The organism is Noviherbaspirillum massiliense JC206 (genome assembly GCF_000312045.1).
Lineage (GTDB): Bacteria > Pseudomonadota > Gammaproteobacteria > Burkholderiales > Burkholderiaceae_D > Noviherbaspirillum > Noviherbaspirillum massiliense.
On the sequence record NZ_HE978634.1, the window covers coordinates 928,337 to 985,205 of the forward strand.

The 56,869-nt window shown below is 58.1% G+C and carries 53 protein-coding genes and 2 tRNA genes (1 of these 55 only partly in view); 33 read left to right on the forward strand and 22 right to left on the reverse strand.

Annotated features, from left to right (window positions below; translation table 11 throughout):
* Positions 1-22: 22 nt before the first annotated feature.
* The 3 genes from rpmG to radC all read right to left on the reverse strand — a co-directional run bounded on the left by rpmG (position 23) and on the right by radC (position 1,267).
* Positions 23-190, reverse strand: coding sequence for a 50S ribosomal protein L33 (rpmG, locus tag HGHM_RS04705; protein WP_019140358.1), 168 nt, complete (start codon positions 188-190; stop codon positions 23-25).
* Between the two features lie 23 nt (positions 191-213).
* Positions 214-450, reverse strand: coding sequence for a 50S ribosomal protein L28 (rpmB, locus tag HGHM_RS04710; RefSeq protein ID WP_026075705.1), 237 nt, complete (start codon positions 448-450; stop codon positions 214-216).
* 142 nt (positions 451-592) lie between these two features.
* Complete coding sequence (gene radC, locus HGHM_RS04715; protein WP_019140360.1) at positions 593-1,267, reverse strand: RadC family protein; 675 nt, start codon at positions 1,265-1,267, stop codon at positions 593-595.
* 196 nt (positions 1,268-1,463) lie between these two features.
* On the opposite strand from radC, the gene HGHM_RS04720 reads away from it, so the two are divergent.
* The 9 genes from HGHM_RS04720 to HGHM_RS04760 all read left to right on the forward strand — a co-directional run bounded on the left by HGHM_RS04720 (position 1,464) and on the right by HGHM_RS04760 (position 9,824).
* Entirely contained in the window at positions 1,464-1,913 is a 450-nt protein-coding gene (locus tag HGHM_RS04720; RefSeq protein WP_019140361.1) for an FKBP-type peptidyl-prolyl cis-trans isomerase, read from the forward strand.
* 161 nt (positions 1,914-2,074) lie between these two features.
* A complete protein-coding gene (gene ispH / locus HGHM_RS04725) occupies positions 2,075-3,016 on the forward strand; it encodes a 4-hydroxy-3-methylbut-2-enyl diphosphate reductase (RefSeq protein ID WP_019140362.1) in 942 nt (313 codons plus the stop codon).
* Positions 3,017-3,578: 562 nt separating this feature from the next.
* On the forward strand, positions 3,579-4,508 hold the full coding sequence (locus HGHM_RS04730) for a branched-chain amino acid ABC transporter permease (protein ID WP_019140363.1): 930 nt from the start codon (positions 3,579-3,581) through the stop codon (positions 4,506-4,508).
* Positions 4,509-4,530: 22 nt separating this feature from the next.
* Positions 4,531-5,742, forward strand: coding sequence for an ABC transporter permease subunit (locus tag HGHM_RS04735; RefSeq protein ID WP_019140364.1), 1,212 nt, complete (start codon positions 4,531-4,533; stop codon positions 5,740-5,742).
* Between the two features lie 9 nt (positions 5,743-5,751).
* Entirely contained in the window at positions 5,752-6,522 is a 771-nt protein-coding gene (locus HGHM_RS04740) for an ABC transporter ATP-binding protein (protein WP_026075706.1), read from the forward strand.
* A complete protein-coding gene (locus HGHM_RS04745; RefSeq protein ID WP_019140366.1) occupies positions 6,523-7,248 on the forward strand; it encodes an ABC transporter ATP-binding protein in 726 nt (241 codons plus the stop codon). It abuts the gene before it with no gap.
* A 115-nt stretch (positions 7,249-7,363) separates the two neighbouring features.
* Entirely contained in the window at positions 7,364-8,059 is a 696-nt protein-coding gene (locus tag HGHM_RS04750) for a fumarylacetoacetate hydrolase family protein (protein ID WP_019140367.1), read from the forward strand.
* Positions 8,060-8,098: 39 nt separating this feature from the next.
* Positions 8,099-8,755 carry a maleylacetoacetate isomerase gene (gene maiA, locus HGHM_RS04755; RefSeq protein WP_019140368.1) on the forward strand — a complete coding sequence of 219 codons (657 nt, stop codon included), beginning with the start codon at positions 8,099-8,101 and terminating at the stop codon, positions 8,753-8,755.
* Positions 8,756-9,179: 424 nt separating this feature from the next.
* On the forward strand, positions 9,180-9,824 hold the full coding sequence (locus tag HGHM_RS04760) for a hypothetical protein (protein ID WP_154652075.1): 645 nt from the start codon (positions 9,180-9,182) through the stop codon (positions 9,822-9,824).
* Positions 9,825-9,849: 25 nt separating this feature from the next.
* On the opposite strand, the gene HGHM_RS04765 is transcribed toward HGHM_RS04760, so the two are convergent.
* A tRNA-Arg gene (locus HGHM_RS04765) sits at positions 9,850-9,924 on the reverse strand.
* A 205-nt stretch (positions 9,925-10,129) separates the two neighbouring features.
* Between HGHM_RS04765 and HGHM_RS04770 the strand changes: the two genes are divergently transcribed.
* A complete protein-coding gene (locus tag HGHM_RS04770; protein ID WP_019140370.1) occupies positions 10,130-12,043 on the forward strand; it encodes an ATP-binding cassette domain-containing protein in 1,914 nt (637 codons plus the stop codon).
* A gap of 6 nt (positions 12,044-12,049) precedes the next feature.
* Here HGHM_RS04770 and HGHM_RS04775 read toward each other — a convergent pair whose 3' ends face one another.
* Entirely contained in the window at positions 12,050-12,892 is an 843-nt protein-coding gene (locus HGHM_RS04775; RefSeq protein WP_019140371.1) for a SirB1 family protein, read from the reverse strand.
* Positions 12,893-12,959: 67 nt separating this feature from the next.
* Positions 12,960-14,510 (reverse strand): murein biosynthesis integral membrane protein MurJ, encoded by a 1,551-nt coding sequence (gene murJ / locus HGHM_RS04780; protein ID WP_019140372.1) that lies wholly within the window; start codon positions 14,508-14,510, stop codon positions 12,960-12,962.
* A 212-nt stretch (positions 14,511-14,722) separates the two neighbouring features.
* On the opposite strand from murJ, the gene rpsT reads away from it, so the two are divergent.
* Positions 14,723-14,986: a 30S ribosomal protein S20 gene (rpsT, locus tag HGHM_RS04785; protein ID WP_019140373.1), complete on the forward strand. Its 264-nt coding sequence runs from the start codon at positions 14,723-14,725 to the stop codon at positions 14,984-14,986.
* Between the two features lie 151 nt (positions 14,987-15,137).
* On the opposite strand, the gene HGHM_RS04790 is transcribed toward rpsT, so the two are convergent.
* From HGHM_RS04790 to HGHM_RS04800, 3 genes are all read right to left on the reverse strand, one after another.
* Positions 15,138-15,542, reverse strand: coding sequence for a DUF192 domain-containing protein (locus tag HGHM_RS04790; protein WP_245549238.1), 405 nt, complete (start codon positions 15,540-15,542; stop codon positions 15,138-15,140).
* Between the two features lie 215 nt (positions 15,543-15,757).
* Positions 15,758-15,943 carry a hypothetical protein gene (locus HGHM_RS04795; RefSeq protein ID WP_019140375.1) on the reverse strand — a complete coding sequence of 62 codons (186 nt, stop codon included), beginning with the start codon at positions 15,941-15,943 and terminating at the stop codon, positions 15,758-15,760.
* Between the two features lie 246 nt (positions 15,944-16,189).
* Entirely contained in the window at positions 16,190-16,744 is a 555-nt protein-coding gene (locus HGHM_RS04800) for a pseudouridine synthase (protein WP_026075707.1), read from the reverse strand.
* Between the two features lie 225 nt (positions 16,745-16,969).
* Between HGHM_RS04800 and icd the strand changes: the two genes are divergently transcribed.
* A complete protein-coding gene (gene icd / locus HGHM_RS04805) occupies positions 16,970-18,223 on the forward strand; it encodes an NADP-dependent isocitrate dehydrogenase (RefSeq protein WP_019140377.1) in 1,254 nt (417 codons plus the stop codon).
* A 253-nt stretch (positions 18,224-18,476) separates the two neighbouring features.
* On the opposite strand, the gene HGHM_RS04810 is transcribed toward icd, so the two are convergent.
* On the reverse strand, positions 18,477-18,680 hold the full coding sequence (locus tag HGHM_RS04810) for a cold-shock protein (protein ID WP_019140378.1): 204 nt from the start codon (positions 18,678-18,680) through the stop codon (positions 18,477-18,479).
* A 340-nt stretch (positions 18,681-19,020) separates the two neighbouring features.
* On the opposite strand from HGHM_RS04810, the gene clpS reads away from it, so the two are divergent.
* Both clpS and clpA read left to right on the forward strand, forming a co-directional pair.
* The gene (gene clpS / locus HGHM_RS04815) at positions 19,021-19,329 is read left to right on the forward strand and encodes an ATP-dependent Clp protease adapter ClpS (protein WP_019140379.1); all 309 of its coding nucleotides are present in this window, start codon (positions 19,021-19,023) and stop codon (positions 19,327-19,329) included.
* Positions 19,326-21,626 carry an ATP-dependent Clp protease ATP-binding subunit ClpA gene (gene clpA / locus HGHM_RS04820; RefSeq protein WP_019140380.1) on the forward strand — a complete coding sequence of 767 codons (2,301 nt, stop codon included), beginning with the start codon at positions 19,326-19,328 and terminating at the stop codon, positions 21,624-21,626. The genes clpS and clpA overlap by 4 nt, the downstream gene beginning before the upstream one ends.
* A 73-nt stretch (positions 21,627-21,699) precedes the next feature.
* Here clpA and HGHM_RS04825 read toward each other — a convergent pair whose 3' ends face one another.
* The 3 genes from HGHM_RS04825 to aat form a co-directional block, all read right to left on the reverse strand.
* Positions 21,700-22,749 carry a quinone-dependent dihydroorotate dehydrogenase gene (locus HGHM_RS04825; protein WP_019140381.1) on the reverse strand — a complete coding sequence of 350 codons (1,050 nt, stop codon included), beginning with the start codon at positions 22,747-22,749 and terminating at the stop codon, positions 21,700-21,702.
* A 105-nt stretch (positions 22,750-22,854) separates the two neighbouring features.
* Complete coding sequence (locus tag HGHM_RS04830; protein ID WP_019140382.1) at positions 22,855-23,580, reverse strand: arginyltransferase; 726 nt, start codon at positions 23,578-23,580, stop codon at positions 22,855-22,857.
* A gap of 81 nt (positions 23,581-23,661) precedes the next feature.
* On the reverse strand, positions 23,662-24,384 hold the full coding sequence (gene aat / locus HGHM_RS04835; protein ID WP_019140383.1) for a leucyl/phenylalanyl-tRNA--protein transferase: 723 nt from the start codon (positions 24,382-24,384) through the stop codon (positions 23,662-23,664).
* A gap of 182 nt (positions 24,385-24,566) precedes the next feature.
* On the opposite strand from aat, the gene HGHM_RS04840 reads away from it, so the two are divergent.
* Positions 24,567-25,769 (forward strand): ammonium transporter, encoded by a 1,203-nt coding sequence (locus tag HGHM_RS04840; RefSeq protein WP_019140384.1) that lies wholly within the window; start codon positions 24,567-24,569, stop codon positions 25,767-25,769.
* A gap of 141 nt (positions 25,770-25,910) precedes the next feature.
* Here the strand turns inward: HGHM_RS04840 and HGHM_RS04845 are convergent, their stop codons facing one another.
* Positions 25,911-26,483 carry an NUDIX hydrolase gene (locus HGHM_RS04845; protein WP_026075708.1) on the reverse strand — a complete coding sequence of 191 codons (573 nt, stop codon included), beginning with the start codon at positions 26,481-26,483 and terminating at the stop codon, positions 25,911-25,913.
* 174 nt (positions 26,484-26,657) lie between these two features.
* Between HGHM_RS04845 and HGHM_RS04850 the strand changes: the two genes are divergently transcribed.
* The 9 genes from HGHM_RS04850 to typA all read left to right on the forward strand — a co-directional run bounded on the left by HGHM_RS04850 (position 26,658) and on the right by typA (position 38,014).
* A tRNA-Met gene (locus HGHM_RS04850) sits at positions 26,658-26,734 on the forward strand.
* A 166-nt stretch (positions 26,735-26,900) separates the two neighbouring features.
* Positions 26,901-27,749 (forward strand): SMC-Scp complex subunit ScpB, encoded by an 849-nt coding sequence (gene scpB, locus HGHM_RS04855; protein ID WP_019140386.1) that lies wholly within the window; start codon positions 26,901-26,903, stop codon positions 27,747-27,749.
* Entirely contained in the window at positions 27,727-29,283 is a 1,557-nt protein-coding gene (gene rluB, locus HGHM_RS04860; protein ID WP_019140387.1) for a 23S rRNA pseudouridine(2605) synthase RluB, read from the forward strand. Before scpB ends, rluB begins: the two co-directional genes overlap by 23 nt.
* 268 nt (positions 29,284-29,551) lie before the next feature.
* Complete coding sequence (gene rimP, locus HGHM_RS04865) at positions 29,552-30,037, forward strand: ribosome maturation factor RimP (RefSeq protein ID WP_026075709.1); 486 nt, start codon at positions 29,552-29,554, stop codon at positions 30,035-30,037.
* The gene (gene nusA / locus HGHM_RS04870) at positions 30,034-31,593 is read left to right on the forward strand and encodes a transcription termination factor NusA (protein WP_019140389.1); all 1,560 of its coding nucleotides are present in this window, start codon (positions 30,034-30,036) and stop codon (positions 31,591-31,593) included. The genes rimP and nusA overlap by 4 nt, the downstream gene beginning before the upstream one ends.
* 51 nt (positions 31,594-31,644) lie before the next feature.
* Positions 31,645-34,464 carry a translation initiation factor IF-2 gene (infB, locus tag HGHM_RS04875; protein WP_019140390.1) on the forward strand — a complete coding sequence of 940 codons (2,820 nt, stop codon included), beginning with the start codon at positions 31,645-31,647 and terminating at the stop codon, positions 34,462-34,464.
* Between the two features lie 94 nt (positions 34,465-34,558).
* Positions 34,559-34,948 carry a 30S ribosome-binding factor RbfA gene (gene rbfA, locus HGHM_RS04880; RefSeq protein ID WP_019140391.1) on the forward strand — a complete coding sequence of 130 codons (390 nt, stop codon included), beginning with the start codon at positions 34,559-34,561 and terminating at the stop codon, positions 34,946-34,948.
* A gap of 152 nt (positions 34,949-35,100) precedes the next feature.
* Complete coding sequence (gene truB, locus HGHM_RS04885; protein WP_019140392.1) at positions 35,101-36,033, forward strand: tRNA pseudouridine(55) synthase TruB; 933 nt, start codon at positions 35,101-35,103, stop codon at positions 36,031-36,033.
* Between the two features lie 142 nt (positions 36,034-36,175).
* Positions 36,176-38,014, forward strand: coding sequence for a translational GTPase TypA (gene typA, locus HGHM_RS04890; RefSeq protein WP_019140393.1), 1,839 nt, complete (start codon positions 36,176-36,178; stop codon positions 38,012-38,014).
* A 116-nt stretch (positions 38,015-38,130) separates the two neighbouring features.
* On the opposite strand, the gene HGHM_RS04895 is transcribed toward typA, so the two are convergent.
* Complete coding sequence (locus HGHM_RS04895) at positions 38,131-39,450, reverse strand: aspartate aminotransferase family protein (protein ID WP_034348742.1); 1,320 nt, start codon at positions 39,448-39,450, stop codon at positions 38,131-38,133.
* Positions 39,451-39,728: 278 nt separating this feature from the next.
* Here HGHM_RS04895 and dusA point away from each other — a divergent pair, with 278 nt between their 5' ends.
* Positions 39,729-40,685: a tRNA dihydrouridine(20/20a) synthase DusA gene (gene dusA, locus HGHM_RS04900; protein WP_034348406.1), complete on the forward strand. Its 957-nt coding sequence runs from the start codon at positions 39,729-39,731 to the stop codon at positions 40,683-40,685.
* Positions 40,686-40,901: 216 nt separating this feature from the next.
* The gene (locus HGHM_RS04905; protein WP_019140396.1) at positions 40,902-41,765 is read left to right on the forward strand and encodes an SDR family oxidoreductase; all 864 of its coding nucleotides are present in this window, start codon (positions 40,902-40,904) and stop codon (positions 41,763-41,765) included.
* A 155-nt stretch (positions 41,766-41,920) separates the two neighbouring features.
* On the opposite strand, the gene HGHM_RS20665 is transcribed toward HGHM_RS04905, so the two are convergent.
* Entirely contained in the window at positions 41,921-42,871 is a 951-nt protein-coding gene (locus tag HGHM_RS20665; protein ID WP_081583530.1) for a sigma-54 interaction domain-containing protein, read from the reverse strand.
* 514 nt (positions 42,872-43,385) lie between these two features.
* Here HGHM_RS20665 and HGHM_RS23060 point away from each other — a divergent pair.
* From HGHM_RS23060 to HGHM_RS04930, 4 genes are all read left to right on the forward strand, one after another.
* The gene (locus HGHM_RS23060; protein WP_148415373.1) at positions 43,386-43,622 is read left to right on the forward strand and encodes a hypothetical protein; all 237 of its coding nucleotides are present in this window, start codon (positions 43,386-43,388) and stop codon (positions 43,620-43,622) included.
* A 244-nt stretch (positions 43,623-43,866) separates the two neighbouring features.
* The gene (locus HGHM_RS23465) at positions 43,867-44,112 is read left to right on the forward strand and encodes a hypothetical protein (RefSeq protein ID WP_081583531.1); all 246 of its coding nucleotides are present in this window, start codon (positions 43,867-43,869) and stop codon (positions 44,110-44,112) included.
* Between the two features lie 19 nt (positions 44,113-44,131).
* Positions 44,132-44,524 (forward strand): BON domain-containing protein, encoded by a 393-nt coding sequence (locus tag HGHM_RS20670; RefSeq protein WP_019140399.1) that lies wholly within the window; start codon positions 44,132-44,134, stop codon positions 44,522-44,524.
* Positions 44,525-44,913: 389 nt separating this feature from the next.
* Entirely contained in the window at positions 44,914-46,311 is a 1,398-nt protein-coding gene (locus tag HGHM_RS04930; protein ID WP_019140400.1) for a sigma-54-dependent transcriptional regulator, read from the forward strand.
* Positions 46,312-46,469: 158 nt separating this feature from the next.
* Here the strand turns inward: HGHM_RS04930 and HGHM_RS20675 are convergent, their stop codons facing one another.
* Both HGHM_RS20675 and galU read right to left on the reverse strand, forming a co-directional pair.
* On the reverse strand, positions 46,470-48,134 hold the full coding sequence (locus HGHM_RS20675) for an ATP-binding protein (protein ID WP_019140401.1): 1,665 nt from the start codon (positions 48,132-48,134) through the stop codon (positions 46,470-46,472).
* A gap of 132 nt (positions 48,135-48,266) precedes the next feature.
* Positions 48,267-49,172 carry a UTP--glucose-1-phosphate uridylyltransferase GalU gene (galU, locus tag HGHM_RS04940; RefSeq protein ID WP_051155314.1) on the reverse strand — a complete coding sequence of 302 codons (906 nt, stop codon included), beginning with the start codon at positions 49,170-49,172 and terminating at the stop codon, positions 48,267-48,269.
* Between the two features lie 980 nt (positions 49,173-50,152).
* Here galU and HGHM_RS04950 point away from each other — a divergent pair.
* From HGHM_RS04950 to HGHM_RS04960, 3 genes are all read left to right on the forward strand, one after another.
* The gene (locus HGHM_RS04950; protein WP_019140404.1) at positions 50,153-52,780 is read left to right on the forward strand and encodes an FAD-dependent oxidoreductase; all 2,628 of its coding nucleotides are present in this window, start codon (positions 50,153-50,155) and stop codon (positions 52,778-52,780) included.
* 119 nt (positions 52,781-52,899) lie between these two features.
* Positions 52,900-53,319, forward strand: a complete 420-nt coding sequence (locus HGHM_RS04955) for a PRC-barrel domain-containing protein (RefSeq protein WP_019140405.1) — start codon at positions 52,900-52,902, stop codon at positions 53,317-53,319.
* A gap of 96 nt (positions 53,320-53,415) precedes the next feature.
* A complete protein-coding gene (locus tag HGHM_RS04960; protein ID WP_019140406.1) occupies positions 53,416-53,901 on the forward strand; it encodes a DUF421 domain-containing protein in 486 nt (161 codons plus the stop codon).
* 95 nt (positions 53,902-53,996) lie between these two features.
* On the opposite strand, the gene HGHM_RS22180 is transcribed toward HGHM_RS04960, so the two are convergent.
* The 4 genes from HGHM_RS22180 to HGHM_RS04980 form a co-directional block, all read right to left on the reverse strand.
* The gene (locus tag HGHM_RS22180) at positions 53,997-54,656 is read right to left on the reverse strand and encodes a Ku protein (protein ID WP_161603770.1); all 660 of its coding nucleotides are present in this window, start codon (positions 54,654-54,656) and stop codon (positions 53,997-53,999) included.
* A gap of 137 nt (positions 54,657-54,793) precedes the next feature.
* Positions 54,794-55,393, reverse strand: a complete 600-nt coding sequence (locus HGHM_RS04970; protein ID WP_148415377.1) for a hemerythrin domain-containing protein — start codon at positions 55,391-55,393, stop codon at positions 54,794-54,796.
* 241 nt (positions 55,394-55,634) lie between these two features.
* Positions 55,635-56,738, reverse strand: coding sequence for a glycosyltransferase family 9 protein (locus HGHM_RS04975; RefSeq protein ID WP_019140409.1), 1,104 nt, complete (start codon positions 56,736-56,738; stop codon positions 55,635-55,637).
* Positions 56,735-56,869, reverse strand: the final stretch of a protein-coding gene (locus HGHM_RS04980; RefSeq protein ID WP_019140410.1) for a D-glycero-alpha-D-manno-heptose-1,7-bisphosphate 7-phosphatase. Its footprint extends 459 nt past the window's final position; 135 of the gene's 594 nt are visible here — the last part of the coding sequence; the start codon falls outside the window, past its right edge — the gene reads right to left on this strand; it ends in the stop codon at positions 56,735-56,737. Before HGHM_RS04980 ends, HGHM_RS04975 begins: the two co-directional genes overlap by 4 nt.

Consider the following 56,869-nt stretch of genomic DNA (forward strand, 5'->3'; position numbering starts at 1 on the left):
GGGCTTTTTAGGGAACCGTCAATTACTTGATCTTGGTTTCCTTGTAGATCACATGCTTGCGAGCCTTGGGATCAAACTTCATGATCTCCATTTTTTCCGGCGTGGTGCGCTTGTTTTTCGTAGTGGTATAGAAATGACCAGTGCCTGCGGTCGATTCCAGCTTGATTTTGTCGCGGTTAGATTTCGCCATGATAGTTTCCTAGTAGTTTCCGCTTAGATTTTCTCGCCGCGGGCGCGCATATCAGCCAATACGGCATCGATGCCGATTTTGTCGATCACGCGCAAGCCGGCGTTGGAGACGCGCAGGGAAACCCAGCGGTTTTCCGACTCGACAAAGATGCGGCGGTTCTGCAAGTTCGGCAAAAAGCGGCGTTTAGTTTTGTTGTTCGCATGGGAAACATTGTTGCCGACCATCGGCCCTTTCCCGGTCACTTGGCAAACACGTGCCATATTCCACTCCTCAAAAGTTTTCCGAAATTGGAAAAACCGCGAGTATATATAAAAAAACGAAGTATTTCAACGACTTGCGGAAAATAAATGTGTCTTGAATTATCGGAAGAATTTAACATTCTAGCCGGAGCAGTTGGTCCGATCAGATCTGGCCATGCTCGGCAAAGGAATAGACATGCCGTCCCGCGATGATGAAGTGGTCGAGCACGCGGACATCCACTAACGCCATGGCTTGCTTGAGTGCCTGAGTCAAGGCGTGATCAGCCGCGCTTGGATCAGGGGACCCGGATGGATGGTTATGTGCAAGAATAATGCTCGCCGCATTGTTTCCGAGGGCGGCTTTCACCACTTCGCGTGGATGCACACTCGTGTGGGTCAGCGTGCCCCGGAACATTTCATCCGCCGTGATCAGCCGATTTCGTACATCCAGAAAGAGTACGGCAAAGCATTCGTATGGTTTGTTTGCCAAAAGAAGCTGGAGATACTGCTTGACGGCGTGGGGCGAGCTCAATGCCGCCCCCGTCCGCAGCTCTTCCGACAATGCCCGCCGCGCCAGTTCCAGTACCGCTTGCAGCTGTGCGTACTTCGCCGGTCCCAGGCCGTTCATTACTGAAAATTCGGCAAGCGTCGCCGAAAACAATCCATTCAGCGAACCGAAATGTCCGACCATGTCGCGCCCGAGATCAACTGCGCTCTTGCCGCTGACGCCGACACGCAGGAACACGGCGAGCAGTTCTGCATCCGAGAGGGCTGCGGCGCCATGCCTGATCAGCCTTTCTCGGGGACGCTGGTCTTCCGGCCAGTCGGTGATTGCCATAATGGTTCGGTGGGTTATGTGGACTGAAGGCGGCAATTTGATCACGTTTTTCGCGGCGATTATAAGCGGAAATATTATTCATTTTGCAATTCCGCGCCAACTCTCTCTGCAGCTTCTCGGGCAATGCATCGCTGTTTCGATTCCCGCCTTGCGCCTGCCGTACAATAGCGGCTGAGCAAATCAAGAGTAAATTCCCATGTCGCAAGCCACAGTCGTCACCGAAGGCGCCTACCTCACTCTCCACTATCGCATCGCATCCGTGGATGGCACGGATATCGTCAGCACATTTCAGGATAGTCCGGCCACACTCCAGTTGGGGCACGGCCAGCTGGCACCGTTTCTCGAGGAATGCCTGATGGGGTTGCCGGAAGGTGCGCATCAAACTTTCGAACTTGCGCCGGAAAAGGCCTTTGGCCCGCGCAATCCTGAACTGATTCAGCGCGTGTCCAAGGCAACGCTGGACGAAAATTCCGGGCCGGGCGAGCAGTATGTCGTTGGGGACCTAGTGGAATTTGCGGCGCCGGGCGGCGGGCGCTTTGCGGGTGTACTGCGTGAAATCAATCCTGACAGCGCCTTATTCGACTTCAATCACCCGCTTGCAGGGCAGGCGATCAGGTTTGAAGTGAAAATCATCGGCATTCTGTAAGAGAGGGGCGGTCGACTCCGCCAAATGATTGGGACGCCAACGCGGTTCAGCACTGGTCCGATGGCCGGTGCCGCCTTGCTGTCCCGATGCAAGCCCAATAGGCGGTCGAGCCATACGCCATGCTGATATCTTTTTTGATGAAAGCCCTTGAGAGGTTAGAGATGGATAAGGAAGTGTTGCTTGCCCAGCCACGCGGATTCTGTGCAGGCGTCGATCGGGCGATCGAGATTGTCGAGCGTGCTCTTGGCGAGTTTGGTGCGCCGATCTACGTGCGTCACGAGATCGTCCACAACGCCTACGTCGTTGAAGACCTGCGCAACAAAGGCGCAATTTTCGTCGAGGAACTCGATGAAGTGCCCGCTGGGAATACGGTGATTTTCTCCGCGCATGGTGTCTCCAAGGCAGTTCAGACCGAGGCCGCTGCCAGAGGCTTGCGCGTATTCGACGCCACCTGTCCTTTGGTCACCAAGGTCCATGTCGAAGTCGCAAAGATGCGGCGCGATGGTCGCGAAATCATCATGATCGGCCATGACGGCCATCCCGAGGTGGAAGGGACAATGGGTCAGGTGGAAGAGGGGATGCACCTGGTCGAAAACATCGACGACGTCGAAAAGCTGGAAGTGAAGAATCCGGACATGCTTGCCTATGTTTCGCAGACCACGCTTTCAGTGGATGACACGGCGGAGATCATCGCTGCCCTGCGGCGCCGCTTTCCCAATATCGTCGAACCCAAAAAAGGTGACATCTGCTATGCCACCACCAACCGCCAGGAAGCGGTGAAATTCATGGCGCCGCAGGTCGATGTTGTCATTGTGGTCGGCAGCCCGAACAGTTCCAATTCCAACCGCCTGCGCGAAGTTGCCCAGAAAAAGGGCACGACCGCCTACATGGTCGACAATGCATCGCAAATCGATCCTGCCTGGCTCGAGGGTAAAAGGCGCATTGGCGTCACGGCCGGCGCATCCGCACCGGAGGTGCTGGTGCAGCAAGTCATCGAGCGCCTGAAGGCCTGCGGCGTCAAGAGCGTGCGCAAGCTCGAGGGTGTCGAGGAAAACGTGACGTTCCCAATGCCGAAAGGCTTGTCGGCGGCGAAGGCGGCCTGACCAGGTGGTCAGGCCGAGCGGAGCAAGGCCTCGGCTCTCAGTCACGGTTGTTGGCCCAAGGCGAAAACGCTGCTGCAATCCCGAATGTACATGGGTGAAGTTCGACAGCCCAGCATCTTTGAGCGCGGGCAAAGGCCAAGCACAAGCAAATTGCCCGCACCACGGGAGGGCATCGCTAATCATGATGCGCCTCAACTTGTTGCACGACTCTGTTGCCGAAAAAGAGCGTCCGAGCGAATATAAAGACTTGATTTGAATAAGTTCATTACCGTTAGGTATAATCGCGCCCGGTTTGAAAAGCGTCCGCAAGCCGACGCAACACATAAAAAAGTGTTCCCACAAAAGAGATAGGAGACATGAACCATGCGCACTTCGCGCATTTCTGCGACTCGCAACGTCAAAGCCTGTCGAGATTAATGACGAACAATTAAAGTCTCTCGGCAGCCGTGGAGCATCGACCTGCATGCCGCTTGTGCAGCCGGGATTGATTCTTGCTGCGCCGTATTGAACGGGCAGCCGGCTGCAGTACCCGGACGACCTTTTATAGGGAGTAGGCAAACCTATGGATACCTTTATCCAACAAATCATCAATGGACTGGTGCTGGGCAGTATGTACGCACTGGTCGCCCTCGGATACACGATGGTGTACGGCGTGCTGAACCTGATCAACTTCGCCCATGGCGACGTACTGATGATCGGTGCCATGACTGCCGTGACGGTAATGAATCTGCTGCAGAAGGTCGCACCGGATCTGCCCGGCGTCGTCCAGTTGCTGATTGCGATTGTCTGTGCAATTCCGGTCTGCGTTATTGTTAATGTGGTGATCGAACGAGTCGCCTACCGTAAGCTGCGCAACGCCCCGCGTCTTGCCCCGCTGATTACCGCAATCGGTGTTTCGATCCTGCTGCAAACCTTTGCAATGATGATCTGGGGCCGCAGCCCGCTGCCATTCCCCCAGGTGATGCCACCCGAATCCTTCAACGTCTTTGGCGCACTGATATCGACGACCCAGGTCATGTTGCTGATCCTGGCAGCGATCGCCATGGTCAGCCTGGTGCTGCTGGTTGAAAGAACCCGAATTGGCCGTGCGATGCGGGCAACTGCCGAGAACCCGCGGGTTGCCGGCTTGATGGGGGTCGATTCCAACCGCGTCATCGTCCTGACATTTGCGATTGGCGCGGCCCTGGCGGCAGTCGCCGGCGTAATGTGGGGGGCCAACTATTCGTCGGCGCAATTTGCGATGGGCTTCGTCCCCGGCCTCAAGGCATTTTCAGCGGCGGTATTGGGCGGCATTGGCAACATCTATGGCGCCATGGTCGGCGGCATTCTCCTGGGTCTGATTGAAAGCCTGGGAGCTGGTTACATCGGCGACCTGACGAACGGGTTCCTGGGCAGTAACTATCAGGATATCTTTGCATTCATCGTGCTGATCATCGTGCTCACCCTGCGGCCGTCGGGCATCATGGGCGAGCGTGTTGCGGATCGCGCCTGAGCGCAGGGAAGAGGAGAGCCTCATGTCCACACTATTCGATATCAAACACAATCCGCGCAAGGCTTATGTCAGTTATGCGATGCTCGGCATCGTGATTCTGGCGTTTCCATTCATTGCCCAGCACTACGGCAATTCGTGGGTACGGATCATGGACCTCGCCCTGCTGTACATCATGCTGGCGCTGGGACTCAATATCGTGGTCGGCTTTGCCGGCCTTCTCGATCTCGGCTACATCGCGTTCTACGCGCTTGGGGCCTACATGACCGGCTTGCTGGCGTCGCCGCAGTTCGCGACAGTGATCGAATCCTTTGTGAACGAATACCCGGCTGTCGGCAATTTCCTGTTGTGGGCCTGCGGCCCTGAAATCGCGCAGAATGGCATTCACCTGTCGGTATGGTTCATCGTTCCGCTGGGCGCCGCGCTGGCGGCCTTCTTCGGCGCCCTGCTGGGCGCGCCCACGCTGAAACTGCGCGGCGACTATCTGGCGATCGTCACGCTCGGATTCGGCGAAATCATCCGCATCTTCATGAACAACCTGAATGCCCCGGTCAACATCACCAATGGGCCGCAGGGCATCAACCTGATCGATCCGATCCGCATCTTCGGCGTGTCCCTCTCCGGTTCGCGCGGCATGGTGAATATCGGGCCGTTCTCGATGCCGTCGGTGAACGCCTATTACTTCCTGTTCCTGGCGCTCTGCATTGCGATCATCTTCATCTCGGTGCGCCTGCAGCATTCGCGCCTCGGCCGTGCCTGGGTGGCGATCCGCGAAGATGAGATCGCAGCCAAAGCGATGGGCATCAATACCCGCAACATCAAGCTGCTGGCTTTCGGCATGGGCGCTTCCTTCGGGGGCATTGCCGGCGCCATGTTCGCCTCGTTCCAGGGCTTCGTTTCCCCGGAATCGTTTTCGCTGACCGAGTCGATTGCCGTGCTGGCAATGGTAGTACTGGGCGGCATGGGACATATTCCGGGTGTCGTGCTGGGTGGTGCCATCCTTGCGGCCTTGCCCGAGATCCTGCGCCACGTGGTCGAACCGATGCAGCGTACGCTGTTCGGGACGGTGCTGATCGAGGCCGAGGTGCTGCGCCAATTGCTCTACGGTCTCGCCATGGTGGTCATCATGCTGAACCGGCCGGCCGGACTCTGGCCCTCGCCACGGCTGGAAGACCGGATTACCGCCAGTTCCCGTTCGTCCGACGGGAAAGCGGAAGCGACTCAGCTTGCCGCCTGAGGAGTCATGATGAGCGAACAAATCATTCTCAATATCGCAGGCGTCAACAAGCGTTTTGGCGGCCTGCAGGCATTGTCGAACGTCGGCGTGCAAATCCGGCGAGGACAGATTTACGGCCTGATTGGTCCCAACGGCGCCGGCAAGACTACCTTCTTCAATGTCATTACCGGTCTGTACCAGCCTGACAGCGGATCGTTCGAACTCGCAGGCAAGCCGTATTCGCCCTCCGCGCCGCATGAAGTCGCGAAAGCCGGCATTGCGCGCACTTTCCAGAACATCCGCCTGTTCGGCGAAATGACCGCTCTGGAAAACGTGATGGTCGGACGTCATGTGCGTACTCACCAAGGCGTGCTTGGCGCCATATTGCATCACAAGGCGGCTCGCGAAGAAGAGGCGGGCATCCAGAAGCGGGCGATGGAATTGCTGGAGTTTGTCGGCATTGCCCAGTTTGCTCATCGTACCGCGCGTCATTTGTCGTATGGCGACCAGCGCCGCCTGGAGATTGCCCGGGCGTTGGCGACGGAGCCGCAGCTGCTGGCGCTAGATGAACCGGCTGCCGGCATGAATGCGACTGAAAAGCTCGCGCTGCGCGAGCTGTTGGTCAAGATCAAGGCGGAAGGCAAGACCATTCTGCTGATCGAGCATGACGTAAAGCTGGTGATGGGACTCTGCGACCGCTTGACCGTCCTGGATTACGGCAAGCCGATCGCGGAAGGCACGCCCGTTGAAGTTCAGAAGAATCCGGCGGTGATCGAGGCATACCTAGGAGGGTCGCATTAAATGAGCGAGAACATACTCAAAATCAGCGGCCTGAAGATTGCCTATGGCGGTATCCAGGCGGTGAAAGGCATTGATCTCGAGGTCAACAAGGGAGAACTCGTCACCCTCATCGGTGCCAATGGCGCCGGTAAGACCACGACGCTCAAGGCGATTACGGGCACTCTGCCCAATTGCCGGGTTGAAGGCAACATCCTGTACAACGGGCAGCCGATCAGGGGCGTGCAGTCTTTCAATCTGGTGCGTAAAAACCTGGCCATGGTGCCCGAGGGCCGTGGCGTATTTACCCGCATGACGATCCTCGAAAACCTGTTGATGGGCGCTTACATCCGGGATGACAAGGAAACGATCAATGCGGATATCGAGAAATGGTTTGGCGTGTTCCCTCGCCTGAAGGAGCGCGCTGCGCAACTGGCGGGCACACTTTCCGGTGGCGAACAACAAATGCTGGCGATGGCGCGCGCCCTGATGAGTCACCCGAAGCTGTTGCTGCTGGATGAACCTTCGATGGGCCTGTCGCCCATCATGGTCGAAAAGATCTTCGAAGTGGTACGCGCCGTTTCCGCACAAGGCGTCACCATCCTGCTGGTGGAGCAGAACGCGAAGCTCGCGCTGCAGGCTGCACATCGCGGTTACGTGATGGATTCCGGCCTGATCACGATGACCGGCAAGGGCAAGGACATGCTCGATGATCCGAAGGTGCGGGAGGCCTACCTAGGCGAGGGCTGAGCGGCACAAAGCCCTGCTGTCTTCCAAGAGAGGCCGGATTCCAAGGCACGGTAATTGCGCCAACACTTTGTGCGGCAACGGATGGCATAATTCGGAATCAACTTGGGAGACCTTTATGCAATACGCTTTCACCCCGCAAGCTGTCGCCGCCGTGCCCGTAGCCGGCCGCAATGAACTGTTTCCGGTCCATCGCATTTACTGCGTCGGCCGCAACTACGTAGAACACGCAAAAGAAATGGGGCACTCCGGCCGCGAAGCTCCATTCTTCTTCATGAAACCGGCCGATGCCGTGCTGCCCGTCCAGGAAGGCCAATTGGGCGAAATGCCTTATCCCAGCCTGACTAGTGACTTGCATCATGAAATCGAGCTGGTGGTCGCCATCGGCAAGGGCGGCAAGAATATCCCTGCGGCAGACGCACCTGGCCATATCTGGGGGTATGCCGTCGGGCTCGACATGACCCGGCGCGATCTGCAGGCGGAAGCCAAGAAGCTGGGGCGCCCCTGGTGCACGGCAAAGGGCTTCGACCACTCCGCACCGATTGGCCCGATTCATCCCGTTTCCAAAACCGGCCTGATCAATGCCGGCGGCATCTATCTGAACGTCAATGGCTCTCCACGCCAGAAAAGCAATGTCGACAAGCTGATCTGGAATATCGCGGAAACCATCGAGCACTTGTCCAAATACTATGAACTGCAACCCGGCGACCTGATTTTCTCCGGCACCCCGGAAGGCGTGGCGGCGGTCAAGAAGGGCGATGTGCTGGAGGGCGGGATCGACGCTCTGGGTACGCTGCGGGTCAAGCTGGTCTGACTCCCCGCTTTTCTCTTTCCAGGGTCGGAGGGTAAAGGCATGAAGCTCTACAGCTACTTCCGCAGTTCGGCATCGTACCGGGTTCGCATTGCGTTGAACCTGAAAGGGCTCGGCTATGAAGTCATTCCGGTGCATTTGCTGAAGAATGGTGGCGAGCAACTCATGCCGGAATACCGGCAGTTGAATCCGGACGGGCTGGTTCCGACCCTGATCGATGATTCCGTCGATCACCCCGCAGTGTTGACCCAATCACTTGCCATCATGGAATACCTGGAAGAGATGCACCCCGAGCCGCGTCTCTTGCCTGGGCAGGCGCTTGACAGGGCTTACGTGCGGGGAATTGCTCTCTCGATCGCCTGCGACATCCATCCGCTCAACAACCTGCGCGTGCTGCGGTACCTGAAGCGCGAATTGAAGGTCGACGAAGAAAGCAAGAATGCCTGGTACCGCCACTGGTGCGAGAGCGGCTTGACTGCCCTTGAGGCATTGCTGGCACGAGACCCGCGCGTGGGGCAGTTCTGCTACGGCGACACGCCCTCCATCGCTGATTGCTGCCTGATTCCCCAGATTGCCAATGCGCAGAGGCTGGACTGCGACTTGTCGCGGATGCCGACGATCATGCGCATCAACGATGCCTGCCTTGCCATGGACGCATTTGCGAAAGCTTCGCCGGCCAACCAGCCTGACGCCGAATAATCAGCAGCGGTCTTGCACTCCTTCGGGCTTCACCAAAGGCCCGCTCATCCTCCAATCCCCAGCACGTCTTATTTTCCCGTTTCAATCGGAATGTCCAAGACGAATGCAGTGGTTCTTTCGCAGCCCTTCACCTGAAAATTGAACTGAAGAAAAGCAGAGCGGTCTATTGGTCGTTTTTCATGCCGGTTTCTCCATCCGGAGTGCCTTCCATATCAGACCTACTCCTTTGTCAGACATGTTTTCCCGCTTTCCTGCTCTTTCAGCTTCCGTCGTAGTGCTTTCTCTGTTAACAAGCTGCGGCGGCGGCGGGGGAGGCGGCTCAAGCGGGAACACGGCGTCGACGACACCGGAACAACACATCCCCGTTGTTGCGACAGAATCGGCGCCTATTGGGCCGCTCGTCGATGTGGCGGCCCTCAACCTGATGCCACTCTCGCAAAATGACAGCTGGGTCTACGACATTACCGATGCCAATGGCAACCTGATCGGTGCGGGGGACAGAATCGCAGTCCAGTCTTCCACCGATGCAGGCTCTACGCAAGCTCAATTGCTCGAGGTCGAGCATCTGAATCCCGGCGGGATCACGGCCCTGGTCAAGACGGCCAATGGTGTATTCCATGACTACACTACAGATGCCGAGCTCCCTTCGGAAACGAGACAGCAGATAGGCTTGGTGCGCGAGTACGCATTTCCTACCTATGCAATAGGCGAAGCCCGGACAGTTGTTCGACAGGGCGTATGGAATGAAGACAGGGATGGAGATGGCCAGTTCGAGCAATTCCGTCTGGAATACACGCAGATTTTCCGTGGATTCGAATCCTTTGCCTTGCCCTGGAATGCGACGGTGTCGGCGGCAAGGTTTTCCAACGCGTCCCGCATGACCGTCACCAACTCCGGGAGCGGAGAAGTAAGCGGCATCGTTTTTTCGGAAGAAGCCTGGCTTGCGCAGGGTCTCGGGCCGGTGAAATTCATTCGCCACGCCGAAGATGTCCAGGGAAATACAGTCAAGAATCTGCAGACCTGGATGATCAAAACGCTTGATGTCGGCGGCCGGATCTTGCCGGAGTAAGAATTGGGAATTGGGTGCAGAGATCTGGTCCCGCCGCCGGGAATCGAACCCAGATCTAGCGCTTAGGAGGCACTCGTTCTATCCATTGAACTACGGCGAGACGCGGATGACTGAATGAATTTATAGTCACGCCCGAGATTATAGCCGAGACCCCGGGCAGAGATCATGGAATTGCAATGCAGACGGGATTCTTCCTTGCAGAAGGAAGGAACAATGGGCCGGTTCTATACCGGCCCCGGTCTCGGTACAATGCGGACTTTCCTTATCATTGTGATGCGCATGGGCCCTCATGCGCGATTTTCCCTATGGCTGTCATTTCTCTCACCAATGCGCAACTCGCATTCGGACATGTTGCCCTGCTTGATCATGCGGAATTTTCCCTTGATGCCTCGGAACGCGTTGGCTTGATCGGCCGTAATGGAACGGGTAAATCGTCCTTGCTGAAAATTATCGCGGGCCTGGCCAAGCTGGATGACGGCTTGATGGTCATGCAGCAGGGCATCAGGATTGCTTATGTGGCCCAGGAGCCGCAGTTTGCTCCCGAGGTGACGGTATTCGATGCAGTCGCTTCGGGCATGGGTGAACTACCAGTCTTGCTCGCGGAATACAACGAACTGGTGGGAAAGCTCGGCGAGGGCGAGGATGAAGCGGTCATGGAGCGCATGCATGTGATCCAGGCCAAGCTGGATGCGGCGGATGCATGGAATCTTTCCAACCATGTCGAAACCACGCTGGCGCGCTTGAACCTGGACAAAGATGCCTTGATGGGCACACTGTCAGGCGGAACGCAGAAACGTGTCGCTCTGGCTTGCGCACTGGTCAGTTCTCCTGACGTATTGCTGCTGGACGAACCAACCAACCATCTCGACTTTACTTCCATCCTTTGGCTGGAAGGGCTGTTGCGCGAGTTCAAGGGCAGCGTGCTGTTCATTACCCACGACCGCTCTTTCCTGGACAACGTTGCCACGCGCATCGTCGAACTGGATCGCGGGCGCCTGCTGTCCTTCCCGGGCAACTTCAGCGCCTATCAGACACGCAAGGCGGAGCAGCTCGAGATCGAGGCGGTCGAGAACGCGAAGTTCGACAAGTTCCTCGCACAGGAAGAGGTATGGATTCGCAAGGGCGTCGAAGCGCGGCGCACCCGCAACGAAGGCCGGGTCAGGCGGCTCGAAGAGCTGAGGCGCACGCGCTCTGCGCGTCGCGACCAGCAGGGGCAGGTGAAGCTGGATGTGGCGGCTGGCGAACGCTCGGGCAAGATCGTTGCCGAACTGGCGGATGTCAGCAAGCGCTACGGTGAAAAAATCATCGTGAAGGATTTCAGCGCAACGATCCTGCGCGGCGACAAGGTGGGCCTGATCGGACCGAATGGCGCCGGCAAGACCACGCTGCTGAAGCTGATACTTGGCGAAGAGAAGCCTGATTCCGGAACCGTCAAGCAGGGCGCGCGGCTACAGATTGCCTACTTCGACCAGATGCGCGCCCAACTGAATGATGAGGCGAGCCTGGCCGACACGATTTCGCCAGGCAGCGACTGGGTGGAAATCAACGGCCAGCGCAAGCATGTGATGACATATCTAGCGGATTTCCTGTTTGCGCCGGAGCGCGCACGTTCGCCGGTGAAATCGCTGTCGGGCGGTGAACGCAACCGTCTGCTGCTCGCGCGGCTGTTCGCCAAGCCGGCCAACGTACTCGTGCTGGACGAACCGACCAACGACCTGGACATCGACACCCTGGAATTGCTGGAAGAACTGCTGAGCGAGTACAGCGGCACGGTGTTCCTTGTCAGCCATGACCGCACCTTCCTTGACAACGTGGTGACTCAGGTAATTGCTGCCGAGGGCAATGGATTGTGGCGCGAGTATGTCGGCGGCTACAGTGACTGGGAACGGACGCGGCCGCAACCGAAAGCGGCCGAGCCGGCAAAGGGAGCGGTAAAGGCGGAGGCGAAGCCGGCGCAAAAGGAAACGCAGGCAGCGCCCCCAACCAGGCAAAAAAAGCTGAGCTACAAGGAGCAGCGCGAGCTGGAAACTTTGCCGGGCCTGATTGCCCAGCTGGAGGAGGAGCAGAAGACGATTTCGGAACGGCTTGCCGACGCCGATCTATACCGGCAGCAGCCGGAGGAAGTGCAGCGCCTGAACCAGCGTTATGCGGAAATCGATGTGCTGCTGCTGCAGAGCCTGGAGCGGTGGGAAGAGATTGAAGCGCGCAGCAAGGCGTAGCGCCGATCAGTTCAAGCGTTTGCAGGCTTCGCGCAATTCTGGCAATTTGCTGCGCAGGAGTTCCGCGTCAGAGGCATAGGGGCGCTCGGCAAGATAGGCTTCCAGATCCAGCAAGGCCGCCTGCGGGCATTCGAGGTTGGCATATGCCAGCCCGCGATCGCGCCGTTCGGTGATTTCGTTGGGTAGCAGAATCACGAGGCGCTGCTGTACACCCAGCAGTCTTTGCCAGAGCATGTGCTCGACGAACAAGGCTTTAAGGTTGCGCAGCATGCGCGCCAGAATTTCGCGCGGGCGCGCCGATTGCAGGTAGGTGCCAAGGGGAATGTCGCCGCCGGCATAATGCTGCTGCTCGAAATACGGCTCCAGCCGCTCTTCCAGTTCTTCCCGTGACAGGCTGGCGCCGTTGAAAGGGTCAATCACGATGTCCCCGGCCTGTATCGACAGCTTCATCAGGAAATGGCCCGGGAACGAAATGCCCTTGATGTTCAAGCCGATTTGCTGGCCCAGTTCCATGTAAAGCACGGCAAGCGAAATCGGAATGCCGCGGCGCGTGCTGAGAACCCGGTGCAGGTAGCTGTTGTCCGGATCGTAGTAATCATTCACGTTGCCGGCAAAGCCAAGCTCGTTGTAGAAGAAGTGGTTCAGCAGGCGCAGTTTCTGCACACTGGAAGCGTCGGCTGCAAGGCGCCGCCGCAGTCGGGCGGCAAGGATGTCGACTTCTGCCTGGGTCGCTGCAAGATCGAGTTGCGGGTCGGCATCCTGCGCGATTGCCAAGGCCGCCTCGAACAAGGGGATGGAATCATCCTGCTGAACGAGCGAAGCGAAGTAATCGAGAGCTTTGATCTCCATATGAAGACCATAATATAACCATGTCGCCCGCAACGAAAGGGCGGACGGTCATCGAGTTCGATGAGAATCAGGAGGCAATCCGCTTGAAGTCCCTGAGGCGGAAGCCCATGATGAACAGGGCTGCGAAATAAACCGCTCCGCAGGCAGCCATGACGAAGGCAAGTGCGCCTACGCGCATGAGCGGATGGGCACGTAGGGCTATCCAGTCGAAATGTCCGGCTGTCCACAGAGCGGTTCCGGCAAGCAGGAACAATGCACCGGTCAACTTGATCAGGAACAAGCCCCATCCTTGTTGTGGCTTGTAAATGCCGCGTCTGCTCAGCCCCCAGTAAAGCAGACTTGCATTAAGGCAGGCTCCGACGCCGATCGATAGTGCGAGACCCGCGTGTGCAATCCAGGGCACGAACAGCAGGTTCATGACTTGTGTGGCAATCATCACGAGAATCGCGATTTTCACGGGCGTCTTGATGTCCTGTTTCGCATAGAAGCCGGGCGCGAGAATTTTTACCAGAATTAACCCGATCAGACCCACGCCGTAGGCAATCAGGGAGCGACTGGTCATTGCGACGGAAAGCGCGTCGAACTTGCCGTAATGATAGAGCGTCGTCGTAAGCGGCACGGACAAGGTTGCCAGTCCGACTGCAGCTGGAAGTGCCAGCAGGAAGGTCAGGCGCAAGCCCCAGTCGAGCAGGGCGGAGTACTCTCCCGCGTCGCCCTCGGCATGTGCCTTGGAAAGGCTGGGCAAGAGGATCGTGCCCAATGCAACTCCCAGCAATGCAGTTGGCAATTCCATCAAGCGATCCGCATACCCGAGCCAAGACACGCTGCCATTTTCCAGGTGCGAGGCAATGTTCGTGTTGATGATGATGCTGAGTTGCGATACTGACACTGCAAACGTAGCTGGCACCATTTGCTTCAGAACCCGCCGTACTCCCGGATCGGCAATTGCTGCTCGAACATTCCAGCTGATGCGCGGAAGCATGCCTATCCGGCGCAGGGACGGAAACTGAATGGCCAGTTGCAATGTGCCGCCAACAAATACTGCAATGGCAAGTGCGTAAATCGGTTGCCGCATATGCGGTGCGAGGAACAGCGACGCGGCGATGAAGGACAGATTCAGAAGGACCGGTGTAACGGCAGGGATCTTGAACTGGCGCCAGGTATTCAGGACGCCGCCTGCCAGCGCCACGAATGACATGAAACCGATATAAGGGAACATGATCCGCGTCATCAGCACTGAGGCATCGAATACGCGCGGCTCGGATTTGAAGCCGGTTGCAATCAGGTAGACGACGAGGGGCGCAGCCACAATGCCGGCAAGACAGGTCAGGACCAAAGCCCATGCGAGAATGGTGGCGACGTGGTCGACCAGCTTTCGAGTTTCCGCTTCGCCCTTCTGGTTCTTGTATTCAGCCAGTATGGGAACGAATGCTTGCGAAAAGGCGCCTTCGGCGAAAAGGCGGCGCAACAGGTTGGGAATGCGGAAGGCGACGTTGAAGGCATCAGTGTATGCCGATGCGCCGAAAGCCCGTGCGATCAGAAGCTCCCTTACCAGCCCCGTCACGCGCGAAATCATCGTCATGCCGAAGATCGCGGCAAGCGTTTTATGCAGATTCATGGGGCGCAATTATAGCCGCTCGGCTGCTGCAGATGATGGTGGGCAAGCGGGACGATGGCGGGAACGCCATGTCGGCGCGCGTGTTCGCGGGGCAGTTGGGGTAGGTTGCGCAAGGTTTGCCCATTTTTCAAAAAGCCGTTATAATTCACGGCTTTAAAAAATTCTGTTTCGTAATCTGCATAAGCAGGCGAATCCCGTCTTAGGAAATACACATGGCAAATACCGCACAAGCGCGCAAGCGTGCTCGTCAAGCAGTCAAGCAAAACGCTCACAATTCCAGCCAGCGTTCGATGCTGCGCACGGCGATCAAGGCTGTCCGCAAGGCCATTGAAGCCGGCGACAAGGCTGCGGCTTCCACAGTGTTCCAATCTTCTGTGTCGACGATCGATCGTATCGCTGACAAGAAAATCATTCACAAGAATAAGGCTGCTCGTCACAAGAGCCGCCTGGCTGCTGCCCTGAAGGCACTGGCCTGATTCTGCATTGCCAGTCCCGCTTGCATGCGGGAAGGTGGTAGTGAAATACAAAGCCCGCATGACCTTAGTCGTGCGGGCTTTTTTCGTCTGATCTTCGCTCTGCGCGTAGCTTTTTTTGCTTACGCGAGTGCCTAGCGTCGGATGGCACGGCTTATTTCGCCTGGGGGAGGCCTCCGATGACGCTGCCGGGCTTGATATTCTTTTGCTGGAACCAACCGGAATTCATTTCAAGGGCATAGCGAATCGGCTTCTTTGCGCAATGCGAGTCAGTAGTCTGCGGCTTCATGTCTTCGATGTTGACGATTTTCCCGGTTTCTTCAATGAAGGCCACGGACAAGGGGATCAGAGTGTTCTTCATCCACATGCAGACCCCCGCAGGCGCATCGAATAGAAACAGCATCCCTTCGTTGGGTCCCATTTTTTCGCGGAACATCAAGCCTTGCTGGCGTTGAGCGGGCGTGACTGCAACTTCAGCCTTGATCACATGCATTCCGGCATTCAGGGAAATTGTCGGAAATCTGACTTCTGATTGGGCGAAGCCGGTCATAGAAGTCATACCAATGATTGCTGCGGCAAGACCGAAGTGGTAACGGAAAAATTTTTTCATCGTCGGAAACGCGAGGCAGTAGTTTGACGGGCGAAGCTGAATAAAGTCGAAACCTCGTTTTTTGTCTGCATATGGGCGACGAACAGACAACGGCACTTCTCAAGTATTAGAACCAAAATAAAAAGGCAGGACAAGCCTGCCTTTTTACTGAAGCGAAGAGCTGATTACTTGGAAGCAGCAGGAGCAGCTTTCTTGGCTTTCTTGACTTTCTTGACTTTCTTGGCTTTCGGTGCGGAAGCAGCCGGAGCGGAAGTGGCGTCAGCCGGAGCGGAAGCAGCAGGAGCAGCGTCAGCGGCGAAAGCGGAAGCGGCAAACAGGCCAGCGATCAGAGCAGCGATCAGTTTTTTCATTTTCGGTCCCTCAAATTGACATGTTGATCAAACGTTGATTCTGACGAATCACTTCCATTAACGCGGCGGTGCATTGCCGGTTGACATGATTTGAGCTGAAATCAATTTTGTGGGGCCGAATCGCGATGTTGGCACTTATAAAAAGTTAATTAATTGCAAAATGACAAAACGTTGAATTGAAAACGTGTGTATGTCCGGAAATTCAGCTCACTCTACTTGATCTTTGTGTAGCGCGATTTTCTCGCGTCACAATTCTGCAGTTGAAATTTCCCTCCATTCGCCTGGCCACAACGGATGTGTGGTTAGTGAAATGTTTCCTATTGCGATTCGGACCAGTCGCAAGGTCGGCAGTCCGACTGCCGCCGTCATCCGCCTGACTTGGCGGTTTTTTCCTTCTAAAAGTGTAATAGCAAGCCAACTTGTCGGTTTATCGAGGCGATAGCGAATTGGTGGATTTCGAGACCAAAGCCAGTCGGGCGCTTGAATCTCTGTTGCCTGGCATGGCTGGGTGACAAAATCCCCGAGGTCAAGGGGGGCTTGGAGCTTCCTCAGAAGAGCGGCACTCGGCTTTCCTTCGACTTGCGCAATATAAGTCTTGGGCTGTTTATGACTCGGGTGGCTGATTTCATGCTGCAGATGGCCTTCATCCGTTAGTAGCAGCAGGCCTTCACTGTCCGCGTCAAGTCGCCCTGCGGGGTAGATGTTGGGAATATCTAGGAAGTCCGCCAAGGTTTTCCTAGTGGGGTGAGGTGAAAACTGGCACATCACTTGAAAGGGCTTGTTAAATAGGATGAGTGCCATAAAGTCAGCTTGGAACAGGAAAGTCGGAAATTGTACTGCCCTGGACTGATTCATTCTGCCGCAAGGGGTCAGCAATTAGACAAGGGTTCGTAAAATTAATGGCATCTAGTAAAATAGTAGTGCATAATACGAAATGCTCTCTTATGTCTTATATAAGACCTGCAGCTTGAATACAAAAAACTTTAAGCGCAGCACTTCTCTTTCTCGCCAATTCCGGAGATCTCGATGTATCAACATATCAAAGTCCCTGCTAACGGAACCAAAATCACGGTTAATTCCGATTTTTCGTTGAATGTTCCGGACACTCCCATCATTCCTTTTATCGAAGGCGATGGTACTGGTGTGGACATCAGCCCAGTCATGATCAGGGTGGTTGATGCTGCAGTGGCAAAGGCCTACGGTGGCAAGCGCAAGATCAGTTGGATGGAAATTTTCGCCGGCGAGAAATCAACAAAGGTCTATGGTCCTGACGTATGGCTGCCGGAAGAAACTCTGCAGGCTTTAAAAGAATACGTAGTTTCCATTAAGGGGCCGCTTACTACGCCAGTCGGCGGTGGCATTCGCTCGCTGAACGTTGCGTTGCGCCAAGAGCTCGACCTGTATGTCTGCCTGCGTCCCGTACGTTACTTCAAGGGCGTGCCATCGCCGGTTCGCGAACCGGAAAAAACCGATATGGTAATTTTCCGCGAAAATTCCGAAGATATTTACGCTGGAATCGAGTGGGCAGAGGGCTCGGACGGTGCCAAGAAATTGATCGACTTCCTGATCAAGGAAATGGGCGTCAAGAAAATCCGCTTCCCGAATACTTCGGGTATCGGCGTCAAGCCGGTGTCCCGCGAAGGTACCGAGCGTTTGGTGCGTAAAGCCATTCAGTACGCAATCGACAATGACAAGCCTTCCGTCACTTTGGTGCACAAAGGCAACATCATGAAGTACACCGAGGGTGGATTCCGTGACTGGGGCTACGCCTTGGCGCAAAAAGAGTTCGGAGCGCAACTGATTGACGGCGGCCCATGGTGCAAATTCAAGAATCCGAAGACTGGCAAGGAAATTACGGTCAAGGATTCAATCGCTGATGCGTTCCTCCAGCAAATTCTGCTGCGCCCGAATGAATACAGTGTCATTGCAACCCTGAATCTGAACGGCGACTACATTTCTGATGCCCTGGCGGCCCAGGTTGGCGGGATTGGTATTGCTCCGGGTGCAAACTTGTCTGACTCGGTTGCGATGTTCGAGGCAACTCATGGCACTGCACCGAAATATGCCGGGAAGGACTACGTCAACCCGGGCTCGGTGATTCTATCTGCCGAAATGATGCTGCGGCACATGGGTTGGACGGAAGCGGCCGATCTGATCATCAGCTCAATGGAAAAATCGATTCTCTCGAAGAAGGTAACCTACGACTTCGCGCGCTTGATGGAGGGCGCAACGCAAGTGTCATGTTCTGGTTTTGGCGAAGTCATGATTCAGAACATGTAAGTATTTGTTCAGCATAGTCGTACCAAACAAGGCCGGATCTTCCGGCCTTGTTTGCTAATGAGTTCAGAAGAATGAATTAAAAGCGGCATTCTTCGAAGAAGTTGCAACGAGCGGCATATAAGCTGACCAATTATTATTGCTGGAAAACAAATATCACGAACTTAAGGTTCAACTCCTGCCTAATTATTCAAGGGCGAAAAAAAACCCCGCATGGGCGGGGCTTTGTTCCTCGTGCTAAATTAACTTAGCTCGATTACGGTGTCTGAATATTGGAAGCTTGCTTGCCTTTCGGGCCTTGCGTTACTTCGAACGACACTTTTTGACCTTCTTTGAGAGTCTTGAAGCCGTTCATTTGGATTGCGGAAAAGTGAGCGAACAAATCTTCACCGCCGTCATCCGGAGTAATAAATCCAAAGCCTTTGGAGTCGTTGAACCACTTGACGGTACCTGTTGCCATAAAAGCGTCTTTCAAAGAATAACAATCACACGAGCCGTATAAGCAAGAAGCCTCGCGTAACGCTGCCCCCTCCTAAAAACTGCTCACTTCTTATTGACAAATAGGCAATCCTAATTGTCAATGAGTACATTGTTCCTGCAAAAATTATAAAAGTCAAGGCGCTTCCAAGCGCGGATTTGAGATTGTGCAAGGTATTTGCATAAAGAGATACCTTGATTTACGCTGCTTAAGCATCATCTGCGAACTAAATAGAAAGCGCGTAATATAAATAACGTAGGTGAAAGTCAAGTGTCTTTTACTTTCCGTGACGCGCCCAAGTTGAACGTATCGAAATTGAAGAATGGCAACCAAGCATGACAACAATACGGTATTAGAGAGGCAGGAGCAGAAACTTAAGCCTCCGCCAATGTACCAAGTATTATTGTTGAATGATGACTACACTCCCATGGAGTTTGTCGTCACGATCATTCAGGAATATTTCAACAAGGACCGAGAAACTGCGACGCAGATCATGCTCAAAGTTCATCGTGATGGAAAAGGTATGTGCGGCGTCTATCCAAAGGATATAGCGTCGACTAAAGTGGAATTGGTTTTAACGCACGCAAGAAAGGCAGGGCATCCCCTGCAATGCGTGATGGAGGAAGCATGATTGCGCAGGAACTGGAAGTTAGTTTGCACATGGCGTTTGTCGAAGCCCGGCAAGCACGTCATGAATTCATCACTGTCGAGCATTTGCTGCTCGCGCTGCTTGACAACCCGTCTGCAGCAGAAGTGCTGCGCGCATGCGCAGTTAATATAGAGGATCTGCGCAAGACGCTGACCAATTTCATCAACGACAATACGCCGACCGTGCCGGGTACAAGCGAGGTCGACACCCAGCCTACGCTTGGTTTTCAGCGTGTGATTCAACGCGCGATCATGCACGTGCAGTCAGCGTCGAATGGCAAGAAGGAAGTAACCGGCGCTAATGTCTTGGTCGCGATTTTTGGCGAAAAGGATTCGCACGCTGTTTACTACCTGCACCAGCAGGGGGTGACCAGGCTGGACGTAGTCAATTTCATCTCGCATGGCGTGCGCAAGGATCAACAAATCGATCCCCAGAAGGCGCCCGAAGGCGCAGAAGATGCACAGGCCGATGGCCAGCAGAAGGAAAGCCCGCTCGACCAGTTTACGCAGAATCTCAACAAGCTGGCTGCGGAAGGGCGGATCGATCCACTTATCGGACGCGAGTCGGAAGTCGAGAGAGTCATTCAAACGTTGTGCCGTCGACGCAAGAACAATCCCTTGCTCGTGGGCGAGGCCGGTGTCGGCAAAACTGCGATCGCAGAAGGCTTGGCCTGGCGTGTGACGCAAGGCGATGTGCCGGAAGTCTTGCAGAATGCGATTGTCTACTCGCTTGACATGGGGGCGCTGCTGGCAGGCACCAAGTACCGCGGCGATTTCGAGCAGCGCCTGAAGGCCGTGCTCAAGCAATTGAAGGATGCGCCGAACGCGATACTCTTTATCGACGAGATTCATACGATCATCGGTGCTGGCTCGGCGTCCGGCGGAACTCTCGATGCATCCAATCTGCTGAAGCCGGCTTTGTCCAGTGGTCAGCTGAAATGCATTGGCGCAACCACTTATACCGAGTTCCGTGGTGTGTTCGAGAAAGACCATGCCTTGTCGCGCCGCTTCCAGAAGATCGATGTCAACGAACCGACGGTCGAGCAGACAGTGCAGATCCTGCGCGGGCTGAAGTCGCGCTTCGAAGAGCATCATGGCGTCAAGTATTCTGCGTCGGCCCTTACCTCTGCCGCGGAACTGGCGGCACGGTTCATCAATGACCGCCATTTGCCAGACAAGGCCATTGACGTCATCGATGAGGCCGGCGCAGCGCAGCGGATACTGCCAAAGTCGAAGCAGAAAAAGACGATCGGCAAATCCGAAATCGAGGACATCATTTCCAAGATTGCCCGGATTCCTCCGCAGTCGGTCAACCAGGATGACCGCAGTAAGCTGCAGACTATTGAACGCGACCTGAAGAACGTGGTGTTTGGTCAGGATCCGGCAATCGAAGCGCTGTCGTCTGCTATCAAGATGGCTCGTGCCGGCTTGGGCAAGACGGACAAACCAATTGGTGCTTTCCTGTTCTCTGGTCCGACCGGCGTCGGCAAGACCGAAGTCGCGAAGCAGTTGGCCTTCATTCTCGGTATCGAGCTGATTCGATTCGATATGTCCGAGTACATGGAGCGCCATGCGGTAAGTCGCCTGATCGGCGCGCCGCCGGGATATGTCGGATTCGATCAGGGTGGGCTGTTGACCGAAGCGATTACCAAGAAGCCGCATGCAGTGCTGCTGCTTGATGAAATCGAAAAGGCGCATCCGGATATTTTCAATATCCTGCTGCAGGTGATGGACCATGGCACGCTGACTGATAACAATGGCCGCAAGACGGACTTCCGCAATGTCATCATCATCATGACGACCAACGCGGGAGCGGAAAGCCTGCAGAAGCGCTCGATCGGCTTTACGGACAAGAAGGAGGCCGGCGACGAGATGGCGGATATCAAGCGCATGTTCACGCCGGAATTCCGTAATCGCCTGGACTCGATCATCAGCTTCCGTGCGCTGGATGAAGAAATTATCCTGCGCGTGGTTGACAAGTTCCTGATGCAGCTCGAAGAGCAACTGCACGAGAAGAAGGTGGAAGCTATCTTCACCGACAACTTGCGCAAGTTCCTCGGCAGAAAAGGCTTTGATCCGCTGATGGGCGCACGTCCAATGGCGCGTCTGATCCAGGACATGATTCGCAAGGCGCTGGCAGATGAACTTCTGTTCGGTAAGCTCGTCTCGGGCGGACGCGTGACGGTGGACCTGGATGAAAATGAGCAGATCAAGCTGGACTTTGCGGAAGGGGACCCTATGCCTCCTGCGACCCCGGAAGAAACCCTGGAAGTCGAATAAGCAATCTTGATTCAGCAAGCCCGAACTGACGAAAGTCGTTCGGGCTTTTTTTATTGCAGCTCGATTGGCAGATTCAGCTGGCGCCCGAATTGCGCAGCGCTTCCGCACATTCCCGGACCAGCGCAGGCCCGCGATAAATCAAGCCCGTATAAAGCTGCACCAGCGAAGCGCCGGTTTCCATCTTCACCCGGGCGTCCTTGCCGGAGCAAATGCCGCCTACACCAATGATCGGCAATGCATCGCCCAGTTCTGACCTTAATCCCCGAATCACTTTGTTGGATGGCTCGAAGTCCGGTGCCCCTGAGAGGCCGCCTGCTTCTTCCGCATGCGGCAATGACTTGACTGCATCGCGGCTGACCGTGGTATTGGTGGCGATCACCGCATCCATCCGGTGCTGAAGAAGCGCGCCAGCAATGACTTTGATTTGTTCGTCGTTGATGTCCGGGGCAATTTTCAGGGCAATAGGCACGTACCGTTTGTGCTTGTCGGTCAGGCGTTGCTGCGCATCCTTAAGGTCGGACAACAAGGCATCTAGCTCGGATGCACCCTGCAACTGCCTCAGGTTTTTCGTATTAGGCGAGGAAATGTTGACGGTGACGTAGCTTGCGTACGGATACACCTTCTCCAGGCAATGCAGATAATCATCGGCTGCCCGCTCGATTGGCGTACTCGCGTTTTTGCCAATGTTAAGGCCAAGTACACCTTTCTTGTCCTGATAGAACTGCGATGCCTGCACGTTGGCGACAAAGGCATCGACACCACCATTGTTGAAGCCCATGCGGTTGATGATGGCATTGGCTTCGGGCAAGCGGAACATGCGGGGCCGCGGGTTGCCGGCTTGGGCATGCGGCGTGACAGTTCCAACTTCAATGAATCCGAATCCAAGCGCTGCCAAGCCATCAATATAGGCGCCATCCTTGTCGAGACCTGCCGCCAGTCCGACCGGATTGGGAAATCGTATGCCCATAACCGTGCGCGGATCAGGGCGGGGCTGAGCAATTCCTTTGGTAAGGCCAAGCGCTGCAGCACGCTGCAAGGATGACAGGGTCAGATTATGGGCTGTTTCAGGGTCGAGCGAGAACAGCAGCGGACGGGCAAGCGCATACAGGAATTTGTCAGACATAGAAGACCAGAGGGAAGCATTGCAGGCGGGTGCGAACGTTCTTGCCTGCCAAAAAGCTGCCATTTTACTCTGGCACCTAGGGGAAAGCGCCGATCGTGAGCGGGATCAATGCCATTCTTCCCACTTGCCATGCCGGAGGGCCTCAAGCGGTTTGAAATTGGTCTTGTACGCCATCTTCGGACTGTTCTGTATCCAGTACCCCAGATAGACGTAAGGCATGTGCAAGCGTCTGGCTTGCTCGACCTGCCACAGAACATTGTATGTGCCGTATGAGGCACCTTTTACATCAGGATCGTAAAAGGTATAAACCGAAGACAAGCCGTCATCCAGGACATCAATGATGCTTACCATGCGCAGAATGCCGTCGGGATCGCGAAATTCAACCAGGCGCGTATTGACTTTGCTTTGCAACAGGAATTGCGCGTATTGATCGCGGCTGTCCTGGTCCATGCCGCCGCCGGCATGGCGCACTGCCTGATAGCGCAGGTAGAGGTCGTAGTGTTCCGCGACGTAGGATAAGGATGTAATCGAGGTTACGAATTCCTGGTGCCTGATCCAGGCGCGGCGCTGGCTCCGGTTGGGGGAGAAAGCATCGACCCTGATGCGAACCGGAATGCAGGCCTGACATCCGTCGCAGTAGGGGCGATAAGTAAAAATGCCGCTGCGCCGGAAGCCATTCTTGACCAGTTCGGAGTACACATCCGCATTGATCAGATGGGAAGGCGTTGCAACTTGAGAACGGGCTTGGCGATCCGGGAGATAACTGCATGGATACGGCGCGGTTGCGTAAAACTGCAGCGCGGCGAAGGGCAGTTCTTTGAGATGCGTCATCGGGAGCTTACCTGGGGAGGATGCTGACAGTATTAATTTACACCGTTGACCTGCAAGGCGATAAGCGTTTTTGTCACCCGTTTAAAATAATTCAAGGGGCCGCCATGTTTCGATCTGCGGCTCGCGGATAGCCTTTTGCAGGTGGCTGATAAATTCACTTCTTGGTATAGGGGCAGCGCCGAGAGACGCCAGGTGAGACGTTTCTTGTTGGCAGTCAATCATGAGCACCTCGTGCTTCTTCAAGAAATGGACGAGAAAGGCCAAAGCAATTTTGGAGCCATCGCTCACGCGCGCAAACATTGATTCACCATAGAACATGCGGCCAATGCTGACGCCGTAGGCTCCCCCGACCAGTTTCCCTTCCAGCCACAACTCGGACGAGTGGGCAAATCCGGCGCGATGCAAGGCCGAATAGCCCTCGATGATTTCATCGGAGATCCAGGTGCCGGCACCTTCCTTGCGCGGTGCAGCGCAGGCGCGCATCACCTCCTCGAAAGCCGTATCAAACCGAACCTGCCAAGGTCCATCCGAAGCCATGCTTCGATGCACCTTTTTCAAGCTCTTCCGCAGGCTGTCCGAGATCTTGAAGTCAGCCGTATAAAGCACCATGCGCGGATCGGTGCTCCACCACAGAATCGGTTGGCCTAAGGAGAACCATGGAAAGATACCGTGCCGATAGGCATCCAGCAGGCGTTGTGGCGACAGATCACCTCCTGCCGCCAGCAAGCCGGCGGCGCCATCCTCTTCCGTCAAGGCAGTCGAAACCTCTGGAAAAGGCGTGTGCTTGCCCAGCCAAGGAATCATCGCATCTCCCAAATTGGAACAGGCAGTTGCCCCGTTCTTGTGCACTCACTGAAAACCACTAAAGGTCTCAAAAAGATATTGTTTGAAATCATGAGGTTGCTGAGATGCACTAAATCGGAACAGTTATTGCTTAAGTGAAGCGTTTTCGCGGCGCTGTGCACATTTATAGGGAGAATTTTGCTATGGAAGCGGTTAAAAGTGGCATCGACGCCTTGTTTGTCTTGCTCGGCGCCATTTTGATCTTGGCGATGCACGCTGGTTTCGCATTTCTTGAACTTGGCACCGTGCGCAAAAAGAATCAGGTCAACGCTCTGGTCAAGATCTTAGTCGATTTTGCGATATCTACGATCGCCTACTTTTTCGTCGGTTACGGCATCGCGTACGGCGTCCACTTTTTTGCCGATGCCGGTACGCTGGCCGCGAAGAACGGTTTCGAACTCGTAAAGTTTTTCTTCCTGCTTACCTTTGCCGCCGCAATTCCCGCGATTATTTCAGGAGGTATTGCGGAGCGCGCAAAGTTTTATCCGCAACTGATGGCGACTGCACTATTGGTTGGCCTGGTCTATCCCTTCTTCGAGGGCATTGCATGGAATCACAGGCTTGGTATCCAGTCCTGGCTCACATCGGTATTTGGCGAGCCCTTCCACGATTTTGCCGGCTCGGTGGTCGTGCATGCCGTTGGCGGGTGGGCTGCGCTGCCAGCGGTGCTCCTGCTGGGCGCGCGCCGCGGCCGCTATACCAAGGATGGCGCTATTGCAGCACACCCGCCTTCGAATATTCCATTTCTTGCGCTCGGTGCCTGGATATTAACGGTAGGCTGGTTCGGCTTTAACGTGATGAGTGCACAAACACTGGAAAAGATGAACGGCCTGGTGGCACTCAATTCATTGATGGCCATGGTGGGCGGTACCTTGATCGCGCTCCTGCTCGGAAAGAACGACCCGGGATTTGCCTACAACGGACCGCTGGCCGGTTTGGTGGCAGTATGCGCTGGTTCCGATCTGATGCATCCATTGGGAGCCCTGTGGACGGGGGCGATTGCCGGTGCGATTTTCGTCTGGATGTTCACGCTCACCCAAAACAAATGGAAAATCGACGATGTGCTTGGAGTGTGGCCACTGCATGGACTCTGCGGTACATGGGGAGGTATCGCTGCCGGCATCTTTGGTCAGAAAGCCTTGGGCGGAATAGGTGGAGTATCCATCATGTCGCAGCTCATCGGCACCTTCATTGGAGTTTTCATTGCGTTCACCGCCGGCTTCGCCATTTATGGGCTTCTCAAGAAAACGGTCGGAATCCGCCTCGATCCCGAGCAGGAATTCGACGGCGCTGATTTATCGATTCACAGGATCAGCGCCACGGCAGAGCGCGAAACCAGTTGGTAATGTGACTCAGTGCCGGACCTTCCATCTCCCGGTGCTATTGCACAAGAAGGCCTGAGAGAGCGGCCGGCTGATATTCCGCGGTAGCTCACATACTGGAGCATCAGGCGAGATGTTGAAGATTACGCGGCGAAGAATTCCGCTTTATTCGGGTCGCAGCATCGGCTTCAGGATATCCCGTGAGTGGAAAGCATAGGTTCCGCCTTCCTTGAGCTTCGCCCGATCGGAAAAGAAAAATTTCAGTGTGTGTGCCACTGTCGGAAAGGCAATATCGTTCCACGGAATTTCCGACTCCGAAAAAAGCTTTACCTCGAGGCTCTCGATGCCCGCTTCATAGTCGAGATCAAGCAATGTTGCGCGATAAAACATGTGGACCTGATGTACATGGGGGACATTGAGCAGAGAAAATAACTCATGCAATTCGACGCGTGCGCCTGCTTCTTCCAGTGTTTCGCGTCGCGCGGCCTCCGATGTCGTTTCATTGTTTTCCATGAAGCCCGCAGGCAATGTCCAGTAACCGCGGCGAGGTTCGATGGCGCGTTTGCACAGCAGGATGCGCACATCGCCATCTTCTTCCCAGGCCGGAATCGAGCCGATCACCATCTTCGGATTTTGATAATGGATCGTGCCGCAGTGGTTGCAAACATAGCGCGGACGATTGTCGTCCGGCGGCACCTGCAGCGACACGGGATGCGCGCATTCTGAACAAAATTTCATGACAAGGGAATCAGGAAATGGGTTGAACGCTGAAAGTCGACTATGGACAGCCGCGGTGCATTGCGTGTCCTACTTGTACTGTTGCATTGAAAAGCACAGCACGAAGTGTAACACCTCGCTTCCAAAGAGCGATTGCGTTATCTGCCGAATCTGTATATACTTCATTTCTTCAGACGCGGGGTGGAGCAGTCTGGCAGCTCGTCGGGCTCATAACCCGAAGGTCGCAGGTTCAAATCCTGCCCCCGCAACCAAAAGCCTTAAGTCTTTACAATTCCCGCCCAACAGTACACCTCCTCTAAATTCGGGCGCAGGAAAGTAGCATCAACGGATTCTCTGATCAGGCGGCATCGCCGATGCATGCCATAGGCATAAATTCTGCAAACTGTTTGCTAAACAATCCGCATAAAAAAACTGCACATGAATACTGTTGAGGCCAAGAAAGTCCTCGAAACTGCATTGCTATGCACGCACGAGCCCTTGTCAATCAACGACATGAAGAAGCTCTACGCGGAGAATGGCGAAGATAACGAAGAAATAGGCGCTGACACCATCAAGCTTCTGCTCGAAGAATTGCGCAACGACTGGGCGGATAAAGGTATCGAGATCGTCAGTCTTTCCACTGGCTGGCGCTTCCAAAGCCGGCCGGAGATGAAGAAATACCTCGAGCGGCTCAATCCGGAAAAACCGCCGAAATATTCGCGCGCGACTCTTGAAACCTTGGCGATCATCGCTTACCGGCAGCCGGTGACGCGCGGTGACATCGAGGAAATCCGTGGTGTGACGGTGAACTCCCAAACCATCAAGATGCTCGAAGACAGAGGCTGGATTGAGGCGATAGGCCACCGCGATGTGCCGGGCCGTCCGGCATTGTTTGCGACCACGAAGCAGTTTCTGGACGACTTGGGACTGACTTCACTGGACCAGTTGCCGCCTCTGCAAGAAATCTCGAAGGAACACATTCAAGGCGGCAATCTCCCTGAAATGCAAGCCCTGCAGGATGAGATGCAGGCCAAGCTCGATCAGGCTGCAATGAACTTTGCGGCTGATCCCGGCTCAACATCGACAGATGATGCTGGCCATGCCGAAATCATCGCGGAAGCGGTTGCGGAAGCGCCGGAAGCCGGCATCCTGCAGGATGCCTCTCCGGATGCTTCGATCGCCGAATCCGAAGTCCCTTCTTCCGACCCCGCGCCCGAAATGACAAGCGATGCTGCGCGCGGTCAGCAAAATCAAGAGTCCAATAATGAATTTACCGATCCAAAATGATGCGGCGACGGATGTGCTGGTACCGCCTTCGACAGCATCGGATAACAATGAATTGCAATCGGCTGACAACAGCGTGAAGGAAACATTTGCGCCTGCCGGCAGCACGGAAGAAAACAATGCGAAGCCGACAGCGAAGCGGGGCGTACGCAGTCCTCGCAACCTCCGGCGCTCGCGTGCCATGCGCTTGAACGAGGCTGAAGCCGGTGCCGCAACTACCGATGCGCATGCCAGCGGCAAGGGTGAGCCAGGGAATTCGGCTGCTGAGGCCAATGACGCCGCGTCCGGGGATAAGGGCCGGGCCGAGCGCAACGCGCACAAGAAGGACAACCGGTCGAAGGGCCGCGGAGCGCAGAAAGGCGGGGGCAAGCCAGTCGCATCGAAAGGCCAGCAGCCCCGCTCGAAGAGTACACAGGCGGACGACGTGTTCTCCTATGTCATTTCCGATGCCTTCGATCGTCAGGCCGCTGATGAAAGATCTGACGGATCCGGGCGCAATGGCCTTGCCAAAAATGTCCGGCGCGACCTGACTGCCGAAGACGATGCGCCAAAGCTGCACAAGGTCCTGGCGGACGCCGGCCTAGGCTCGCGCCGCGACATGGAAGAATTGATCATTGCCGGCCGGGTATCGGTCAACGGCGAACCGGCCCATATCGGGCAACGCATCCTGGCGACCGACCAGGTGCGCATCAATGGCAAGCTGATCCAGCGCAAAGTGGCCAAGCGGCCGCCGCGCGTGCTGGTATATCACAAGCCTGCCGGCGAAATCGTCAGCCATAACGATCCGGAAGGGCGTCCCTCGGTCTTCGACCGCTTGCCCAGCATGAAGTCGGCAAAATGGCTGGCGGTCGGTCGCCTTGACTTCAACACCGAGGGTCTGCTGCTGTTTACTACCTCGGGCGATCTCGCAAACCGGCTGATGCACCCGCGCTACAACATAGAGCGTGAATACGCGGTGCGTACCCTGGGCGAGCTGGAAGAGGGCATGCGCCAGAAACTGCTGAGCGGGGTCGAGCTTGAAGACGGCACAGCGCAGTTTTCAAGAGTCGCTGATGGCGGAGGTGAAGGCGTCAACCGCTGGTACCGTGTCACCATCGGCGAAGGCCGGAATCGCGAAGTTCGCCGCATGTTCGAGGCAGTGGGATTGACGGTGTCGCGCCTGATTCGTACGCGCTACGGTGCGCTTACATTGCCTCGCGGCTTGAAGCGCGGGCGCTGGGAAGAGCTGGATGAGCATGCAGTACGCGAACTGATGAGCCTGAGCGGGTTGGGCAAGGCTGGCGGTGAAGGCTCAACGTCCAAGCCGCGCGGTTCGGGCCAGGCCAATCAGGGTCAGAAGCGTGGCCCGGGCGGGGCACGTGCCCAGAATCAGGGTCAGCGTAGCCGCCAGCCGGATCCGCTGCAGACTGCGCTTGGTTTTCCGGGGATGGGCGAGCCGCGACGCGGTGCCGCAAATGGCCGCGGTGCGGGGAACATGTCGCGGTTTCAGCCGGGTGCGGGAAACGGCGGCATGCCTCGCCGTCGATCGCGCGGCTAAGCAGCTACAGCGGACGGGCCGGCGGAACAAAATTGCCCGGAATCGGCGGATGGCCGCGTCTGTTTGCCATTCCGAGCATTGCGGCGCACCAAAAAATTATTTATAATTAGATAGTTAACAGTAATCGCCGCAGAGGAGCGCCTTCAAAGACAGGCGGGAAGACGGCGGAAATAAAAAAGATGGGCGGTTGCCCATTTTTTTTTTTGTTGATCAATTGGTTTGCTCGGTCGGCCGTTTTTGCTGGCTTGGTTTCATGCGGAGAAGAGTTGTGCGGCTGGCGGAATTAATTGAAAAAACTGTGACGGGCATGGGGTACGAGCTGGTTGATTTTGAACAGGCGCCCCGCGGACTGTTGCGCGTATATATTGATCTTGCGCCGGAAAACGCAGGCGATGCGCAGGTGACAGTGGAGGACTGCGAAAAGGTCAGCCGCCAGCTGACCCACGTGCTGACTGTCGAGGATGCGGATTATGAACGGCTTGAAGTTTCTTCGCCGGGATTGGACCGGCCGCTGAAGAAGCTGGCGGATTATGTGCGTTTCGCCGGCCAGGAGGTGATGGTGAAGCTGCGCCTGCCGATGGCGGGGGCTGGAAACCGCAAGAATTTTCAGGGCGTATTGCATGAGCCTGAAGGCGATACGCTGAAATTGGAATTTGAAGGCAATGAAGGGCCGGCGATGCTGGAATTTACGCTCGCCGATGTGGACAAGGCACGCTTGGTGCCGAAAGTGGACTTTAGGAGTCGCAAAGCATGAGTCGCGAAGTATTGTTGTTGGTCGATGCGCTGGCACGTGAGAAAAACGTCGACAAGGAGATCGTCTTCGGAGCGCTCGAACATGCGCTTGCGCAAGCGACCAAGAAGCGCTATGACGGCGATGTGGATATTCGCGTCTCGATTGATCGTGAAAATGGCGAATTCGAATCGTTCCGCCGCTGGCACGTGGTGCCGGATGAGGCTGGACTGCAGCAGCCGGACCAGGAAGTCCTGCTGTTCGAGGCTAGGGAGCAGATTCCCGATATCGAAGTCGACGACTATATCGAAGAGCCGATCGAGTCGGTTGATTTCGGGCGCCGCTTTGCGCAGGACACCAAGCAGGTTGTGCTGCAGCGTATCCGCGATGCAGAACGCGAGCAGATCCTGCAGGATTTTCTGGCGCGCGGCGATGCGCTGGTCACCGGCACCATCAAGCGCATGGAGCGCGGCGATGCCATCGTCGAGTCGGGCAAGATCGAGGCGCGACTGCCGCGCGACCAGATGATTCCAAAGGAGAACCTGCGCGTCGGCGATCGCGTCCGTGCCTATATCCTGCGTATCGACCGCAATGCGCGCGGGCCGCAAGTCATCCTGTCGCGTACCGCGCCGGAATTCATCATGAAGCTGTTCGAGCTGGAAGTGCCCGAGATCGAACAGGGATTGCTGCTGATTAAATCGGCGGCGCGCGATCCCGGCATTCGCGCCAAGATTGCCGTGTACACGAACGACAAGCGCATCGACCCGATCGGTACCTGCGTCGGCATGCGCGGCTCGCGCGTGCAGGCAGTGACCGGCGAATTGGGCGGCGAGCGGGTCGACATCGTGCTGTGGTCGGAAGATCCGGCACAGTTCGTGATCGGCGCCCTGGCGCCAGCCAACGTATCTTCGATCGTTGTGGATGAGGAAAAGCATGCGATGGATGTGGTCGTCGACGAGGAGAACCTCGCGATCGCCATCGGCCGCGGAGGTCAGAACGTGCGCCTCGCATCCGAGTTGACTGGCTGGCAGATCAACATCATGACGGCCGAAGAATCCGCGGACAAGTCGGCCGCCGAAACGGCAGCGATCCGTTCACTGTTCATGGAGCGGCTCGACGTGGACCAGGAAGTCGCCGACATCCTGGTGGAAGAAGGTTTCACCAGCCTGGAAGAGATTGCTTACGTGCCGATCAATGAAATGCTGGAGATCGAGGCATTCGACGAGGATACAGTCAATGAGTTGCGCAGCCGCGCCCGCGACGCACTGGTGACCGAGGCGATTGCATCGGAAGAAGGCCTTGACGGCATGCAGGACGAGCTTGTGAATCTCGACGGCATGGACCGCATAACCGCTGGCAAGGTGGGACTGGCAGGGGTCAAGACAGTCGATGCATTTGCTGGCATGGCCTATGACGAATTCGGTGCAGTTCTGGCGCTGCCGATTGAACGTGCGCGCCAGTTGATTGAAAATGGATTCAAGGATGTGACCGACGATGAGATGAGACTCATCGATGCCAAATACGATGATCGCGCCAGGAGCCTGCAGGCGAAGGCGCGGGAGTTGGTCGAAGCCAAGTAAGGCTCCGCACCCAAATTATTACCGGCCGTGTCACATAGAAAAGAGGACTGAATGGCGAGTAACAACGTAGCGCAATTTGCCACCGAGCTGAAGATGCCGGCAGACATACTGCTGAAGCAATTGCGTGCTGCCGGCGTCGAAAAGACTTCGACGTCCGATGCTTTGTCCAAGGATGACAAGGACAAGCTTCTGAATCACTTGCGCCGTGCTCACGGCGCCACAACGGCCGGTGAGAAAAAGAAGATCACCTTGACCCGGAAGGAAACCACGGAGATCAAGCAGGCCGATGCGAGCGGCAAGTCGCGCACCATCCAGGTCGAGGTACGCAAGAAGCGCACCTTCATTAAGCGTGACGACATGCCGGCGGAAGAGCCGGCGGCAAAACCGGCCGCACCGGTCATTGATGAAGCGGAAATTGCACGCCGTGCGGAGGAAGCCCGGCGTCAGGCCGAGCTGATCGCGCGCCAGGAAGCCGAACTGCGCGAAAAGCAGGAGCGCTTGGCGAAACTGGAGGCGGAAAAGGAAGCCCAGGCCAAGGCGATGCAGGAGGCTGCGCTCGAAGCCGAGCGGGCAGCCGCCGAACGCGAGCGTGCAGTTCAGGCGGTCCAGGCGAAGCAGCAGAACTCCGAGGCCGAAGAGAAGAAGCGCATCGCCGAGGAAGAGGCGAAGCGCAAGGCCGACGAACAGGCGAAGAAGGAAGCTGCCGAGCGCGCCGCTGCCACCGAGCGCGCGCGCAAGATGGTCGAGGACGAGGTTGCTCAGATCAAGGCGATGATGAATGCGCCGCGCAAGGTGATGAAGGCGCCGGAGCCGGTGCCTGCCGCCGCGCCTCAGGCAAAAGGTGCCGAGGGCACGCTGCACAAGCCGGCCGACAAGAAACCGGCCGACAAGAAGGAAGACAAGAAGCCTGCAGTCGGCGACAAGAAAGCGATCCGCTCGGCCAATGTGTCTTCCACTTGGCAGGACGATGCAGCGAAGAAGCGTGGCGCAATCAAGACTCGCGGCGCGGCGCCGACCGGTGGCCGTGACGGATGGCGTAGCGGTCCCAAGGGCCGGCGCTCGTCGCATGGTGATGAACAGCGCGAAAGCAACTTCCAGGTGCCGACCGAGGCCGTGGTGCGGGACGTGTATGTGCCGGAAACCATCACCGTTGCCGAACTGGCTCACAAGATGGCAGTGAAGGCATCGGAGGTGATCAAGCAATTGATGAAGCTGGGCCAGATGGTCACCATCAACCAGGTGCTGGACCAGGAAACCGCAATGATCGTGGTCGAGGAAATGGGGCACAAGGCGTTTGCAGCCAAGCTCGACGATCCGGAAGCACTGCTCGAGGAAGCCGGTGCCAATACCGATGCGGAAGCCTTGCCGCGTGCGCCGGTCGTGACCGTGATGGGCCACGTCGACCACGGCAAGACTTCGCTGCTCGACTACATTCGCCGCGCCAAAGTGGCGGCGGGTGAGGCGGGCGGCATTACGCAGCATATCGGCGCCTATCACGTCGATACGCCGCGCGGTATCATCACCTTCCTCGACACGCCGGGCCACGAAGCGTTTACCGCAATGCGTGCGCGCGGTGCGAAGGCAACCGATATCGTGATCCTGGTGGTGGCAGCCGACGACGGCGTGATGCCGCAGACCAAGGAAGCCATTGCCCATGCGAAGGCGGCTGGCGTGCCTATCGTCGTGGCGATCAACAAGATCGACAAGCAGAGTGCAAACCCGGACCGTGTGACGCAGGAACTGGTTGCGGAAGGCGTCGTGCCGGAAGAATACGGCGGCGATGCGCCTTTCATCCCGGTGTCGGCGAAGACCGGCCAGAACATCGACTCCCTGCTGGAAAACGTGTTGCTGCAGGCCGAGGTTCTCGAGCTGACCGCGCCGGTGGATGCGCCGGCCAAGGGCCTGGTGATCGAAGCCAAGCTCGACAAGGGCCGCGGCCCGGTGGCGACCGTACTGGTCCAATCAGGCACGCTCAAGCGTGGCGACGTGGTGCTTGCCGGCTCTTCCTATGGCCGGGTACGGGCGATGCTCGACGAGAATGGCAAGAACGTTGCCGAAGCTGGTCCCTCGATCCCGGTGGAAATCCAGGGTCTGACCGAAGTGCCGGGCGCTGGCGAAGAAGTGATGGTGATGTCCGACGAGCGCAAGGCGCGTGAAATCGCCTTGTTCCGTCAGGGCAAGTTCCGTGACGTGAAGCTGGCCAAGCAGCAGGCTGCCAAGCTGGAAAACATGTTCGAGCAGATGGCCGAAGGCGAGGTGAAGAATCTGCCGATGATCATCAAGGCTGACGTGCAGGGTTCGCAGGAAGCGCTGGTGCATGCAATGCAGAAGCTGTCCACGGATGAAGTCCGGGTGCAGATCGTGCATGGTGCAGTCGGCGGCATCAGCGAGTCGGATGTCAACCTGGCGATGGCTTCCAAGGCAGTCATCATCGGCTTCAACACTCGCGCCGATGCATCTGCGCGCAAGCTGGCCGAAGCCAACGGCGTCGATATCCGCTACTACAACATCATTTACGATGCGGTAGACGAGATCAAGGCAGCCATGTCGGGCCTGCTGGCACCGGAGAAGCGCGAACAGACACTGGGTCTGGTGGAAATTCGCCAGGTCTTCCATGTCAGCAAGGTGGGCGCGATCGCCGGCTGCTACGTACTCGATGGCCTGGTCCGGCGTGGCGCATCGGTACGCCTGCTGCGCAACAATGTCGTGATCTGGACCGGCGAGCTCGATTCGCTCAAGCGCTTCAAGGATGACGTGAAGGAAGTGAAGGCTGGCTTTGAATGCGGCCTGTCGCTGAAGAACTTCAACGACATCAAGGAAGGCGACCAGCTGGAAGTCTTCGAAGTCCAGGAAGTGGCACGGACCTTGTAATCGTGCTGGCGGGTGATTGCGTTGTGCGCATCACCCGCTACAATCAATCAGGATCCGCTTTTCTTTTCTGCAGTCCTTCTGCTTCCATTCCCCTATGGCCAGACACAGCAAATCGATTCCGGGACGCGGAGTACGCGTCGCCGACCAGATTCAGCGTGACCTCTCGGAAATCATTGCATTCGAGCTGAAAGACCCGCGTGTCGGGATGATTACCATCACCGAGGTACAGGTGACGCCGGATTACGCGCATGCAAAGGTGTTCTTCACCACGCTCAAGGACGATGAGGAATCGGTGCGAAATACCCTGGCGGGATTACACAAGGCGGGCGGATTCCTGCGCGGCCAGCTCGGACGTCGCCTGACCATCCATGCCACGCCCGAATTGCATTTCGTCTACGACAAGTCGACGGCACACGGCGTGGAATTGTCGAAGCTGATCGATGAAGCGAATGCCACCCGTGCCAACGACGCAGAGGAAGAGTAGACGCGCTCACAAGTGAGGCGAACCGCCGGCGGTCGCTGACGTGGTGTGGGACGCAGGACATGGTGTACTGCAAGGAGTAGCAGCGTCCTTAGCGTACTTTGCCTATCGCTTCCCCTTCCGTTTTTCTTCCTCGTAGCAAACATCCTTTCAACATGGCGCAAATTTCGCCCAAAAAACCTCGGGTGCCGGTTCATGGCGTCCTGCTGCTCGACAAGGCGGCTGGTCGCTCCAGCAACGATGCCCTGATCCAGGCCAAGCGCCTGCTGAACGCCCAGAAGGCCGGCCATACCGGCACGCTAGATCCTTTCGCCACCGGGCTTTTGCCTCTGTGTTTTGGCGAGGCAACCAAATTCGCCCAGGATTTGCTGGATGCGGACAAGACCTATGAAACCGTGGTCCATCTCGGCGCCACCACCACCACCGGGGATACCGAAGGCGATGTGCTTGCCAGGACAGAAGTGGACATCGGTCGTGAACAGATCGAAGCGGTGCTGGCGCAGTTCCGTGGTGAAATCGCGCAACTGCCGCCCATGTACTCCGCGCTCAAGCGCGACGGCAAGCCGCTCTATGAATACGCGCGCGCCGGAGTGGTGCTGGAACGCGAGGCGCGGCAGGTGCACATCCATGCCCTCGAGCTGCTTGCCTATGACGCGCCTTGCCTTACTCTGCGCGTCATCTGCAGCAAGGGTACCTACATCCGCGTGCTTGGAGAGGATATCGGCAAGGCATTGGGATGCGGCGCTCACCTGCAGCACCTGCGCCGCACTGGCGTAGGCAACTTGAATATTGCACAGGCAGTTACGCTCGATCATCTGGCGGCCATGACCGACGCGGAGCGCATCCAGGCCCTCCAGCCGGTCGATGCATTGCTGTCATCTTTCCCTGCAGTCAACCTTCCCGAAAGTCTTGCGAAGCGATTCATGCACGGGCAGCGCCTGGCGCTGGGCAAGGAAGGCTGCCCGCATCCCGAGGCCATCGGACGGGTGCGCGTCTACCACGGCGATACATGCAGCCTGCTGGGCACGGCGCAATTGGCTCCCTTCGGGATACTGGCACCCGAGAGATTGATTGCCGGCAGTTTGTAGTGTCTGTCCGGCGCACCGGCCGTTTCCATTTTTGATTGTCGGCATCACAGCAAGCCATTGAAATTTCAGGGAATTTTATATCTCACTTCCGAGTCGCATGCTATAATTTCCGGTTTCCCGAATCTCGCAATTCACCACCACCATGTCAAACTCCAAACGCGCCATTCGCAATATCGCCATCATCGCTCACGTCGATCATGGCAAGACTACGCTTGTTGATCAGTTACTGCGCCAGTCCGGCACTTTCCGCGAGAACCAGCAGGTTGATGCGCGCGTGATGGACTCGAACGACATCGAAAAAGAACGCGGCATCACGATTCTGTCGAAGAACTGCGCGGTCGAATACAAGGGCACGCACATCAATATCGTCGACACCCCGGGCCACGCCGACTTCGGCGGTGAAGTGGAACGCGTCCTGTCGATGGTCGACAGCGTTCTGCTTCTGGTAGATGCACAGGAAGGTCCGATGCCGCAGACGCGTTTCGTCACGCGCAAGGCGCTGGCTTTGGGCCTGAAGCCGATCGTCGTGCTGAACAAGATTGATCGTCCGGGCGCGCGCGCCGAATGGGCAATCAATGCGACGTTCGAACTGTTCGACAAGCTCGGCGCAACCGAAGAACAACTCGACTTCCCCGTCATTTACGCATCGGGCCTGAACGGCTATGCAAGCCTGGACCCGAATGCGCGCAGCGGCACCATGGATCCATTGTTCGATGCAATTCTGGAACACGTTCCTGCGCGCCAGGACGATCCGGATGCGCCGCTGCAGTTGCAGATCACCTCGCTCGAATATTCATCTTATGTCGGCAAGATCGGCGTCGGCCGCATTCTCGCCGGCCGTGTCAGAGGCGGTCAGGATGTCGTCTGGATGAATGGTCCGGACGACAAGCCTACCAAGGCGCGTATCAACCAGGTGCTGAAATTCAAAGGCCTGGAGCGCGTGCTGGTCGAAGAGGCGCTTGCCGGCGACATCGTGCTGATTAACGGCATCGAGGAAATCGGTATCGGCAGCACCATTTGCGCTGTCGACGCACCCAACGGCTTGCCGATGCTGAAAGTTGACGAACCGACCCTGACCATGAACTTCATGGTGAACACATCGCCGCTGGCCGGCCGTGAAGGCAAATTTGTCACCACCCGTCAGATCCGCGATCGTCTGGAACGCGAACTGAAGTCGAATATGGCCTTGCGCGTAAAGCAGGCCGAGGGCGACGATTCGACCTATGAAGTATCGGGCCGCGGTGAGCTGCACCTGACGATCCTGATCGAGAACATGCGCCGCGAAGGTTTCGAGCTGGCTGTGTCGCGTCCGCGCGTTGTATTCAAGATGATCGATGGCGTGCGGCACGAGCCGTATGAAATGCTGTCGGTCGATGTGGAAGAAGCCAATCAGGGCAGCGTGATGGAAGAGCTGGGCCGCCGTCGCGGCGATCTGCTGAACATGGAACCCGATGGCAAAGGACGCGTGCGTCTCGAGTACCGCATTCCTGCGCGCGGACTGATCGGATTCCAGGGCGAGTTCATGACGCTTACGCGCGGCACCGGCCTCATGAGCCATGTGTTCGACGAGTACGCGCCAGTCGATACCTCCAAAGGCGATCTGGGCGGCCGCCGCAATGGCGTACTGATTTCCCAGGACGACGGCACTGCAGTAGCCTACGCAATCTGGAAATTGCAGGATCGCGGCCGCATGTTCGTCAGCCATAACGACCCGGTGTACGAGGGCATGATTATCGGCATCCACTCGCGCGAAAACGATCTGGTGGTTAACCCGATCAAGGGCAAGCAATTGACCAACGTTCGTGCCTCAGGCACCGACGAAGCGGTGCGCCTGGTACCGCCGATCGAGTTGTCGCTCGAATATGCTGTCGAGTTCATCGATGACGACGAGTTGGTCGAAGTCACGCCGAAGAGCATTCGCCTGCGCAAGCGTTTCCTGAAGGAGCATGAGCGCAAGAAGGCCTCCCGCGAAGCTGCGTGATCCGCGCAGCACGATGATGTGCCGGGGTGCCTGACTCCGGTATCCCGGAGGTGGTAAAAAAAGCCGCCGCGTCGATATGTTGCGGCGGCTTTTTTTCTGCCGGCGAAAGCGTGAACTCAGACGACGGCCGCTTCCGATGCAGGAACGGCCTTCTGCGCCTTCAGCACCTCGGCAATCGTACCGAACAACTGGTCGATCTGCGCCTTGTCGATGATCAGCGGCGGTGACAGCGCGATGATGTCGCCGGTGGTGCGGATCAGCACATTCTTGTCCCAGAAGCATTTCAGGAAGACGTCGAATGCACGCGCGGTCGGCTTGCCCGGGATGCCTTCCAGCTCGATGCCGCATACCAGTCCGAGATTGCGCACGTCCTTCACGTAGGGCAAGCCCTTCAGGCTGTGCGCAGCATCCTCGAAGTAGGGCGCCATCGCTGCCGCGCGATCGAACAAGCCTTCTTCCTTGTAGACCTTGATGGCCGCGATCGCCGCGGCGGAAGCCAGCGGATGGCCAGAATAGGTATAGCCGTGGAAGAATTCGATCGCATTTTCCGGCGCGGCCTGCATGAAGGCATCGTGGATTTCCTGGCGCACGATCACCGCGCCCATCGGCACGGCGGCATTCGTCAATCCCTTGGCACAGACGATCATGTCCGGCACCACGCCGAAATAATCCGCGGCGAAGGCGGTGCCGAGACGGCCGAAGCCGGTAATGACTTCGTCGAAGATCAGCAGGATGCCGTACTTGTCGCAGATCGCGCGCAGCTTTTGCAGATAACCTTTCGGCGGCAGGATTACGCCGGTCGAACCCTGCATCGGTTCCACGATCACCGCTGCCACCGTGGCCGGATCGTGCAGGGCGAGCAGGCGCTGTTCCAGCTCGTCGGCGATTTCGGCGCCATGCTCGGGCAAGCCGCGGGTGAAGGCATTGCGCGCAATATCCAGCGGATGACGCAGATGGTCGACGCCGGGCAGTGTCGGGCCGAAATGCTTGCGGTTGCCGGCGATCCCGCCAACGGCGATGCCGCCAAAGCCGACGCCGTGATAGCCGCGTTCGCGCCCGATCAGCCGCGTGCGCAGGCCGTCGCCGCGCATGCGATGATAGGCGAGGGCGATCTTCAATGCGGAATCGACGGCTTCGGAACCGTCATTGCAGAAAAACACCCGATTCAATCCTTCCGGCGCGATCGACACCAGCGCACTTGCCGCTTCAAATACCAGGGGATGCCCCATCTGGAACAGCGGCCCGTAATCCATGGTCGCCGCCTGCTTCTGTATCGCTTCCACGATCTTCGGATGGCCATGGCCGGCATTCACGCACCACAGGCCCGCCGTGCCGTCGAGGATCTTGCGCCCGTCATCGGTCGTGTAATGCATTCCGGAGGCGGATACCAGCATGCGCGGCCTGGATTTGAATTGCCGGTTGGCCGTAAATGGCATCCAGAAATGTTCAGTGTCGGGGGTATTTGCCACGCTGTCTCCTTTCCTTGAGAAGTCGTCATGCCGCTCATGTTATTACGTTTGCCCGGGACGCGCGCAAAGACACAAGCCTGTCTTCGTCGGACGCAAATTCCTCGCGCGGCGATGCCATTCCGGCATCCGGCTATCGGCTCGGGTGCCAGCCAGTCTGGCCTTGTCCCGCTACAATAACGGTTTTGCCCGAGAGCCGTTCCACGATGTCTTCCCGATTGCCAGCCCGCCGCCTCTCCGTTGCCCCGATGATGGATTGGACGGACCGGCATTGCCGCATGTTCCATCGACAGATCACCCGCCATACCTGGCTCTACACCGAAATGGTGACCACCGGCGCATTGCTGCATGGCGATGTCGCACGTCATCTCGATTTCAATGACGAAGAGCATCCGGTTGCCCTGCAGCTGGGCGGCAGCGAGCCGGAAGATCTTGCCAGATGCGCGAAGCTGGGCGAGCAGTGGGGCTACGACGAAGTCAACCTGAATTGCGGCTGCCCCTCGGAGCGGGTGCAGCGGGGTGCATTCGGCGCCTGCCTGATGGCCGAGCCCCGGCTGGTGGCCGATTGCGTGAAGGCGATGCGCGATGCGGTGACGATCGATGTGACGGTGAAGCACAGGATCGGTATCGACAATGCGGAAAGCTATGATTTCGTGCGCGACTTCGTCGGCATCATTGCCGAGGCCGGTTGCACCACCTTCATCGTACATGCACGCAATGCCATCCTGAAAGGCCTGAGCCCGAAGGAGAACCGCGAAATTCCACCGCTCAAGCCGGAGTATGCCTACCGTTTGAAGCGCGACTTCCCGCATCTGGAAATCATCATCAACGGCGGCATCAAGATGCTGGAAGAAATCGATGCCCACCTGCGCGAGGTCGACGGCGTCATGCTCGGGCGCGAGGCCTATCACAACCCCTACCTGATGGCGGCCTTCGACGCCCGCTACTACGGCGACGATGCGCCGGCGAAGTCGCGCGCCGAAGTGCTGCGGGCCATGCAGCCCTACATCCGCGAGCAGCTCGCACGCCATGGCGCCGCCGGGCTCAAGCTCAACAGCATCACCCGTCACATGCTGGGACTGATGGCGGGCCTGCCGGGCGCGCGCGCATTCCGCCAGACCCTTTCCGATTCTCGAAAGCTTGCAGGCGGGGATCCCGCGATCCTGCTCGATGCCATGGCCCGGATGCAGCCGCTGGCTGCGTAAGCGCGCTCCCTCACGCTTTCCACCTAGCACCGGGTTTCCTTCCGCCATGCGCCAGATGGCATAAAAGCTGCTCGGCGTTTTATCCACATCGTGTCGCAGGCCTTGCCCTATGGCGAGGCGGACCGGTCTTACGCAGGCGGGAAGCCGCTTCTGCATATGCTTCCGCGCGCGAGAGCTGGTCCCGCGCGCAAACATTCAATCTTCAAGAGGGTGGTTATGGCAAATCAGGAAAAACCGAACATCTTCCCGCAGCACCAGGAGCACCAGCCCGGCTCGGAAGCCGCAATGAGTCCGCAGCCGGAAGCGGAAGGAAAAAACTACAAGGGTAGCGGCAAGCTCAAGGGCAAGGTCGCCATCGTGACCGGCGGCGACAGTGGCATCGGCCGCGCCACTGCCATTGCCTTCGCCAAGGAAGGCGCCAATCTCGTGATCGCCTACCTCGACGAGCACGAGGATGCGCAGGAAACCCAGCGCCTGATCGAAGCTGAAGGCCGCGAATGCATGATCCTCGCCGGTGACGTGAGCGCTCCCGCGTTTTGCCAGAAAGTGGTGGATACCGCAGTGTCTTCGTTCGGCCGGCTCGACGTGCTGGTCAACAACGCCGCACAACAATATCCGCAGCAGAGCATTACCGACATCAGTGACGAACAGCTGGAGAAGACTTTCCGCACCAACATCTTCTCTCAGTTCTACATGGTGCGCGCCGCCGTGCCGCACTTGAAGGAGGGCGCACGCATCATCAACACGACTTCGGTGACGGCTTACCGCGGCAGCTCGCATCTGGTCGACTACGCCGCCACCAAGGGCGCGATCGTCGCCTTCACGCGTTCGCTGTCGCAGCAGCTGGCGCAGAAGAAGATCTACGTCAACGCGGTCGCACCCGGTCCCATCTGGACACCGCTGATTCCTTCGAGCTTCAGTCCGCAGCAGGTCACCAAGTTCGGCAGCGATGTGCCGCTCGGCAGGCCCGGCCAGCCGGATGAAGTCGCGCCTTGTTATGTGTTCCTCGCCTGCGAGGATTCTTCCTACATGACCGGGCAGGTGCTGCATCCGAATGGCGGCGAGGTCGTCAACGCCTAGTCGCCTAGTCGCCTAGTCGTCGTCTGCATGGCTGGTGTGCGGCAAGGCTTTCGCACCGCCGTGCCCGGCGTACCCTTCGTACACGCATGCTTCGCGGCCGGATTCCCGGCCGCTCGCTACGCATATCGGACAGGGTTTGGCGCGGGGGGGCGGGTTCAGTATTCCTTCAGCCGGTTGTACAGCGTCTTCAGGCTGATGCCGAGCGCCTCCGCGGTGAGGCGCTTGTTGCCGCTGTAATGCTTCAGGGTTGCGAGGATGATTTCCCGCTGCGCCTCGGCCAGCGGCGTGCCGACGAAAAAATTGAGATAGCCCTCATGCAGGGTCGGCTTCCGGTTTGAAAGATCGGAGATGTATTCCTCGACTTCCAGCGTATCCGTGGCGAGGATGAAGGCGCGCTGCACCACGTTTTTCAGTTCCCGCACATTGCCCGGCCACGAATAGGAGCGGATCACTTCGAGCGAAGCGGGAGAGAATTTCTTGTCGCAGTTTTCCTTTTCGTTCAGCACATCGAGGAAATGATTGGCCAGCAACTCGATGTCGCTTCCACGCTCGCGCAAAGGCGGAACCCGCACGGGGAACACGGCAAGCCGGTACATCAGATCTTCACGCAGGTTGCCCTGCTTGACCGCGCTCTCGAGGTCGCGGTTGGTGGCGGCAATCAGGCGCACATCCACCTTCACTTCCTCGTCTCCGCCGACGCGCATGAAGGTGCCGCATTCCAGCACGCGCAAGAGCTTCACTTGCATGTCGACCGGCATCTCGGTGATTTCATCGAGAAACAGCGTGCCGCGCGAAGCATGCTCGAAGTAGCCGATATGCTGCTTGACCGCTCCAGTGAAACTGCCTTTCTCATGACCGAACAGGGCGGCTTCGATCAGATGTGCCGGAATGGCACCGCAGTTGACTGCAATAAAAGTTTCCTGCGCGCGCGCGCTCATCTGATGTATCGCCTTGGCGATCAATTCCTTTCCGGTGCCGCTTTCGCCGACCAGCAGGACGGTCGCATCTGTCGCAGCAACCCTTTCCACCTGCTGGGCCAGGCGCTCCATTGCCGGAGAACTACCGCACATGATCCCGAAGCGTTTTAATGAATTGTCGAGACTCATTAGTTGATCCGATCAGCGTTATGGACGATTTAGAGTATGCCGGATTCTTCATTCTTGCATGGATGATGAATATCCCGCTTGCGAAAAATTCAGCTTCACCATCATGAGGGAATGTGGGCGGAACCATTTCCTGCCATGGTGCTACATGATGGACTAAGGAAATGCACTCGAGCAAATCCTGCAGCGAGGAAATGGAAGTGCTGCCCTTTACGTCCATGCTCAATGCGTCAGTGATGATTGAAGCCTTCGTTCGATACTTTACTCCCTGCGCAATGTCGTGTTTGCGTTTGACTGTAAATCTTCGACTGTAAATTTTACGGCGGTGAAAAGGCGCGCACCACCGGCTGCGAAAGGCTGAAAAAGCAGGCAGGTACGGAACGCCTCTGCAGTAAGCCCATCGTAGGGAATCAGTTCTCGCGCACACTCGAAATGATGAGTTTATGCAAAAGTTAAGAACTTATACAAAGTGAAATGGTCAAGTAGCAGAACGACCTACTTTAATGAAAGGACAACAATGAAACCGATTCTTGCCACTTCAAAAGCTTTGCTGATCATCGCTGCACTGGGTGTCACGCTTGCTGGCTGCGAAAAGAGGGATGCCGCCAGCTCCGGTTCCTCAGGAGCAACTGGCAGCACTTCCTCTTCAAGCGGTCAAGGCGGAATGGGCGGAAGCTCCGGCTCCAGCGGCAGCGGCTCGATGGGTTCTTCCGGCAGCCCCAGCGGCAGCGGTTCGAGCTCAGGCAGCAAGTGAACGGCATGACGACGAATCCGATGCACAATGCATTCAGGATCTTCCTGCTTGTTGCCGCCCTGGGAGCAATGCTCACGGGATGCGGTCAGCGTAGCAGGGACAGCTCCGGCTCTTCAGGCACCAGTTCCTCTGGCATGTCAGGTTCCAGCGGAACAGGTACTTCATCTTCCAGTGGCTCAGGCATGAGCGGCAGCGGTTCCGGCGGAGCGGGAACCAGCTCTGGATCCAAGTGAAAGGAGAAACCATGAACACCATGCTTAAGACATCCAAGATTTTCGTCCTGGTAGCGGCCGTAGGATTGGCCTTAGCTGGCTGCGGCCAGCGCGGCGGCGACACCGGCTCTTCCGGCTCCTCCGGCAGCTCGGGCTCTTCCGGCTCCAGCTCATACGGCGGAACCGGTGGCAGCAGCAAGGGCTCTTCCGGCTCGAGCGGCATGGGCGGCTCTTCGGGCGGTTCATCATCCGGCGGCTCGAGCTCCGGCTCGAAGTGATCCGGACAGTGGCGCTCTGATGCCACTGTTTGATGCATCGAAAACCTTGCTTGTCGCCGGCGCATTCAGCCTGACGTGCACCGGCTGCGGGCGCGCCTCTGCTCCCGAACCTGCCGGGCCGGAAGAAGCTTCATCATCTTCCGGCACTGCGGAGAGCCGCGCGAGCGGAGCTCCCGGAGCGCCGGCAGAGGGAGTGGCAGTCGATGACGGCGTTCTTGCTGCCAGGGTCAAGACGGCCCTGCTGGCGGATTCGGACATCAAGGGTCGTGACATCCGCGTGGAGACAAGGAAAGGTGAGGTGGTGTTGAGCGGCACTGTCGGTGATCAGGCGCAGATCGACAGGGCGCTCAGCATTGCCAACAGCATCGAAGGCGTGAAGCGGGTCACCAACAGGATGATTGTGAAGGCATAACCGCGCGTCAAGCGGACGGCGTGAGGAAAGCTTGGCCTGGTGAACCTGACTGGCCTTCAATTCCCGGCCTTCCATGATGCCCGGAAGGACGACAATAAAAACCGACATGGTTGCGGCAGCTGCGCAGGCGGTCCGCAGCTTTTGCACGGTAAAGCGGCTGCCGCGCCATTTTCCGTGTTTAACACTGTTAACGCATTCAAGAAGCTGTTCAGTGAATCACCGGCATGCATGGACGAACATGTGCACAAGACAGCTTCTGCAGTCTCATCCGCAGTTGCTGCCGGGCCAGCCGCCGGCGCCGGGCGGGCATGTACGACGATTTGTTCGCAGATGTCGGCATCCGGAAATTGAACGCTTCAATTACGCTACAAACTGTATAGAGACGACTTATGCCACATGTACTGATCGTCGATGACGATGTTAACACCAGGGAAGCGCTTGTAGAAATCACCGCTGCCGAAGGATTTACCGCGGCGGTTGCCGGCAGCATCCGTGATGCGCAGCTGCAGATGATGCGCCAGCGTCCGGATGTCGTGCTGATCGATTTGCGCCTGCCGGACGGCAGCGGGATGGACCTCTTCAATGATATCGAGTCGCGTGCGACCACCGAGATTGTCCTGATCACCGGACACGCCAGCGTGGAAACCGCGGTGGAAGCCTTGCGTCTTGGCGCGGCGGACTATCTCACCAAGCCGATCAATTTCCGCCGCCTGCGGGCGCTGCTCTCACGCGTGCCGCGCACGGTAGACCTGAAGGAGGAAATCGGCGTACTGCGAAGCGAACTGCGCCGCCTCGGCCACTTCGGCCAGATGCTGGGCGCTGCGCCGGTCATGCAGAAGCTGTACAACCATATCGCACGGGTCGCGCCGACGGAAGCGACCGTGCTGCTGCTGGGCGAGAGCGGGACCGGCAAGGAACTCGCGGCCCAGACCATTCATGAACTCAGCCTGCGCCAGAAGCATCCCTTCCTGCCCGTTAACTGCGGGGCCATTTCGCCGCAGCTGATCGAAAGCGAAATTTTCGGGCATGAGAAGGGCAGCTTCACCGGCGCCGACCGCCAGCACAAGGGCTATTTCGAGCGCGCCAACGGCGGCACCCTGTTCCTCGACGAAATCACCGAGATGCCGGTCGAGCTCCAGGTGAAGCTCCTGCGTGTGCTGGAAACCGGATCGTTCATGCGCATCGGCAGCAACCAGGAACTGGAAACCGACGTGCGCGTTATCGCCGCCACCAACCGCGACCCGGAACAGGCCGTGGCCGAGGGCAAGCTGCGGCTCGACCTTTACCATCGTCTCAATGTGTTCCCGCTGCGGATTCCACCCTTGCGCGAACGCGGCTCCGACATCGAGCTGCTGGCACAGCATTTCCTCGAAGAGCTGAATGCCGCCCACGGCACGAATAAAGTCTTGTCGGCAGACGGGCTGGCCTGCCTCAGCAATTACCACTGGCCGGGCAACGTGCGCGAGCTGCGCAACTATATCCAGCGTGCCTTCATCCTGTCCGACCAGGTGATCGACGCGGCTGCGCTCGCGCCGGTGATCACCACCCAGTCTCCGGTCGGGCTCACGCTCGCGATCCCGGTCGGCACCTCGCTGGCCGACGTGGACCGCAAGCTGATTTACGCCACCCTCGAATTGTGCGGCGGCGTCAAGAAGCGCGCTGCCGACATTCTCGGGATCAGCCTGAAGACGCTCTACAACCGGCTGGAGGAATACGGGCCCTACGAACCGGCGATGCAGAAGAAGGATGGCTCTTCCTCTCTGCACAGCAGCGATTCCTATCACTGATGACGCACCGCCTGGCTTATGACGGGCGGCCTGCAATTGATGCATACGGATGACTTCGCGCAAAGGAGGGCAGTGACCTTGCCAAAAGCGCCGCAAGCCTCCGGGCTCCCGCTCCCTTGCAATTCTCCCTGCGATCAAGAGCGCATGCGCAGCAAGCGCTAATCGTGCGCCGTCATCGCCGCGATGATGATGATCAGCTCTTCCGGTGTCACGGGCTTGGTCACATGCATCTGAAATCCTGCCTTCAGCGCGCGGATGCGATCTTCGCGCTGGGCGAATGCAGTCAGTGCAAGGGCGGGCAGGCGCTGCAGGGGTACGGTACCATCCTGCGCTTTCCAGGACCGTACCTTGCGCAATGCGGCGTAGCCGTCCTCGACCGGCATCGCGATATCGCATAGCAGCAGTTCCGGGTACTCGTCCGGGGCAAGCCTGGGCAGCCACTGCATCACCTGTGCGACCGACTCCGCGGCAAACACGTTGGCACCCGCATTACCCAGGACCATCGTGAGCGACTCGCGCGCCTCTTCCTGATCATCGATCAGGAGAATGCGCAGCCCGCCAAGCGACGGCAGCTGCGCGCGGGCCTCGGCGTCCTCCGATGGCGAAGGCGGCAGGTAATGCTCGTGACTCACCCGCAGCGGAAGGTGAATGGAAAAGGTCGAGCCTTTGCCTTCGCCCGGGCTCGCCGCCTCGACCCTGCCGCCGTGCAGCTCGACCAGGTGGCGCACCAGGAACAGGCCCAGACCCAGCCCGCTGTGCCGGCGTGTGCTGGATGTATCCTGCTGGCTGAAACGGCTGAACAGCAAGGGAAGGAATTCCGGCGAGATGCCCGCGCCGTCATCCCGCACCGTCACGCAGATTTCGTTGCCGGCCTGGGCAGCGCTCACCCATACATGGCCATATTCGGGGCTGAACTTGACCGCGTTCGACAACAGGTTCCAGAAGATCTGCTGCACCCTGTCGGCATCCGCGTCGATCTGTTCGCTGGTGATCCTGTAATCGCAGGCAACGGCGATATGCTTGCCGGCTGCAGCACCACGCACGCTGTCCACTGCCGCCTGCAGGACCGGAAGCAGCGCCACCGGCTGCTTTACCAGGCGCATCCGGCCGCTCATCATCCGGGTCACATCCAGCAGGTCCTCGATCAGACGCACCTGCTGCTCGACGCCTATCCGGATGCCGTGCAGGGCCCTTTGCACCAGCGGCCCTGTCGAAGAATCCCTGATCTGGCTCTCGAGTACATGCGCCCAGCTCTGGATGCCGTTCAGCGGTGCCCGCAGCTCATGCGATACGATGCCGAGAAATTCATCGCGTGCACGTGCGGCAGTCTCCGCCTGGATGCGGGCGGTCCGCTCCCGGACCAGCAATTCATCGCGCTCTTTTTCCACCGCTGCCCGTTCGGTAACGTCGTAGGCGATTCCGAGCACCGTTTCGACCTGGCCGCTGGATGCGACTTCCGGTATGGCTCGTGCAGAGAAGTAGCGCATGCGGCCATCGATTTCATGATCGAAGTCGAAGCGCTGTTCCGCGGCGGTGTCAAATGCGGCCTGCACCGCCTTGTCCCAGGCGCGCACCACGCTTTCAGGCAGTCCCACTTCCGACTTGGTCCGACCGAGAAAGGCATCCGGTTCCATGCCACCGAGTCGCGCCATCGCCGGGTTGACGTACAGGTGACGCATCTGGCGGTCCATGCGGGAAATCATGTCTGGCAGGTCTTCCACCATTGTCCTGAACTCACCCTCGAGACGATACAGCTGCTCCTGGGCCGGTTCGGCCTGGTGCCCGTCACGGGGCCGGATGCTGAAGATATTCTTTCTTGCCATCGGCGGTGTTCCGTATTGTCCATGTCGTCGTTCACACCGTTGCAGCGCCTAGCCCGGAAGCGTCCGGCGACGTGGGCCCGCCGCGCCGCGGTATCCAGCCCATGCGGCCCATGCCGCCTCGTCGCAGTCTTCTCATGCGCTCATCGTTCCGGGCAGCTGCACTTGCGGGTCCAGCTTGAGCGTGGCGAGGAATCCGGCGAACTTCTCCGCGATGGCCGGATGCTTCAGCGCGTAGGTGACGGATGCTTCCATGTAGCCGAGCTTGCAGCCGCAGTCATAGCGCTGGCCCATGAATTCATAGGCCAGCACCGGGTGCGCGGCCAGCATGGCGGCGATTCCATCGGTCAGCTGGATTTCACCGCCGGTGCCCGGCTTCACCTTCTCGAGGTGGTCGAAAATCTCCGGCGTGAAGATATAGCGGCCGACCACGCCCAGCGTGGAGGGAGCGACTTCCGGCGCGGGCTTTTCGACGATGTCGGCGATGCGATGAATGCGCACTCCCATGGACTGCGGCTTCACGATGCCGTACTGGTTGGTCTGATCGAGCGGCACGGTTTGCACGCCGATCACCGAACTTGCATGCTGCTCATACAGACTGACCATCTGCCTGAGCACCGGCACGTCTGCATCGATCAAATCGTCGGCGAGGACCACGGCAAAGGGCTCGTCTCCGACCAGCGGCCGCGCGCACATGACGGCATGGCCAAGGCCGAGCGCTTCGCTTTGCCGCACATAGGAGTAATGCAGCTTGTCCGGCAGCAGGGATTGGATTTCCTTGAGCAGCCTGAGCTTGCCGTGGGATGCGAGTTCCGACTCGAGCTCATATGCCTTGTCGAAGTGGTCCTCGATTGTCCGCTTGTTGCGCCCGGTCACAAAAATCATTTCCGTGATGCCGGCAGCAGCCGCTTCTTCCACCGCATACTGGATCAGCGGCTTGTCCACGATGGGCAGCATTTCCTTGGGCGAAGCCTTGGTGACGGGCAGGAAGCGTGTCCCGAGGCCGGCTACCGGAAATACAGCTTTACGAATTTTCGTCATCTTGTCGTCTCTCTTTTGGTCCAGGGTTTGAACATCTTGCAGCATCTTCAGCGCGTAACGATTACATGGTGCTGCCTTTTTTTACATAGGCATTCCTGCATCGCATCGATCATGCAAAACAGGAGCGGCCGGTGATGTGAAATTCGTGTTTTGTTAATCCGGTGCGCCGGCTTGGAATGAATACAAGCAGAAAGCGTACCGGCGATTAATTCTGCACGCGGAAGATGCGCGCAACGGGAAGGCCCGACGGGCAGCGATGCCGAAGCGATGCACTTTGCGTTTCATCGGCATAGCTGTCTGCCGGAGGCATTTTTGCTTCAGCACAGCCGTACAGGCACTCTTCCCGGCGCAGTAGTGAGCATTGCGGAAAGAGTCATGGAGTGAGTTGACAAGAATCAGCGTGCATTGCTGATCGATCCGTATAGTTATCGTGATTTGCGCGAGACCGCATTGCCGCTGCAATGCTGTGCTTGTGAACCGGAAAGGCAAGCGCCATTAGCGTCTTCCGATTGAAGAACATCAAACAAACCGCGCGTGGTCGCTCTGCCTGTGGCGGGGCTGCGACCGGCCGGTTTTCAAGGGGGAAAATTGCGCGACGACACCGGCACAGCTCTTGCGTAACACGATGTAACCGGCACTGCACGGTTTCGTTGCATCGTTGTGAGGAGGTGATGCACCCGAGGATCGATTTTTTGAATGGTGAAGAAACAGAGTGCAAATGCTTTTCGCAGCTCAAGCCTTTTCCACCGCTTGAACAAGCCCTATGAAATGACAGTCATGTTTCTCCACAGCCCACCTTTTGTTCAGCCAGGCCGGAAGGCAGCACTTGCATCAGCATCCGACCGAGGTTTTCAGCCCATCTTCCCTGTGCCAGGCAACGCGTATGCAGCAGGTTTGCATGCCGACCGGGTAAGGCATCGCTCCCATCACCAGACACGTTCGTTCCAATTTCACGCCGTTACGGCAAGGAGATAGAAAGCATGGCATCTTCCATCATCGTTTTTTCGCACCTGCGTTGGGAATTCGTGTATCAGCGTCCGCAGCACCTGCTGTCGCGCCTGGCCAAGCATTATCCGATCGTCTTCATCGAGGAACCGATCTTCAATGAGAAGGAATCCTTCATGAAGACCTATTCCCCGGCGCCCAACATCCTGGTCTGCCAGCCGCATACCCCGGTCGACGCGCCAGGCTTCCATGACGACCAGTTGCCCTATCTGCGCAAGCTGGTGCGTCAGGTCGTGCGCGATTACCAGGACCATATCGCCTGGTTCTATACGCCGATGGCGCTGCCGCTGCTGCAGGAGATGCAGCCGCGACTGGTGGTGTACGACTGCATGGATGAACTCGCTGCTTTCAAGAACGCGCCAAAGCAGTTGCTGCAGCGTGAGAACGCGGTGTTGAAAGTGGCGGATATCGTGTTTACCGGCGGCCCCAGCCTGTATCGTTCCAAGAAGGATCGCCATCCCAACGTGCACTGCTTCCCGAGCAGCGTCGATGTGAAGCACTTCGAGCAGGCTCTGGATCGCACCAATTCCCATCCTCTGCACAGGGACATACCGGGCCCGCGGCTCGGCTTTTACGGCGTCATCGACGAGCGCCTCGACGCCGGCCTGGTCGGCAAGCTGGCGGATGCCCATCCCCAGTGGCAGATCGTGCTGGTCGGCCCCGTGGTGAAAATCGATCCCGCCACTCTGCCCAGGCGGCCGAACATCCATTACCTCGGGCAGCAGCCCTATGAAGCACTGCCGCACTTCCTTGCGGGCTGGGACGTGTGCATGCTGCCGTTCGCAATGAACGAGTCGACCAAGTTCATCAGCCCAACCAAGACCCTCGAATACATGGCCGCCGAACTGCCCATCGTCAGCACGCCCGTCAAGGATGTGGCGGATGTGTACAGCGACGTGGTGGCAATCGCCGGTGATGCGGAATCCTTCATCAAGGCGTGCGAAGCCGCTCTCTTGGCAACGCCGCAGGAGCATGCGGAGAGGGTGGAGCGCATGCGCCAGAAGCTGAAGGCGACATCGTGGGATGCCACTGCGGATAAGATGCGCGATCTGATGGATTCGACGCCGGGCGGCAAGCGCTACGAAACCTTCTTCGCCGAAGAGGCGGCCGATTCGGCCGCACACGTCAACCGTCTGCCTCAGCAGGACAAGATACGGTATGCGAAGACCGTCATCATCGGCGCCGGGCCGACGGGGCTGAGCGCCGCCTATCATCTGGGACACGATGCCGTGCTGCTCGACCGGAACGACATGGTCGGCGGCTGGTGCCGTTCGATCAAGGACAAGGGATTCACCTTCGATTACGCCGGCCACATCATGTTCTCGAACGATCCCTACGTGCTCGAGATGTACAAGATCCTGCTCGGGAACAACTTGCACTGGCAGAACCGGGAAGCCTGGATCTACAGCAAGAACGTCTACACCCGCTATCCGTTCCAGGGCGCCTTGTACGGGCTTCCGCCGAAGGTCATCAACGAATGCATCATGGGGGCGATCGAGGCGCGCTACGGCACTGCCGGCAATGAATGCCAGCGCGACGCGAAGACACAGAGCCTCGCGCCCGCCGATGCCGACGTGAAGGACTGCTGCGGCGAGAATGGTCTTGCCATGCCGGCATCGCGCGTTGCCGCTGCCGAGCGGGCTGCACCCGCCAATTTCGAGGAATTCATTTACCAGGTATGGGGCGCGGGCATCGCCAGGCACTTCGCCATTCCCTACAACCGCAAGCTGTGGACCGTGCCGCTGACGGAGATGGAAACCTCCTGGCTGGGTGGACGCGTTCCGCTGCCCAATCTGCAGGAAATCATCGAAGGTGCGCTGGAGCCTGTGGCCAAGCCGATGGGGCCGAATGCGCGCTTCGGCTATCCCTTGCGCGGCGGGTTCCAGGCGCTGATGTCAGGCTTCGTCCCGCACATCAAGGGTACGATCGAACTGAATGCGGAAGTGGTGCAGATCTCGCCGGAAAAACACATGGTGACCCTGGCCGATGGCCGGCACTATCAGTATGACAGCCTGATCAGCACGCTGCCCTTGCCGGAACTGGTCAAGATGGCCGGCGACGAAGCGCCGGAAGAAGTGCGCCAGGCTGCGCAGGCGCTCAGGCATGTCTCCATCCGTTGCGTGAACCTCGGCGTCGCACGCGAGAACATCACCGACAAGCACTGGATCTATTATCCGGAAGACACCATCTTCCACCGCATCTTCGTGCAGGGCAATGCCAGCCCGGATTGCAATCCGCCGGGCGGTTTCGGCCTGACCTGCGAAATCAGCTATTCGCCCTGGAAGCCCTTGCCGGTGGATGGACAGGAACTGATCGACCGCTGCTTCGCGGATTGCGTCAAGGTCGGGCTGCTGAAGGAAGACGACAAGCTGATCACCGCCAATCTGGTCGACATGCCCTACGCTTATGTCGTCTACGACCATGCGCGCGCGAAGAACGTGGAAATCGTGAAATCCTGGTTCGCGCAGCACGACGTCCTGCTGTACGGCCGCTACAGCGAGTGGGAATACTACAACTCGGACCATGCCTTCATTGCCGGCAAGAAAGCCGCCGAGGCGGTGAAGTGGCTGGAGCCGAAGAAGGCGGCAGCCGCAGCCGAGTAAGGGCGGGAGCATGCGTGGCGCAGCAGGGTTCAAGCCTTGCTGCGCCACGCAGCCATTCAAGGCGCGGGCTTTGCCCGTTTTCCCTTACCGAGGGTTTCACGGAGCATTCGGGAGCAGACATGGACAATCACCCCTCTTCACCGTCCACGCAAGGCGTCGCCCGCATCAGGGGCGGCAGCGTCAACCTGTCCGGCCCGGGCCCGGAAGTGATGGCGGCTTCCACCCTGCGGGGCGACAAGGTCGTCAACCTGCAGGGCGAGGCCCTGGGAGAAATCGAAGAGATCATGCTCGACGTGCCCAGCGGAACCATTGCCTACGCAGTCCTATCCTTCGGCGGCGTGATGGGCATAGGCAACAAGCTGTTTGCCATTCCCTGGGAGGCGTTGACGCTCGATGCCGACCGCAAGTGCTTCGTGCTCGACATCGATCGCGAGCGGCTGAAGAATGCGCCCGGCTTCGACAAGGATCACTGGCCTTCCATGGCTGATCCGGACTGGGAGGCCCAGGTGCAGGCGTATTACGGCCACTACCGGGATTGATGCCTGCCGTGTTGCCCGGTTCTCCCCCTTTGCAGCATGGTGCCCGGGCGACACGCGGCTGTTTACCAGGACTCTGCCCTCCGGCAGCAGGCCCCGATGCTCTCGATTGACTGGGGCGAACTGTTCCGCCTGAGCGTGCCGCTGCCGGAATTGCTGGTTCGCGGCACGGTCATGTACTGGTTCCTGTTTCTCCTGTTCCGTTTCTTCGTCAGTCGCGGCGTGGGTGAGGTGGGCATCAGCGACATCCTCATCATGGTGATCGTCGCCGATGCGGCGCAGAATGCAATGGCGGGGGAATACAAGTCCATCACCGACGGCATGATCCTGGTGGCCACGCTGGTCGGGTGGAATGTGGCATTCGACTGGCTGAGCTATCACTTTTCAGTGTTCCGCCGCTTCGCCGCGCCGCCGCCGCTACGCTTGGTCAAGGATGGAAAAATGCAGCGCGGGAACATGCGCAGGCAATACATTTCCGAAGCCGAGCTGATGGTGAAGCTGCGCGAAGCGGGTGTCGAGGATATCCGCGAAGTCAAGAGCGCCTACCTCGAACCCACCGGGGAAATCAGCGTGATAAAGAAATAGCACCGGATTTCGCGCAGCTGCCCCGCGGCGTGCGATCCGGGTGTGCACCGGCTGCGGATCGGAAGGCCGCCCCCCGACCGGCTCACCTATACGAGCTAATTCACCGGCCTGCGCGAACGTATCCTCGGGCGGCTGTCCCGGTGTGCGCGCGGTACCAGGCGTTCGCGTCGCATCAGGCTCTTTGTCGGCAGGCGCAGGCTCTCGGCCCCGAGTGCGTCCGACGGATCGGCCAGCTCTTCGTGGTAAGGAAAGGTTGGCATCTCCGTCACAGCCGCATCGAAGGCTTCTTCATCCCAGGCCGAATCGAAGAATGCCTCGCCCAGGCCTTCGCCGAGGAATTCGGACGCGTCCCATTTCTTCGTCATGCGCTCCACGAGCTGGGCAGCCTGCGACAGCTCATCTTCGGTGACATCCGCCGCCTGCAATTCGTCGCTGATACGTTCCAGCCTGCCGGCCAGACCAGCCTTGTATCCGCTGGCGAGCGTGGTGAGCACCAATGCAGGGCCGCACGGCGCCACTGCGGCAAGGCGCTGCCGTGCCTGGATCTCGACATAGGCGAGCCCGATCTTCCGGGTGCGGGAAAGCGTTTCGCGCAGCAGCGCATAGAGTTTTTCACCGCCCGGTGCCGGGCTCAGGTAGTAAGGCGTTTCGAAAGCGAGGAAGGGGACTTCACGGGCGTCAACAAAGGCGAAGATGTCTACCGCATGGGTCAGTCCGGCATCGGCCGGGTTTCGGTTTTCTTCAGACAGGATCACGGAGGAAATTCCCTTGAATTTGATGAAGACGCCCTGCAAGCCACTGAAGCGGCGGCGAGGGCGCGTATTCCGGTAACGATGGTATGGATGACTGGCTGGCGGAGCGCAGGCGGAACCTGCTCCGCCGTGGGCCGGTATCAGTGCACGGTCTTTCTTTTTGCAGCGCTGGCTTTCGGCTTGGCAGCCATCTCGGGCATCTCTTCCATGATGCCGAGCTCCATGCGCAATTCCTCCTTGCGCTGGCGCACTTCCTCGCCCATGCCGGCGAGATCGACCTTTGCCTTCTTGGCTTGCGGGAAGATCTCCTTCTCTTCTTCTTCGACATGGTGCCGCACGTATTCGCCGAGGACGGTGAACTTGGCGTCATACAGCTCGTCGCCCGGATGCATGGATTGCAGTTCCTGGATCAGGTTCTTGGCGGTTGCATGCTCGACCTGGGCTTCGTCCAGCAGGTCCATATCCTTGATCGCGCCGCGCAGGGCCGGATAAAAAATTTCTTCCTCAATGCGCGTATGCATGGTCAGCTCGGCGCAAGCTCTTTCGACCAGCATCTGCTTGTCGCTGTCGTCAGCCTTATCCTTCATCTTTTCGTACTGCTCGAACATCTTGTCGACCTTCTTGTGATCCTCCTTGAGGATGTTGAGCACGTTATTGGATGATGCTTTCGCAGGGGCCCGACGCGGCGCTCTGGCGGGCGCTTTCGTCGTCGTCGCTTTGTTGGCAGCAGTGCGTGGCATGGTGTTCTCCTTGAGTTGTAATGTGCGTGCACTGCTTCGCAAGCTTCATGCCAAGGGAGGCAAGGATGCAACATGCTCCAGCTTCTTGAATCTTGTGGATTTGTTTGGCCGTCTCATGACGGACGCGCATGTTCCGGGAAAAACTTGCGCATGAGTCCGGTAAATCTTACAGGGCGGACAATATTCCGAAAGCTTGGAAAATGCGGAGCCCGCGCAGCGGCGGGCGAGCCAGGGGCGGATTTCAGAAGGGCAAGACGAGCGTGTCCCGGTGTCCTTCTGGCTGCGCCTGCAGCAGCGCTTCGGCTGCGTCGGCGACGCGCACCGGCGCCACCTGTGTGAGGCAGTGGTGATGCCCTTGCGGGCAGACGCTCTTGTAGCAGTAGCGGCAGGGCACATCCTGATACAGGACGCGATTGGGGACACGCCACGGCGTGTGCTGCGGATTGGTCAGTGCATACAGGTCGACCAGGGGCGTGCCGAGTGCGGCCGCCATGTGGGCGGGTCCGGTATTGTTCGAAATCATGAGTGGCGCAAGCTTGATCAATGCCGCCAGGCGCCCGAGATCGAGCCGGCCCGCGAAGGAGCAGGCATGGTTCAAACCTGTGCGGATCTCGTCCACCAGCGCCGCTTCGCCGGCATCCCCGGTAAACACGAGCGGACAGCCGAAGCGCCGCTCCAGCTCTTTCGCCACTTCCCGCCATTGCCGCGGTGGATAGCGGCGCGATGCGGCGGTGGCGCCCGGGTGCAGGACGATCCAGCGCGTTCCTTCGCCTATGCCCAATTCCTGCAGCTGGCGCCGCATCCAGGCCATGTCCTCAGCCGGCACCCGGAAGGACAGCCGGTCGTCATCGGCATGCGCGCCGACAGTGGCGACGAGGTCGAGCTGCCTTTGCACTTCATGCCGCACGCGCTGCTGCGGCTCCGGGTCCGGTACCCAGTCGCTCAGCAACTGGTAAGGGTTTTCGTGGCAATGCGCCAGGCGCAGGGGAATGCCGGCGAGATAGCAGAACAGCGCCGCCGGCAGGGGGCTCTGGCTGTAGGTGGTGAAAATCACGGCGGCATCGAATCCGCGCGCGCGCAGCGTTTCCACCATCGCCAGGTCCACCGAGAGGTCATGCGGACGGCTGATCTTCATCCATGGCGAGGCGTATTCGATCAGTTCATCGACTTCGGGCACGAAACGGGCGACGGCGCCGCCGCTGCCGGAGCTCATCAAAGTGATGCGGCGGCCGGGCACCGCCTGCTTCAACGCGCGCATGGCCGGTGTGCACATCAGCACGTCGCCCAATTGGTCGAGGCGGATGCACAGCAGGTTTCTGGCCTGGTTCCAGCGTGGATCGCTCATGGACGAGAAGCTTCCCGGTGAAGTGCCGGCAGCGGGCCCTCGCGCGCGGCAATCACGTGTGCGGCGAAATAGAGGTCGGGTGCCACCAGGTGCGGCGTACGCAGCTCCGACCTGCGCCATTCGGTCTCATT

Coding starts and splice junctions, on each gene's coding strand:
- rpmG (WP_019140358.1), bottom strand. CDS start 190: ATGGCGAAATCTAACCGCGACAAAATCAAGCTGGAATCGACCGCAGGC.
- rpmB (WP_026075705.1), bottom strand. CDS start 450: ATGGCACGTGTTTGCCAAGTGACCGGGAAAGGGCCGATGGTCGGCAAC.
- radC (WP_019140360.1), bottom strand. CDS start 1,267: ATGGCAATCACCGACTGGCCGGAAGACCAGCGTCCCCGAGAAAGGCTG.
- HGHM_RS04720 (WP_019140361.1), top strand. CDS start 1,464: ATGTCGCAAGCCACAGTCGTCACCGAAGGCGCCTACCTCACTCTCCAC.
- ispH (WP_019140362.1), top strand. CDS start 2,075: ATGGATAAGGAAGTGTTGCTTGCCCAGCCACGCGGATTCTGTGCAGGC.
- HGHM_RS04730 (WP_019140363.1), top strand. CDS start 3,579: ATGGATACCTTTATCCAACAAATCATCAATGGACTGGTGCTGGGCAGT.
- HGHM_RS04735 (WP_019140364.1), top strand. CDS start 4,531: ATGTCCACACTATTCGATATCAAACACAATCCGCGCAAGGCTTATGTC.
- HGHM_RS04740 (WP_026075706.1), top strand. CDS start 5,752: ATGAGCGAACAAATCATTCTCAATATCGCAGGCGTCAACAAGCGTTTT.
- HGHM_RS04745 (WP_019140366.1), top strand. CDS start 6,523: ATGAGCGAGAACATACTCAAAATCAGCGGCCTGAAGATTGCCTATGGC.
- HGHM_RS04750 (WP_019140367.1), top strand. CDS start 7,364: ATGCAATACGCTTTCACCCCGCAAGCTGTCGCCGCCGTGCCCGTAGCC.
- maiA (WP_019140368.1), top strand. CDS start 8,099: ATGAAGCTCTACAGCTACTTCCGCAGTTCGGCATCGTACCGGGTTCGC.
- HGHM_RS04760 (WP_154652075.1), top strand. CDS start 9,180: ATGCCACTCTCGCAAAATGACAGCTGGGTCTACGACATTACCGATGCC.
- HGHM_RS04770 (WP_019140370.1), top strand. CDS start 10,130: ATGGCTGTCATTTCTCTCACCAATGCGCAACTCGCATTCGGACATGTT.
- HGHM_RS04775 (WP_019140371.1), bottom strand. CDS start 12,892: ATGGAGATCAAAGCTCTCGATTACTTCGCTTCGCTCGTTCAGCAGGAT.
- murJ (WP_019140372.1), bottom strand. CDS start 14,510: ATGAATCTGCATAAAACGCTTGCCGCGATCTTCGGCATGACGATGATT.
- rpsT (WP_019140373.1), top strand. CDS start 14,723: ATGGCAAATACCGCACAAGCGCGCAAGCGTGCTCGTCAAGCAGTCAAG.
- HGHM_RS04790 (WP_245549238.1), bottom strand. CDS start 15,542: ATGACTTCTATGACCGGCTTCGCCCAATCAGAAGTCAGATTTCCGACA.
- HGHM_RS04795 (WP_019140375.1), bottom strand. CDS start 15,943: ATGAAAAAACTGATCGCTGCTCTGATCGCTGGCCTGTTTGCCGCTTCC.
- HGHM_RS04800 (WP_026075707.1), bottom strand. CDS start 16,744: ATGGCACTCATCCTATTTAACAAGCCCTTTCAAGTGATGTGCCAGTTT.
- icd (WP_019140377.1), top strand. CDS start 16,970: ATGTATCAACATATCAAAGTCCCTGCTAACGGAACCAAAATCACGGTT.
- HGHM_RS04810 (WP_019140378.1), bottom strand. CDS start 18,680: ATGGCAACAGGTACCGTCAAGTGGTTCAACGACTCCAAAGGCTTTGGA.
- clpS (WP_019140379.1), top strand. CDS start 19,021: ATGGCAACCAAGCATGACAACAATACGGTATTAGAGAGGCAGGAGCAG.
- clpA (WP_019140380.1), top strand. CDS start 19,326: ATGATTGCGCAGGAACTGGAAGTTAGTTTGCACATGGCGTTTGTCGAA.
- HGHM_RS04825 (WP_019140381.1), bottom strand. CDS start 22,749: ATGTCTGACAAATTCCTGTATGCGCTTGCCCGTCCGCTGCTGTTCTCG.
- HGHM_RS04830 (WP_019140382.1), bottom strand. CDS start 23,580: ATGACGCATCTCAAAGAACTGCCCTTCGCCGCGCTGCAGTTTTACGCA.
- aat (WP_019140383.1), bottom strand. CDS start 24,384: ATGATTCCTTGGCTGGGCAAGCACACGCCTTTTCCAGAGGTTTCGACT.
- HGHM_RS04840 (WP_019140384.1), top strand. CDS start 24,567: ATGGAAGCGGTTAAAAGTGGCATCGACGCCTTGTTTGTCTTGCTCGGC.
- HGHM_RS04845 (WP_026075708.1), bottom strand. CDS start 26,483: ATGAAATTTTGTTCAGAATGCGCGCATCCCGTGTCGCTGCAGGTGCCG.
- scpB (WP_019140386.1), top strand. CDS start 26,901: ATGAATACTGTTGAGGCCAAGAAAGTCCTCGAAACTGCATTGCTATGC.
- rluB (WP_019140387.1), top strand. CDS start 27,727: ATGAATTTACCGATCCAAAATGATGCGGCGACGGATGTGCTGGTACCG.
- nusA (WP_019140389.1), top strand. CDS start 30,034: ATGAGTCGCGAAGTATTGTTGTTGGTCGATGCGCTGGCACGTGAGAAA.
- infB (WP_019140390.1), top strand. CDS start 31,645: ATGGCGAGTAACAACGTAGCGCAATTTGCCACCGAGCTGAAGATGCCG.
- rbfA (WP_019140391.1), top strand. CDS start 34,559: ATGGCCAGACACAGCAAATCGATTCCGGGACGCGGAGTACGCGTCGCC.
- truB (WP_019140392.1), top strand. CDS start 35,101: ATGGCGCAAATTTCGCCCAAAAAACCTCGGGTGCCGGTTCATGGCGTC.
- typA (WP_019140393.1), top strand. CDS start 36,176: ATGTCAAACTCCAAACGCGCCATTCGCAATATCGCCATCATCGCTCAC.
- HGHM_RS04895 (WP_034348742.1), bottom strand. CDS start 39,450: ATGCCATTTACGGCCAACCGGCAATTCAAATCCAGGCCGCGCATGCTG.
- dusA (WP_034348406.1), top strand. CDS start 39,729: ATGATGGATTGGACGGACCGGCATTGCCGCATGTTCCATCGACAGATC.
- HGHM_RS04905 (WP_019140396.1), top strand. CDS start 40,902: ATGGCAAATCAGGAAAAACCGAACATCTTCCCGCAGCACCAGGAGCAC.
- HGHM_RS20665 (WP_081583530.1), bottom strand. CDS start 42,871: ATGAGTCTCGACAATTCATTAAAACGCTTCGGGATCATGTGCGGTAGT.
- HGHM_RS23060 (WP_148415373.1), top strand. CDS start 43,386: ATGAAACCGATTCTTGCCACTTCAAAAGCTTTGCTGATCATCGCTGCA.
- HGHM_RS23465 (WP_081583531.1), top strand. CDS start 43,867: ATGAACACCATGCTTAAGACATCCAAGATTTTCGTCCTGGTAGCGGCC.
- HGHM_RS20670 (WP_019140399.1), top strand. CDS start 44,132: ATGCCACTGTTTGATGCATCGAAAACCTTGCTTGTCGCCGGCGCATTC.
- HGHM_RS04930 (WP_019140400.1), top strand. CDS start 44,914: ATGCCACATGTACTGATCGTCGATGACGATGTTAACACCAGGGAAGCG.
- HGHM_RS20675 (WP_019140401.1), bottom strand. CDS start 48,134: ATGGCAAGAAAGAATATCTTCAGCATCCGGCCCCGTGACGGGCACCAG.
- galU (WP_051155314.1), bottom strand. CDS start 49,172: ATGACGAAAATTCGTAAAGCTGTATTTCCGGTAGCCGGCCTCGGGACA.
- HGHM_RS04950 (WP_019140404.1), top strand. CDS start 50,153: ATGGCATCTTCCATCATCGTTTTTTCGCACCTGCGTTGGGAATTCGTG.
- HGHM_RS04955 (WP_019140405.1), top strand. CDS start 52,900: ATGGACAATCACCCCTCTTCACCGTCCACGCAAGGCGTCGCCCGCATC.
- HGHM_RS04960 (WP_019140406.1), top strand. CDS start 53,416: ATGCTCTCGATTGACTGGGGCGAACTGTTCCGCCTGAGCGTGCCGCTG.
- HGHM_RS04970 (WP_148415377.1), bottom strand. CDS start 55,393: ATGCCACGCACTGCTGCCAACAAAGCGACGACGACGAAAGCGCCCGCC.
- HGHM_RS04975 (WP_019140409.1), bottom strand. CDS start 56,738: ATGAGCGATCCACGCTGGAACCAGGCCAGAAACCTGCTGTGCATCCGC.